The organism is Cellulomonas sp. S1-8 (assembly GCF_026184235.1).
Lineage (GTDB): Bacteria > Actinomycetota > Actinomycetes > Actinomycetales > Cellulomonadaceae > Cellulomonas.
On the sequence record NZ_CP110806.1, the window covers coordinates 3,954,438 to 4,011,742 of the forward strand.

The 57,305-nt window shown below is 74.1% G+C and carries 53 protein-coding genes and 1 tRNA gene (2 of these 54 cut by a window edge); 23 read left to right on the forward strand and 31 right to left on the reverse strand.

What is annotated here, in order from left to right; all coding sequences use genetic code 11:
- Both OKX07_RS17815 and OKX07_RS17820 read right to left on the reverse strand, forming a co-directional pair.
- A protein-coding gene (locus OKX07_RS17815) for an LmeA family phospholipid-binding protein (RefSeq protein ID WP_265629326.1) crosses the window boundary here: on the reverse strand, positions 1–401 show its 5' portion. Its footprint begins 295 nt before the window's first position; the window shows 401 of its 696 coding nt (coding positions 1–401); its start codon is at positions 399–401; its stop codon lies beyond the left edge, outside the window.
- A 54-nt stretch (positions 402–455) separates the two neighbouring features.
- Positions 456–3,362, reverse strand: a complete 2,907-nt coding sequence (locus OKX07_RS17820; RefSeq protein ID WP_265629327.1) for a DUF4157 domain-containing protein — start codon at positions 3,360–3,362, stop codon at positions 456–458.
- A gap of 101 nt (positions 3,363–3,463) precedes the next feature.
- Here OKX07_RS17820 and OKX07_RS17825 point away from each other — a divergent pair, with 101 nt between their 5' ends.
- The 4 genes from OKX07_RS17825 to OKX07_RS17840 all read left to right on the forward strand — a co-directional run bounded on the left by OKX07_RS17825 (position 3,464) and on the right by OKX07_RS17840 (position 6,153).
- Positions 3,464–3,967: a DUF6584 family protein gene (locus tag OKX07_RS17825; RefSeq protein ID WP_265629328.1), complete on the forward strand. Its 504-nt coding sequence runs from the start codon at positions 3,464–3,466 to the stop codon at positions 3,965–3,967.
- Between the two features lie 118 nt (positions 3,968–4,085).
- Positions 4,086–4,373: a DUF4287 domain-containing protein gene (locus OKX07_RS17830; RefSeq protein ID WP_265629329.1), complete on the forward strand. Its 288-nt coding sequence runs from the start codon at positions 4,086–4,088 to the stop codon at positions 4,371–4,373.
- Between the two features lie 138 nt (positions 4,374–4,511).
- Positions 4,512–5,846 (forward strand): glycosyltransferase, encoded by a 1,335-nt coding sequence (locus tag OKX07_RS17835; protein WP_265629330.1) that lies wholly within the window; start codon positions 4,512–4,514, stop codon positions 5,844–5,846.
- 10 nt (positions 5,847–5,856) lie between these two features.
- Positions 5,857–6,153: a DUF1905 domain-containing protein gene (locus OKX07_RS17840; protein ID WP_265629331.1), complete on the forward strand. Its 297-nt coding sequence runs from the start codon at positions 5,857–5,859 to the stop codon at positions 6,151–6,153.
- A 6-nt stretch (positions 6,154–6,159) separates the two neighbouring features.
- On the opposite strand, the gene OKX07_RS17845 is transcribed toward OKX07_RS17840, so the two are convergent.
- Complete coding sequence (locus OKX07_RS17845; RefSeq protein WP_265629332.1) at positions 6,160–6,381, reverse strand: PLDc N-terminal domain-containing protein; 222 nt, start codon at positions 6,379–6,381, stop codon at positions 6,160–6,162.
- A 105-nt stretch (positions 6,382–6,486) separates the two neighbouring features.
- Between OKX07_RS17845 and OKX07_RS17850 the strand changes: the two genes are divergently transcribed.
- The 5 genes from OKX07_RS17850 to OKX07_RS17870 all read left to right on the forward strand — a co-directional run bounded on the left by OKX07_RS17850 (position 6,487) and on the right by OKX07_RS17870 (position 9,667).
- Positions 6,487–6,972, forward strand: coding sequence for a hypothetical protein (locus tag OKX07_RS17850; RefSeq protein WP_265629333.1), 486 nt, complete (start codon positions 6,487–6,489; stop codon positions 6,970–6,972).
- Positions 6,973–7,154: 182 nt separating this feature from the next.
- Positions 7,155–7,358, forward strand: coding sequence for a cold-shock protein (locus OKX07_RS17855; protein ID WP_208196288.1), 204 nt, complete (start codon positions 7,155–7,157; stop codon positions 7,356–7,358).
- A gap of 396 nt (positions 7,359–7,754) precedes the next feature.
- Positions 7,755–8,141 carry a PadR family transcriptional regulator gene (locus tag OKX07_RS17860; protein WP_265629334.1) on the forward strand — a complete coding sequence of 129 codons (387 nt, stop codon included), beginning with the start codon at positions 7,755–7,757 and terminating at the stop codon, positions 8,139–8,141.
- The gene (locus OKX07_RS17865) at positions 8,138–8,860 is read left to right on the forward strand and encodes a hypothetical protein (protein WP_265629335.1); all 723 of its coding nucleotides are present in this window, start codon (positions 8,138–8,140) and stop codon (positions 8,858–8,860) included. The genes OKX07_RS17860 and OKX07_RS17865 overlap by 4 nt, the downstream gene beginning before the upstream one ends.
- A 54-nt stretch (positions 8,861–8,914) precedes the next feature.
- A complete protein-coding gene (locus OKX07_RS17870; RefSeq protein WP_265629336.1) occupies positions 8,915–9,667 on the forward strand; it encodes a hypothetical protein in 753 nt (250 codons plus the stop codon).
- Positions 9,668–9,670: 3 nt separating this feature from the next.
- Here the strand turns inward: OKX07_RS17870 and OKX07_RS17875 are convergent, their stop codons facing one another.
- From OKX07_RS17875 to OKX07_RS17885, 3 genes are read right to left on the reverse strand one after another with little or no spacing between them, the layout of a single operon-like run.
- On the reverse strand, positions 9,671–10,975 hold the full coding sequence (locus OKX07_RS17875) for a lysophospholipid acyltransferase family protein (protein WP_265629337.1): 1,305 nt from the start codon (positions 10,973–10,975) through the stop codon (positions 9,671–9,673).
- Positions 10,972–11,907 carry a phosphatidate cytidylyltransferase gene (locus OKX07_RS17880; RefSeq protein WP_265629338.1) on the reverse strand — a complete coding sequence of 312 codons (936 nt, stop codon included), beginning with the start codon at positions 11,905–11,907 and terminating at the stop codon, positions 10,972–10,974. The genes OKX07_RS17875 and OKX07_RS17880 overlap by 4 nt, the downstream gene beginning before the upstream one ends.
- Positions 11,904–12,518, reverse strand: a complete 615-nt coding sequence (locus OKX07_RS17885) for a CDP-alcohol phosphatidyltransferase family protein (RefSeq protein ID WP_265629339.1) — start codon at positions 12,516–12,518, stop codon at positions 11,904–11,906. The genes OKX07_RS17880 and OKX07_RS17885 overlap by 4 nt, the downstream gene beginning before the upstream one ends.
- Positions 12,519–12,676: 158 nt before the next feature.
- On the opposite strand from OKX07_RS17885, the gene OKX07_RS17890 reads away from it, so the two are divergent.
- On the forward strand, positions 12,677–12,997 hold the full coding sequence (locus OKX07_RS17890; protein WP_265629340.1) for a type II toxin-antitoxin system VapB family antitoxin: 321 nt from the start codon (positions 12,677–12,679) through the stop codon (positions 12,995–12,997).
- 13 nt (positions 12,998–13,010) lie between these two features.
- Positions 13,011–13,721: a LytR C-terminal domain-containing protein gene (locus OKX07_RS17895; RefSeq protein ID WP_265629341.1), complete on the forward strand. Its 711-nt coding sequence runs from the start codon at positions 13,011–13,013 to the stop codon at positions 13,719–13,721.
- A gap of 5 nt (positions 13,722–13,726) precedes the next feature.
- Here the strand turns inward: OKX07_RS17895 and OKX07_RS17900 are convergent, their stop codons facing one another.
- Positions 13,727–15,109, reverse strand: coding sequence for a uracil-xanthine permease family protein (locus OKX07_RS17900; protein WP_265629342.1), 1,383 nt, complete (start codon positions 15,107–15,109; stop codon positions 13,727–13,729).
- Positions 15,110–15,374: 265 nt separating this feature from the next.
- On the opposite strand from OKX07_RS17900, the gene OKX07_RS17905 reads away from it, so the two are divergent.
- Both OKX07_RS17905 and OKX07_RS17910 read left to right on the forward strand, forming a co-directional pair.
- Positions 15,375–16,784 carry a glycosyltransferase 87 family protein gene (locus OKX07_RS17905; RefSeq protein WP_265629343.1) on the forward strand — a complete coding sequence of 470 codons (1,410 nt, stop codon included), beginning with the start codon at positions 15,375–15,377 and terminating at the stop codon, positions 16,782–16,784.
- A gap of 222 nt (positions 16,785–17,006) precedes the next feature.
- On the forward strand, positions 17,007–18,227 hold the full coding sequence (locus OKX07_RS17910; RefSeq protein WP_265629344.1) for a glycosyltransferase 87 family protein: 1,221 nt from the start codon (positions 17,007–17,009) through the stop codon (positions 18,225–18,227).
- Between the two features lie 60 nt (positions 18,228–18,287).
- On the opposite strand, the gene OKX07_RS17915 is transcribed toward OKX07_RS17910, so the two are convergent.
- The 6 genes from OKX07_RS17915 to OKX07_RS17940 form a co-directional block, all read right to left on the reverse strand.
- The gene (locus tag OKX07_RS17915; RefSeq protein ID WP_265629345.1) at positions 18,288–20,411 is read right to left on the reverse strand and encodes a glycosyl hydrolase; all 2,124 of its coding nucleotides are present in this window, start codon (positions 20,409–20,411) and stop codon (positions 18,288–18,290) included.
- Positions 20,408–21,139: an HlyD family efflux transporter periplasmic adaptor subunit gene (locus OKX07_RS17920; protein WP_265629346.1), complete on the reverse strand. Its 732-nt coding sequence runs from the start codon at positions 21,137–21,139 to the stop codon at positions 20,408–20,410. Before OKX07_RS17920 ends, OKX07_RS17915 begins: the two co-directional genes overlap by 4 nt.
- The gene (locus OKX07_RS17925) at positions 21,136–23,004 is read right to left on the reverse strand and encodes a glycosyltransferase (RefSeq protein ID WP_265629348.1); all 1,869 of its coding nucleotides are present in this window, start codon (positions 23,002–23,004) and stop codon (positions 21,136–21,138) included. Before OKX07_RS17925 ends, OKX07_RS17920 begins: the two co-directional genes overlap by 4 nt.
- 347 nt (positions 23,005–23,351) lie before the next feature.
- Positions 23,352–24,083, reverse strand: a complete 732-nt coding sequence (locus tag OKX07_RS17930) for an HlyD family efflux transporter periplasmic adaptor subunit (RefSeq protein WP_265629350.1) — start codon at positions 24,081–24,083, stop codon at positions 23,352–23,354.
- Positions 24,080–25,861 (reverse strand): cellulose synthase catalytic subunit, encoded by a 1,782-nt coding sequence (locus OKX07_RS17935; RefSeq protein ID WP_265629351.1) that lies wholly within the window; start codon positions 25,859–25,861, stop codon positions 24,080–24,082. Before OKX07_RS17935 ends, OKX07_RS17930 begins: the two co-directional genes overlap by 4 nt.
- Before the next feature lie 385 nt (positions 25,862–26,246).
- Positions 26,247–27,197 (reverse strand): LLM class F420-dependent oxidoreductase, encoded by a 951-nt coding sequence (locus OKX07_RS17940; protein ID WP_265629352.1) that lies wholly within the window; start codon positions 27,195–27,197, stop codon positions 26,247–26,249.
- 90 nt (positions 27,198–27,287) lie between these two features.
- Here OKX07_RS17940 and OKX07_RS17945 point away from each other — a divergent pair, with 90 nt between their 5' ends.
- Together OKX07_RS17945 and OKX07_RS17950 are read left to right on the forward strand one after the other, a co-directional pair.
- On the forward strand, positions 27,288–27,491 hold the full coding sequence (locus OKX07_RS17945) for a hypothetical protein (RefSeq protein ID WP_265629353.1): 204 nt from the start codon (positions 27,288–27,290) through the stop codon (positions 27,489–27,491).
- 79 nt (positions 27,492–27,570) lie between these two features.
- Positions 27,571–28,212 (forward strand): DUF1684 domain-containing protein, encoded by a 642-nt coding sequence (locus tag OKX07_RS17950; protein WP_265629355.1) that lies wholly within the window; start codon positions 27,571–27,573, stop codon positions 28,210–28,212.
- 15 nt (positions 28,213–28,227) lie between these two features.
- Here OKX07_RS17950 and OKX07_RS17955 read toward each other — a convergent pair whose 3' ends face one another.
- Positions 28,228–29,205 (reverse strand): Fpg/Nei family DNA glycosylase, encoded by a 978-nt coding sequence (locus tag OKX07_RS17955; protein ID WP_265629356.1) that lies wholly within the window; start codon positions 29,203–29,205, stop codon positions 28,228–28,230.
- Positions 29,206–29,302: 97 nt separating this feature from the next.
- On the opposite strand from OKX07_RS17955, the gene OKX07_RS17960 reads away from it, so the two are divergent.
- Positions 29,303–29,980: a hypothetical protein gene (locus tag OKX07_RS17960; protein ID WP_265629357.1), complete on the forward strand. Its 678-nt coding sequence runs from the start codon at positions 29,303–29,305 to the stop codon at positions 29,978–29,980.
- Between the two features lie 40 nt (positions 29,981–30,020).
- A complete protein-coding gene (locus OKX07_RS17965) occupies positions 30,021–30,896 on the forward strand; it encodes a tyrosine-protein phosphatase (protein ID WP_265629358.1) in 876 nt (291 codons plus the stop codon).
- Between the two features lie 13 nt (positions 30,897–30,909).
- Here OKX07_RS17965 and OKX07_RS17970 read toward each other — a convergent pair whose 3' ends face one another.
- From OKX07_RS17970 to OKX07_RS18010, 9 genes are all read right to left on the reverse strand, one after another.
- A complete protein-coding gene (locus tag OKX07_RS17970; protein ID WP_265631954.1) occupies positions 30,910–32,091 on the reverse strand; it encodes a benzoate/H(+) symporter BenE family transporter in 1,182 nt (393 codons plus the stop codon).
- Positions 32,092–32,230: 139 nt separating this feature from the next.
- Entirely contained in the window at positions 32,231–33,229 is a 999-nt protein-coding gene (locus tag OKX07_RS17975; RefSeq protein ID WP_265629359.1) for an alpha/beta fold hydrolase, read from the reverse strand.
- On the reverse strand, positions 33,226–34,614 hold the full coding sequence (locus OKX07_RS17980; RefSeq protein ID WP_265629361.1) for an MFS transporter: 1,389 nt from the start codon (positions 34,612–34,614) through the stop codon (positions 33,226–33,228). The genes OKX07_RS17975 and OKX07_RS17980 overlap by 4 nt, the downstream gene beginning before the upstream one ends.
- Positions 34,615–34,762: 148 nt before the next feature.
- A tRNA-Ser gene (locus OKX07_RS17985) sits at positions 34,763–34,852 on the reverse strand.
- A 45-nt stretch (positions 34,853–34,897) separates the two neighbouring features.
- A complete protein-coding gene (locus OKX07_RS17990) occupies positions 34,898–36,238 on the reverse strand; it encodes a glycoside hydrolase family 32 protein (RefSeq protein ID WP_265629363.1) in 1,341 nt (446 codons plus the stop codon).
- Positions 36,239–36,374: 136 nt separating this feature from the next.
- On the reverse strand, positions 36,375–36,986 hold the full coding sequence (locus OKX07_RS17995) for a GTP-binding protein (protein ID WP_013118385.1): 612 nt from the start codon (positions 36,984–36,986) through the stop codon (positions 36,375–36,377).
- Positions 36,967–37,344: a DUF742 domain-containing protein gene (locus tag OKX07_RS18000; RefSeq protein ID WP_191783703.1), complete on the reverse strand. Its 378-nt coding sequence runs from the start codon at positions 37,342–37,344 to the stop codon at positions 36,967–36,969. The genes OKX07_RS17995 and OKX07_RS18000 overlap by 20 nt, the downstream gene beginning before the upstream one ends.
- Before the next feature lie 11 nt (positions 37,345–37,355).
- Entirely contained in the window at positions 37,356–37,805 is a 450-nt protein-coding gene (locus tag OKX07_RS18005) for a roadblock/LC7 domain-containing protein (protein WP_265629365.1), read from the reverse strand.
- 88 nt (positions 37,806–37,893) lie between these two features.
- Positions 37,894–42,465 carry an ATP-binding protein gene (locus tag OKX07_RS18010; protein ID WP_265629366.1) on the reverse strand — a complete coding sequence of 1,524 codons (4,572 nt, stop codon included), beginning with the start codon at positions 42,463–42,465 and terminating at the stop codon, positions 37,894–37,896.
- A 255-nt stretch (positions 42,466–42,720) separates the two neighbouring features.
- On the opposite strand from OKX07_RS18010, the gene OKX07_RS18015 reads away from it, so the two are divergent.
- Positions 42,721–43,734 carry an NAD(P)H-quinone oxidoreductase gene (locus tag OKX07_RS18015; RefSeq protein WP_265629368.1) on the forward strand — a complete coding sequence of 338 codons (1,014 nt, stop codon included), beginning with the start codon at positions 42,721–42,723 and terminating at the stop codon, positions 43,732–43,734.
- 11 nt (positions 43,735–43,745) lie between these two features.
- On the opposite strand, the gene OKX07_RS18020 is transcribed toward OKX07_RS18015, so the two are convergent.
- A complete protein-coding gene (locus tag OKX07_RS18020; RefSeq protein ID WP_265629370.1) occupies positions 43,746–44,978 on the reverse strand; it encodes an AGE family epimerase/isomerase in 1,233 nt (410 codons plus the stop codon).
- Positions 44,979–45,044: 66 nt separating this feature from the next.
- On the opposite strand from OKX07_RS18020, the gene OKX07_RS18025 reads away from it, so the two are divergent.
- Positions 45,045–45,659: a bacterial proteasome activator family protein gene (locus OKX07_RS18025; protein WP_416220797.1), complete on the forward strand. Its 615-nt coding sequence runs from the start codon at positions 45,045–45,047 to the stop codon at positions 45,657–45,659.
- 51 nt (positions 45,660–45,710) lie between these two features.
- On the opposite strand, the gene OKX07_RS18030 is transcribed toward OKX07_RS18025, so the two are convergent.
- Positions 45,711–46,676, reverse strand: coding sequence for a hypothetical protein (locus tag OKX07_RS18030; RefSeq protein ID WP_265629372.1), 966 nt, complete (start codon positions 46,674–46,676; stop codon positions 45,711–45,713).
- A 201-nt stretch (positions 46,677–46,877) separates the two neighbouring features.
- On the opposite strand from OKX07_RS18030, the gene OKX07_RS18035 reads away from it, so the two are divergent.
- From OKX07_RS18035 to OKX07_RS18050, 4 genes are all read left to right on the forward strand, one after another.
- Positions 46,878–47,483 carry a hypothetical protein gene (locus tag OKX07_RS18035; RefSeq protein ID WP_265629373.1) on the forward strand — a complete coding sequence of 202 codons (606 nt, stop codon included), beginning with the start codon at positions 46,878–46,880 and terminating at the stop codon, positions 47,481–47,483.
- A 74-nt stretch (positions 47,484–47,557) separates the two neighbouring features.
- Positions 47,558–48,211 carry a hypothetical protein gene (locus OKX07_RS18040; RefSeq protein ID WP_265629375.1) on the forward strand — a complete coding sequence of 218 codons (654 nt, stop codon included), beginning with the start codon at positions 47,558–47,560 and terminating at the stop codon, positions 48,209–48,211.
- Complete coding sequence (locus OKX07_RS18045) at positions 48,208–48,747, forward strand: signal peptidase I (protein WP_265629377.1); 540 nt, start codon at positions 48,208–48,210, stop codon at positions 48,745–48,747. The genes OKX07_RS18040 and OKX07_RS18045 overlap by 4 nt, the downstream gene beginning before the upstream one ends.
- 74 nt (positions 48,748–48,821) lie before the next feature.
- A complete protein-coding gene (locus OKX07_RS18050) occupies positions 48,822–49,646 on the forward strand; it encodes a LamG domain-containing protein (protein ID WP_265629378.1) in 825 nt (274 codons plus the stop codon).
- Positions 49,647–49,756: 110 nt separating this feature from the next.
- On the opposite strand, the gene OKX07_RS18055 is transcribed toward OKX07_RS18050, so the two are convergent.
- The 6 genes from OKX07_RS18055 to serS form a co-directional block, all read right to left on the reverse strand.
- Positions 49,757–50,596, reverse strand: coding sequence for an EamA family transporter (locus tag OKX07_RS18055; RefSeq protein WP_265629380.1), 840 nt, complete (start codon positions 50,594–50,596; stop codon positions 49,757–49,759).
- Positions 50,597–50,767: 171 nt separating this feature from the next.
- Positions 50,768–51,706 carry a carbohydrate ABC transporter permease gene (locus tag OKX07_RS18060; protein WP_265629382.1) on the reverse strand — a complete coding sequence of 313 codons (939 nt, stop codon included), beginning with the start codon at positions 51,704–51,706 and terminating at the stop codon, positions 50,768–50,770.
- Positions 51,703–52,698, reverse strand: a complete 996-nt coding sequence (locus OKX07_RS18065; RefSeq protein WP_265629383.1) for a carbohydrate ABC transporter permease — start codon at positions 52,696–52,698, stop codon at positions 51,703–51,705. The genes OKX07_RS18060 and OKX07_RS18065 overlap by 4 nt, the downstream gene beginning before the upstream one ends.
- A 99-nt stretch (positions 52,699–52,797) precedes the next feature.
- The gene (locus tag OKX07_RS18070) at positions 52,798–54,168 is read right to left on the reverse strand and encodes an ABC transporter substrate-binding protein (protein WP_265629384.1); all 1,371 of its coding nucleotides are present in this window, start codon (positions 54,166–54,168) and stop codon (positions 52,798–52,800) included.
- Between the two features lie 1,456 nt (positions 54,169–55,624).
- Entirely contained in the window at positions 55,625–56,422 is a 798-nt protein-coding gene (locus tag OKX07_RS18075) for an HAD family hydrolase (RefSeq protein WP_265629386.1), read from the reverse strand.
- A protein-coding gene (serS, locus tag OKX07_RS18080) for a serine--tRNA ligase (RefSeq protein WP_265629387.1) crosses the window boundary here: on the reverse strand, positions 56,419–57,305 show its 3' portion. 394 nt of this gene lie beyond the right edge of the window; 887 of the gene's 1,281 nt are visible here — the last part of the coding sequence; the start codon falls outside the window, past its right edge — the gene reads right to left on this strand; it ends in the stop codon at positions 56,419–56,421. The genes OKX07_RS18075 and serS overlap by 4 nt, the downstream gene beginning before the upstream one ends.

A 57,305-nucleotide genomic window follows, 5' to 3' on the forward strand; every position in this document is an offset into this window, starting at 1 on the left:
CTGCCCGGGACGGGTCCGACGCGCACGTCGGACCCGATCTGCCCCGCGACCAGGTCGAACGGCACGGTGGCGTCGACCGTCAGGGCCCCGGCGACCAGCCCCGCCGCCCCGGTCCGCAGGTCCTGACCGGTGACGGCGACGTCGTGCACGATGCCGTCGGGCGTCGCCAGGGTCCGGGCGTCCAGGGTGATCCCGTCCAGCCACAGGTCGCCGTCGGCGAGGTCGTCGGGGGGCTGGTCCGCCGCGCTGCCGTCCCCCGCCGTCGTCGTCGGGCGCGGGACCGGCGCTGCCGACGACGCCGACCGCGTCACCGCGAGCACGGCGACGACCACCACCAGCACCATCACGAGCACGGCCACCGCCGCCCCGACCAACCCGTCCACCAGCCGCCGTCGCTCCATGGGCGAAGTCTGGCCCGGCTCGGCCGGACGCACCCGGCGAGTGCCGGGAACGCGTCACGGCACGGGGACCGTCGCCGCCGCGGCCGCCTGGTCGGCGATCAGGCGTTGCGCCCTGTCGGTGATGTCGGCGGCCCGGCCGCCCAGCTGCAGCGCGGTGAAGTTGAACCTCTGACCCGGGCCCGTCAACGCAGTGGTGATCGCGTCCGTCGGGACGTCCTGCGGCACGACGCCGACGAACCGGGTGCGCGTCGGGCTCATCCGCACGGTCGTCGGCACCCCGTCGACGAGGATCTGCGTCGGCACCTCGTCGAGCTCGGACGCGACGTCGTCCAGGCTGGACGTGCCCGGCGCGAGCCGCTCGACGTCCTTGCGGACCTGACCACCCAGCTCGGCCTGGGTGACGAGCCTGCGCATGCCCTTGTCCGCGGCGACGGCCTCGATGGCCGCGGCGGACAGCTCCTCACTGCCCCCGACGACCGCCCGCACGTCGTCGGTCAGCCCGGACCGGCGCAGCACCGCGAGGACGGCGGGCCGGTTCTGCTCGATGACGAACCGGGCGAACTCCTCGGGGTCGCCGATCCCGCTCGACGACGACCGCAGACCCTGCGCGGCACCCCGGCCGGCCTTCGCCTCCAGCACCGTGACCAGCTCCATCGTCCCGTCGGGCAACCGCCGCGCGATGACGCCGTCGGTGAGCTGGCGCCCGGCCAGGTCGGCGATGCGATGACCCTCGATCACCTCCAGGCCCGCGGAGTCGGCGACGCCCAGCACGTCGTCCGCGCCCGTGGCCATCCGTCGGGCGACGTCGACGTGCATGATCTCCTCGAAGAGCTGGCCCTTGACCTGGTTGACGTCGGCACCCTTCGCCAGGACCCGGGCGATGGCGTCGTCGGGCAGGTCGAGGCCCGCCAGGACGGCCCGGGCGCGGACGAGGCGCGCCTCGGCGACCTGCAGCCCCGCCGCGCCGATGCCGAAACGGCTCGCGGCCCGGGCGGTGAGCTGCTCACCGACGTCCTCACCCAGCGCCGCGGTCGCCCGGCTCCGGAACGCGGACAGCGCGACGGCGTCGCCGTTCGCGGCCAGCGTCCGCGCCGCCGGACGCAGTGCCCTCGCGACCGGCGCCAGGTCCACCAGCAGGAACGCCGCGTCGAGCAGCACCCACGTCAGCGACGGCTCGTTGAGCGAGAGGTCCGCCACCGCCTCGTCGAGGGCGACGTGCTCGGCCGCGGACTCGTCGAGGTAGCTGTTGATGCTGCCGTACAGCGCGCCCGCGCCCCAGGCCGCCGCGACGGCCACACCCGCCGCGGGCGTGAAGAGCATGCCCGCCAGCAGGGTCGTGGTGATCGCGAGCGCCGCCACGACCCACCCCAGGAAGGTCTCGTCGTCCTCGATCGCCTCGATCCGCGTCCGGATGGCGGCGATCAGGGTCTCGTGGGTCACGCCGAGCCGTTCCTGGGTGATGCGCAGGACGTCCCGCATGTTCCAGACCTTGAGGTCGTCGTCGTCGATCGCGTCGCGGACCCGCTCGATGTTCGCCAGCACCTCCGTGACCGTCCCGCCGACCATCGCGCCGAGCTCCGTCGGGTCCGCCGACGAGAACGACCCCGGCACGTACGCGCTGCTCAGGAGGATCGGGTACGTCCGGCCGAACGAGTACCGGGCCGCGTTGTAGATCGGCACCCGCTGGGCCAGCAGCTGCCGGTTCCGGTCGAGGTTCGCGATGTCGACCATGACCGACTGCTCGTTCTCCGGGATCCTCCTGGCGAACTCCTCCGGCGTCAGGACGCCGGCGGCCGGGGCGTACCTCGACAGCGCGGACTCGGCCACCTGGATCGACAGGGCCAGCGGCTGCGGCGCGAGCTCGGCCAGCATCCGGTCGGCTGCGAGCAGGCCGTCGATGTCCGGCGAGCACACGAGGGCGGAGTACCGCTCCAGCTCGCTGCGCGCCTCGTCCGCGTTGTGCTGCAGCATCTCGACGGCGACCGTCTTGGCCTCCGCCAGGAAGCGGGCCGGGAACCACTGGTGGACGAGCTGCAGCAGGGTGCGCTCGTCCGGGACGTCGAGCGCGGCGAGCTCGGCCCCGATCTGCGCGCTGAGGTCGGCCTCCACGGCCGCCAGCGCCTGGCGCGCGCTCGTGGCGGCCGGGTCGACCCCCGAGCGGTCCTGCGCGTCGTCCGCGAGCGCCGCGAGCTCGGTCCGGGCCCTGTCCCGCCGCGTGATCATGTCGACCAGGTGGGCGCCGCCCGTCGCCTGGTCCAGCCTCACCCTGTCGGCCTCGTCGAGGCTGGGCAGCAGCAGCGCGCCGTAGCGCTCGGAGGGATCGGGCACGTGGGCGCCCGTGGGTTGGCGGGCGATCCCGGCCGAGCGGCCGACCGGGGCGTCCGCGGGCGAGGAGCCCGCGACCCACTGCGCCGCCGCCCGCTCGGCGGCCACCTCGTGGGCGTCGGCCGGGTCGCTCACGGTCAGGCCGGTGGCGGCGGGCGCGGCGGGTGCCTGCACGGTGTGGACGAGCTCGTGCGCGAGCAGGTGGGACCCCCCGCGGGTGCCCGGCTGGTACTCGCCCTGGCCGAAGAACACGTCGGCGCCCACGGTGAACGCCCGCGCACCCAGCGACCGGGCGAGGTCGGCGGACTCGGCGTCGCGGTGCACCCGGACCCCGGCGAGCGCGTCGGGCCCGACGACGTCGCCGTACCGCCGCTGCAGGTCGGGGGCGAGGCGTTCGCCACCACCGACCCGACCGCTGATCCGCCCGGCGAGCTCGTCGGCCGGGGCGCCGGGACCGGTCGCGAGGGAGCGCACGAGGCGCACGGTCATGGCGTTGCCGCCCACCTGCTGGAGCTGCTCCAGCACCGCGGCGGGCCCCGTCGGCGACCACGCTGGCGCCCGGGAGTCGGCGCGGTCCGTCCTCCTGAGGGTCGCGCCCACCGGTGCGTGCCGTCGTGCGGCACCCGCGGTGCTCACCGCCTCATGGTCACAGACTCCGGGCCTGGTGACCATGGTCGGCCGCCCGCGCCCGCCGAAATCCGTACGGCGCCCCGACGCCACCCTCCTAGAGTCACGCCGTGACCGTGGAGCGGACCCTGGCGAAGGTCGACGAGGACCTGCGCCTCGGCGACGTCGAGATGGCGCGCACCCGGCTACGGAGCCTGGTCCAGAGCCTGCCGCACCGGCTCGACGCGCGGGACCGGCTGGCCGACGTCTACCGGCTCGAGGGCAACCTGGTCGAGGCGGGACGCTGGTCGTACCTCGGCGAGGACCGCGACCCGGAGGAGGTGGCGGCGTTCGAGCGCGCCTGCGGCGACGACGCGGTGCGGATCATGCGGGCGCTGCGGTGGCGCGGCCCCGAGGACGCCGCCGGGACGGAGGCGGCGCGGCAGCGGCTGCTCGACGTCCGCACGCGGGCGCAGGACAAGGCCGGCAGGAAGCTCGACTGGGAGACGTCGGGGCGTGAGGCCGCAGGATCCCGGCGGGACGACCTCGGCACCGTCGGGTGCCTGCTGGGTGCCCTCGTCCTCGTCGCCCTGATGGTCGTCGGCGCGGTGACGGTGGTCGGCTGGGTCCTCTGAGACGTCGGGCCGGTCGTCGCGCCGCGCGCGGCTCGACAGTGGCGGCCGCGGAGACACCGATGAGTCCGCGCACCCTCGCCGGTCTACTCCCCCACCACCACGACCCAAGGAGCACCGCATGTCGTTCCAGGCCTATCTCGACGCCGTCGAGGAGAAGACCGGGCTCACGCCGCGCGAGCTCGTGGACCTCGCGCACGGCCGTGGGTTCGACGCCTCGACCAAGGCCGGGCCCATCCTGGCGTGGCTGGCCGACGACTACGGGCTGGGGCGCGGGCACGGGATGGCGATGGTGCACGTCATCACCAAGGGCCCCACGATCGGCACCACGCACGTCGGCGGCACGGGCACGCACCGCGACGCGTCGGACACGCTGTGGCTCGACGGCAGGGCCACGCGCCCGCAGTGAGGGCGACGCGACCAGTAGGGGCAGCCTGCCGGCCGACCGCGGTGACCGCGTCGCCGGGGGCTGCCATGCTCGAGACGCGGTGCCGACACCCTCGTCCCTGTGCCCTGGGTGCTGCCGCCCCCGCCCCGGAGGACCGACATGCGCCCCACCACCGTCGTCGCGGCCTGCCCCGTCCACGCGCACGTCAGCCCGCTGCTGCCCGTGGCCCGCGCGCTCGTCGACGCGGGGCACCGCGTGCGGTTCCTCACCGCCGAGCGGTTCCGCACCGAGGTCGAGGCCACCGGCGCCGAGCTCGCTCCCCTGCCGCCCGACGCCGGCTTCGACGAGCGCACGCTCGACGTCGACCACCCCGAGCGGGCCGGCCGCACCGGCGCCGCCGCCATGCGCTGGGACCTGACCGAGCTGTTCATCAGGCGCATCGCCACGCAGGTCGCGGCACTCGACGCGATCCTCGACGAGGCCGACGGCACCGACGGCACGGTAGGTGCCCTCGTCTTCGACCCGCTGTTCCTCGGCGCCTTCGCGATCACCACCCGCCCGCCCGCGCAGCGCCCCCGCACCGTCGTCGTCGGCATCTTCCCGTCCGCGACGCCGCACCCCGGCGTGCCGCCGTTCGGCCCCGGCCTGACCCCGATGCCGGGCCTGGGCGGTCGGGTGCGCGACGCGCTCGTGCGGGCCGCCGTGGAGCGGGGCGCGCTGCGGCCCGCCCAGGTCGCGGCCGTCCGCGCGATGCGCGACATCGGTGCACGTCCGCCGGCCGGCTTCCTGTTCGGCTGGGCGGCCAGCGCCGACGTCACCGTCCAGCTCACCGTCCCCGGGTTCGAGTACCCGCGCCCGCTCCTGGGCGACACGTTCCGGCTCCTCGGCCCGACGGGCGTCCCGCGCCCCGGCAGCGTGACCGTCGACCCCGCGACCCTGCCCGGGTGGTGGTCGGACCTGGACGGGCGCACGGTCGTGCACGTCACGCAGGGCACGGTCGCCAACGACGACCCGGCCCAGCTGCTGCGCCCCACGATCGACGCCCTGGCCGACGAGGACGTGCTGGTCGTCGCCGCGACCGGCGGCGCCCCGGTCGAGAACCTCGGCCCGCTGCCCGCGAACGTGCGTGCCGAGCGCATGCTCCCCTACCCCGCCCTGCTTCCCCGCACCGACGTCATGGTGACCAACGGCGGGTACGGCGGGGTGCACTGGGCGCTCGCCCACGGCGTCCCGCTGGTCGTCGCGGGCGCCACGGAGGACAAGGCCGAGGTGGGGGCGCGCGTCGCGTGGTCCGGCGCCGGCGTCCGCCTGCGTGGCAACCGGCCGACTGCCGACCGGGTCCGCGACGCCGTCCGCACGGTCCGCACCGACCCGTCGTACCGGGCGAGCGCGCAGCGGCTGGCCGAGCAGATCGCGGCCTCGCCGGGCGCGGCCGGGGTCGTCGACGCCGTGACCGCGAGCGGCCCGGGCTCCGGTGTCGGCGGGTGCCGGTAGCGTCGCGGCCGTGCCGGAGTACGAGGTCGACGTCACCCTGTGGCAGGTCGAGAACGGGTCGTGGGTGTTCGCGGCCCTGCCGTTCGACGTCGCCGACCAGGTGGACGAGGTGACGCGCGGCCGGCAGGGCGGGTTCGGCTCGGTCCGGGTCGAGGTGACGCTCGGGCCGACGACGTGGCGCACGTCGCTGTTCCCGGACAAGGTGCGCGAGACGTTCGTGCTGCCGGTCAAGAAGGCGGTCCGGACGGCCGCCGGCGTCGCGGTCGGCGACGTGGTGCGCGTGCGGCTGCGGCTCGTCGACGGGTGAGGCGCGTCAGGACGAGATGCGGCCCTTGGCGAAGTAGGCCAGCGGGCCCACCCAGTTGACGAGCAGCGCGATCGCCCACACGGACTTGGGACCGTTCACCTGGTCCGCGGGGCGGCGGACGAGGTCGCGGTAGGCGGCGGTGGTCAGGGCGATCTGGGCGGCGCCGACGAGGGACACCACCACGCGCCGACCGGTGCTCATCGCCAGCCACTTCTTCTGCAGGTGCACGTCGGACCTCCGGGGTGGGCGCGCTCGGCGCGGGACGGGTCACCCCCATCGTCCACCAGCGCCGCACGCGCCGCAGGACCGGACGTCCCGCCGTAACCTGGCGGCATGGAGCTCACCCTGGGTCTCGACGAGGCCCTGACCCTGGCCCGTGCGGCCGACGCGATCCCGTCCGCCGTGACCGACGTGCGCGGGGAGGCCCGCCTGGTCCGCGCCCAGGTCAAGGTGCACGAGCTGCCGGGGGTCCCCGGTGCCGTCCGCATGGCGACGCGGCTGGCGGGACCCGTCGACGTGCGCGTCGAGGACCGTGGGGTGACGGGCCGCACCTGGCAGGTGGCGGTCGTCGCGTCGCACCCGGTGCTGCGCATGGACCTCAGCGGGTTCGTGACGGACGCCGTCCGCGGGCAGCTGGGCAAGCTGCCCCCGGGCGTCGCGACGGTGCACACCGCGGGCGGCGCGACCGTCGTCGAGGTCGACCTCGACCGCCTGGGCCCGCTGGTCGGCGAGGCGTTCCCGGCAGCGCGCGGGCTGGCGCTGCGCGTCGACGACGTGGAGCTCGGCGACCGTCTGCGGCTGGCCGCCACGGTCCGGTGACGCGTGGCCGGGAGGCCCGCAAGATCGTGGTACCAACCCCTCGCGCGGGCGCGATCTGTGCCGCTAGGCTGTCTCTCGTAGTCGCAGTGCTTTGTTTGTCCCGTTCTCCGGAGCGGACGACGACCACCGTGATTCACCGGTCCCGGTCGTCGGGTCCGTAGTAGCCGCATGAGGAGAATGACGTGCCCACTGGCATCGTGAAGTGGTTCAACGCCGAGAAGGGTTTCGGCTTCATCGCCCCCGAGGATGGCGGCCCGGACGTGTTCGTCCACTACTCGGCCATCCAGACGCAGGGCTACCGCTCGCTCGAGGAGAACCAGCGCGTGCAGTTCGACGTGCAGGCCGGCCCCAAGGGCCCGCAGGCCTCGAACGTCACCACCGCCTGAGCGACGAGCACCCCGAGCCCACGGGCTCACCGGAAGGCGCCCCGACCACTGGTCGGGGCGCCTTCTGCGTTCCGGCCACCCCGTCGCCGACGCACCACCATGGTCGCGAGCCCCCGAACCCCGCTCCCGGGCCCCGTCCCCCACCCCGCCGAGCGCAACACCGCTCCCCGAATGGGCCTCCCAACGGGGACCCATGTCCCGCTCGCGCCACACCCCGCCGACCGGAACACGGCTCCCTGAAACGGCCGGCAGACGGGGACCCATGTTCCGGTCGCGCCACCCCCGCCGCCCACCGGAACACCAGTCACCTGTTCGACCGGCCGACGGGGACTGGTGTGCCGGTCGGCGACGCGGGGCTAGGTTGCGTGACGATCTAGTCAGTCGTACTGTCTAGCCATGGTCAGCCGCACCGCACCCGTCCCCGACGGGCCGTCGTCCGACGCCGTCGGCGAGTGGCCCGGCGAGTGGCTGCGCGGGGTCCTGTCCCTGTGCGCACTGCGCGTCCTGGCCGACGGCGCCACCTACGGCTACGACATCGCCCAGCGGCTCGCCGCCGCGGGTCTCGGCGAGATCAAGGGCGGCACCCTGTACCCCCTGCTCGGCCGGTTGCACGCCGCGGGGCTCCTCGACGAGGAGTGGCGCCCGGGCGACGGCGGCCCCGGCCGCAAGTACTACGCCCTGACCGACGCGGGGCGCACCCACCTGCACGACGAGGGCGCGCGCTGGTCCCGCTTCGCCGACCTCACCCAGTCGTTCGTCACGCAACCGGAGGTCTCCCGATGAGCACCGACCCCGCCACCCTCGCCCCCCACGTCGAGCCGCGCTGGCGCGACGGCTTCGTCGTCGAGCTGCGGCTGCGCAACGTGCCCGGGGCCTCGATCGGCGACGCCCTTGCCGAGGTCGAGGCGCACTGCGTCGACGCCGGCCAGGACGCCGAGACGGCGTTCGGCGACCCAGTCGCGTACGCACGCGGGATCGCCGGGGTCCTGCCCCGCCGTCGCACGCCGGTACGGGACGGGGCCGCCGTCGTCGTGCAGACCGCAGGAGTCGTGGGGGTCGTGTGGGCGGTGCCGCCGTGGCTGCACGGCGAGCCCCTCGCACTCTCCGGCGGCATGGCGGCGAGCGTGATCGCCACGCTGCTCGTCGCGGTCGCCCTGTGCTTCGCACCGGCCGCGGTGCTGGGTCGCCTTGCGCGCGTCCGGTGGTGGCTTGCGGGGCTGGCGGGCTCCGTGATCGCGCTCGTCCTCGCTTACACGGCGCTCCTGCCGGGCGGTGCACTGACAGCAGCTGCGGCCCCGGTCGTCCTGGTCAGCGTCATCCTGCTGGCGGCGGGCGCCGCGGCCCTGCACGCTCTGGGTGCCACGAACGACGCCGTCACAGGACCCGGGGACGACGACGCCGAGGGGGCGCGACGAGCCCGCCGCACCTCGGTCCTCCTGAGCGCGGCGCTGCCTGCCGTCGCGCTGCTCGCCGCTGGCCTGCTGGCCCTGCTGCCGCGCTGAGCCGCGCCCGCCGTCCCCGCATCCCACGTCCGCCACACGCCCGGAGGCCTCCCGATGAGCACCGAGATCACTCAGCTCGCCCCCCACGTCGAGAAGTCCTGGGCCGACGACTTCGTCGTCGAGCTGCGGCTGCGGGACGTGCCCGGCGCCGCGATCGGCGACGTGCTGACCGAGGTGGACGCGCACGTGGTCGACTCCGGCACCAGCGCGCGCGACGCGTTCGGCGACCCCGTGCAGTACGCCGTGCAGATCGCCGAGACCGCCGGGCGGCCCACACCTGACGACCCGCGGGAGATGGTGCCGCTCGCGCTCGGCGGTGCCGGGCTGGTCGTCGCGATCGACGGCGTCGTGGAGTGGTTCGGCGACGGGACGGTCGACGTGACCGGGGGCACGGTGGCCCTCGTCCTCGCGGTGCTCACGCTGCCGTTCGTCGTCCAGCGGCACGGCACGCCGCTGCTGCGCTACCTGGTCGCGAGCTCGTTCTGGCGGATCTGGCTGCTGAGCATGGCGTTCATGGGGGCCCTGGTCGGTCTCGCGCTGCTGGCGCGGACGTGGCACATCGGCACCCTGCCCGCACCGCCCGTGGCCGTCGCCGCGCTCGCGCTGCTGGCGGTCACGACCGCGCTCGAGCTGCGCAACCGCTCGGAGGTCGACCCGCTGCTGGCCCCGGGTGCCGATCGTGCGACGGCCGACGCCGCGGCCCGGCGCGACGCCCGCGGGCTGGCGCTGGTCGTCACCGGGATCCAGGTCGGGAGCATCGCCGCCGCCGTGGGCCTGGCCGTCCTCGTCACGCACCTGGCCGGCTGAGGGTCAGCGGCTCCAGCGCCGCACGACGAGGCCCAGCCCCACCGCGAACGTCGCGCCCGCCACCGCCAGGTACGGACCGTAGAACCGCCGCAGCAACGGCGCACCCGCCCCGGCCGCCGCACCGACGGCGGCCCCCACCGCCAGCGACCGCACCCCCCGCGCCCCGAGCGCGTGCGCCGCGAGCGGTCCCGCGGGCACGCGAGCGTCCCCCGCGGCGGCCGCGTACACCTTGACGGGGATGCCGTTGAGGGCCTGGCGCCAGATGCCGCGCGCGCCGGCGGCGGCGAGGTCCGCGGCGGCGCGCTCGCGCATCGCGCGCGTGGTCAGCGGCGCGGGCGGCTGCTCGCCGCGGGCCGTGAGCGCGCGGGTCACGAGGATCCCGGCGACGGACCCGACGGCCAGGCATGCGGCGGCCGGCACCACGCGCCGCGGGTGCGACGCGGCGACGAGCACGAGGTACATCTCGGAGGTGACCGGCAGGCTCACGGCCTCGGCGAACCCCCAGGCCACGGCCCCGACCATGCCGGCCGGCCCGGACATGACGTTGCGCAGCACGCGCCACGTCCGCGAGCGCGACGGCACCGGCGGGCCGGCCGCGAGCATCCCCTCGATCTGCGCGACCAGGGGCGCCATGTCGGTGAGCTCGTGCGGGTCCAGCGGGTGCCCGACGCGCACCTCGACGGGCCCCGGCGTCAGGCGCCCCTTCTTGGCGAGCAGCTCCCGCGTGCCGACCACGGCGACGGGCAGGATCGGCACGTCGAACTCCTGGGCGATGCGCAGCGCGCCGCTGCGGAACCGGCCCAGCTGCCCGTCGGTGGACCGCGTGCCCTCGGGGAACACCAGCAGGCTCGACCCCGAGCCGAGCACCTCGGTCGCGCCCTCGATGAGCGACTCGTACCCGCCGCCGCCGTGCCGGCGCACGGGCACGGCGCCGATGGCGAGCTTGAGGAGCCGCGCCTTCCACGGGTCGTCGAACCAGTAGTCGCCGGCAGCGACGACGACCGGCTTGTACGGCGCGGGGAACGCGGCGATGAGCGCCGGGGTGTCGGCATGCGACTGGTGGTTCGCGACGACGACCATCGCCTCGTAGGGCGCCGAGCCGACGACCCGGAAGCCGCCGATCAGGTGGAACGTGTTGCGCCAGGCGACGTGCCGGACCGCCCCGGCGAGGTTGAAGCCCGGCGGCAGCCCGACGCGCCGACGCAGCCGCCGCAGCGCGGCCGCCGGGTCGTGCGCGTGATCCTCGTCCGCGTGACCCTCGACCGCGTGACCCTCGACCGAGCCCGTCGCGGGCCGGTCCTCGCTCATGCCAGCACCCACGCGAGCGGCAGGACGAGCAGCAGCGAGTCCACCCGGTCGAGCAGCCCGCCGAACCCGGGCAGCCACGTGCCCGCGTCCTTGACCCCTGCGCGTCGCTTCACCATGGACTCCACCAGATCTCCTCCTACACAGCCGAGCACCACGGCGACCACCAGGCCCACCGACACCGCTCCGAGCACGACGAGCACGAGCGTGCCGCCGACGGCCGCGCCGACGAGCCCGCCGACGGTCTTGTTGGGGCTCAGCGGCGACAGCGGCCGCCGCGCCCACGCGAACCTCTTGAGCCCCTGCCCCCCGCACCACGCGGCGACGTCCGTCGCGGCCGCCGCGAAGCACAGCAGGAACGCGTCGGACCCGACGAGCACGAGGTGCGCGAGCGACCAGCACAGCCAGATCGACCCGAAGGCTGCGCCCGTCGCGCGCTCGACGCCGCGGTCGAGGTCGCCCGTCAGCACGGCCGGCACGGCGCACAGCAGCGCGATCAGCGGCACCAGGGCCAGCAGCCCGGGGTCGAGCCAGGCCGCCACGGGGTAGGCCACGGCCAGCACGAGCAGGATCACGGTCTCGGGACGCGGCAACCGCGTCATGGCGGCGAACTCCCGCACGGCCTGCAGCGCGAGCAGCACCGCCAGCAGGGTCGTCGGGCCGGGCCCGAGCCACATCGGGATGCCGATGACGGGCAGGATCATCGCCCACGTCGTCCAGCGGCGCCGCAGCTCCGGCCGGCGGGACGCGAGCACGGGGACGGCGGCGACCGCGAGGATCGCGGCGGTCAGCACGAACAGGAAGACGGCCCGACCGTCGAGGTCGAGGTGCCAGTCGCCGAGCCGCAGGTCGAGCGCGTAGGCGGTGCGGTCCAGGCCGGTCCACGCCGCGAGCGGGTCGGCGACCCCGTCGCGCTGCGTCGGGTCGACGCTCACGCGCCCGGACCGGCGGCCAGGGCCTGGCGGATGCGTCGTGCGCGCACGACGGCGGTGAGCACCGAGCCGACGACGACCACGACGGCGACACCGGGGAGCAGGGTCGGCACGGCGGACGCGAGCACCGCGAACGCGCACCGTTCGGTCTTGCCGAGCGGGCCGCCGTTGAGCCGCGGCGCGCCCGCACCGGCGCCGGCCAGCGACACGAACGTCGGCAGCGTCGCGGCGAGCGCGGCGACGAGCACCCACGCCAGGGGCGTCAGGCCGCCGACCGCGTCACCACCGGTGCGGACGGCCAGCACCGCCAGCCCGGCGAACATCAGCAGGTCCGACGACCGGTCGCCCAGCTCGTTGAGGACGAACCCCCACGGCCGTGACACCCCGCGTGCCCGCGCGACCGCACCGTCGAGGTTCGCGCCCGCGAGGCGCACGGCCAGCAGCACGAGGGCCGCGGGCCACCAGCCAAGCGCGAGGGCGACGGCCGCGAGCACCGCGCCGACGACGCCCACGACCGTGAAGGTGTCCGGTGACGTGCCGCGGGCGACCGCCCCGTCGACGAACCGGTGCAGCCGCCGGGTGTACCAGGGCTTGAGCGCGTACAGCGACGGCATGCCCGCGACTGTACCCACCGGCTCCGCGCGCCGCGGCGCCGCGGCGCGGAGGTCACCCGCCCGCCCCACAGCGGCGGACGGCCCGGTCGTCGTGGCGCGCGGGTGACGCGGCGCGGACGGTCCGAGAGGCAGCGCCCCGCACCCCCTAGACTCGGCCCGTGATCTTCAAGGCGGTGGGCGAGGGGCGCCCGTACCCGGACCACGGGTTGACGACCCCCGCGCAGTGGGCGGACGTCCCACCGCGTCAGGTACGGCTCGACGAGCTCGTCACGACGAAGCGCAACCTGGACCTCGACGCGCTGCTCGCCGAGGACTCGACGTTCTACGGCGACCTGTTCGCCCACGTCGTCGAGTACCGGGGCGTCCTCTACCTCGAGGACGGTCTGCACCGTGCCGTGCGCGCCGCCCTCCACCAGCGCGCGCTGCTGCACGCGCGGGTGCTGGTGGTGGACGTGACCGCCGCGAGCCGGGGCGAGTGAGGGACGGGGCCGCGTGAGCGATCAGGACCGGGCGCGCGCGTTGCGGCGCCGCCACATGCACGAGCGGCAGGCCGTCGTGTTCGGCGTGCTGCTCGCCGCCCTGGCGGTCGCCGGGCTCGGCTCGGCCGCCCTCTACACCGACAGCCTGTCGCTGCCGTTCTTCGAGCGCGAGTTCTCGGTGGAGCCGACGACCGCCGCCGAGTCCTTCGCGACGTACTGCCCGCCGGAGGGTGCCCTCCCGGTCCCGGCCGCGCAGATCACCGTCGACGTGTACAACGGCGCGGGGCAGGCCGGCCTGGCGGGTCAGACCGCGTCAGCGCTGACCGAGCGCGGCTTCGTCATCGGGACCACCGACAACGCGCCCGCCGACATCGCCGGGGTCGCCCGCATCATCTACGGCGCCAACGGCATCGCGGCGGCGTACACGCTGCAGGCCTATCTGCCGGACGCGGTCCTGCAGCTCGCCGACCGTCTGGACGCGCGCATCGACCTGGTCGTGGGCTCCGAGTTCATGGGGCTCCTGCCGGTCGAGGAGGTCCTGCTCGACCCGGCCGCTCCGCTCGTGGGGCCCGAGGGTTGCACCCCGTTCGCCGAGATGACCGCGGTCCCCGCGGTGCCGCCGGCCGAGGGCGAGGCCCCACCCGAGGGCGAGGCACCCGTCGAGGGCGAGGCCCCGGTGGAGGGCGAGGCCCCCGTCGAGGGCGAGGCGCCCCCGGAGGGCTGACGCCCTCAGCGCGTCGGCTCGTCCCGCGTCGGCTCGTCGCGCGTCAGCTCGTCGCGCGTCAGCTCGTCACCGCCCGGCACGGAGGCGGGCGTCGCCGGCTCGTCGTGCGTGCCGCGCCACCGGGCCACCGCCCGCATGAGGTGGTAGAGCCCGATCGCGACGGCCGTACCGAGCGCGATGCCCTCGAACTGCAGGTCACCGGCCTGCCAGGTGAAGTTCGCGATGCCGACGACGAGCGCGACCGCCGCCGGCATGAGGTTCACCGGGGCGGAGAAGTCGACGCGGTTCTGCACCCAGATCCGCGCGCCGAGGAGGCCGATCATGCCGTAGAGGACCGTCGCGGCACCGCTGAGCACACCCGCGGGGATCGTCGCGACGACGGCGCCGAACTTGGGCGAGAGCGCCAGGACGAGCGCGGTCGCGGCGGCCACCCAGTAGGCGGCGGTCGAGTACACGCGGGACGCGGCCATGACGCCGATGTTCTCGGCGTACGTCGTGGTGCCGGACCCGCCGCCGGTGCCGGCGAGCGTGGTCGCCAGGCCGTCGGCCATGAGCGCGCGACCGATGACCGGGTCGAGGTCCCGGCCCGTCATCGCGGCGACCGACTTCACGTGCCCGACGTTCTCCGCGACGAGCACGAGGACGACGGGCAGGAACAGGCCGAGGACCGCGAGGTCGAACGTGGGGGCGACGAACGGCGGCAGCCCCACCCAGGCGGCGTCGCGGACGGGCTCGAGGTCGACCTCGCTGCGCAGGAGGGCCACGGCGTACCCGACGAGCACCCCCACGAGGATCGACAGGCGACCGAGGATGCCCCGGAACAGCACGGTGACCAGCACGATCGCGAGCAGCGTGACGGTCGCGGTGACGGGTGCGGCGCGGAAGCCGGAGCACGTGCCCGCGTCGTCGCACGTCCCCCAGGCCACGGGCGCGAGGTTCAGGCCGATGAGCGCGACGATCGTGCCCGTGACGACCGGGGGCATGAGCGCGTCGATCCAACGCGTCCCGGCGAGGTGCGCGACGAGGCCGACGGCGACCAGCGCGACGCCGGTGACGAGGATGCCGCCGACCGCCACCGACTGCCCGCCCGTGGCGGTCGCCGCCATGACGGGGGCGATGAACGCGAAGCTCGAGCCCAGGTAGCTGGGCAGGCGGTTGCGCGTCACCAGCAGGAACAGCGCGGTGCCCACCGCGGAGAAGAACAGCGTCGTCTGCGGCGAGAAGCCCGTGATGAGCGGCACGAGGAACGTCGCGCCGAACATCGCCACGACGTGCTGCATGCCGATGCCGATGGTGCGGCCCCACGCGAGCCGCTCCTCGGGTGCCACCACCTCACCGGGCCGGACGGTCCGCCCGTCGCCGTGCACGGTCCAGCCCCAGCCGCTCATGTCTGCTCCTCGCGTCGCGTGGTCCTCGCCCGTCTGCGAGGGTAGCGAGCGCGGACCGGTGGCATCAGGGACGGACGTCCGGTGCACGACGCGTCCCTCACGGACGACGCATTCCTCCCACCACCGCGCGTCGCCTGACGCGCGTCGAGGACGCGGAACCGGCGCCGAGGCGGAGGGTTTGCGGCGTTCCTCCCGGATCGTCCCTGACGCGACCGTGGTCGCGTAACCTGGCGCGGCATCGTCGCGCCGAGGCAAAGGGGCACCCATGTCCGCACCGTCAGGGGCGTCACCTCGCACCGCGCCCGGACGGCTCGCACGGGCCGCGCCGCCGGAGAAGTGGCGCACCCCGCTCGTGTGGCTCGCGTTCCTCCTCGCCCACGCGTGGGTCGCCCACGTGGGGCTCGTGGTGTGGGAGTGGACGCTCGGCGACCTCGGGATGTACCGCTGGTGGGCCTACATGGCGTTCATCGACGGCCACTGGCCGGTCCTCGACTACGAGTGGGTCTACCCCGCGGGCGCGATCGTGCCCATGGTCGTCGCGGGGTTCGCCGGGCTGGCCGACGGCGGTCAGTACTACCTCGCGTGGCTGGTGCTCGTCTCGGTCCTCGACGCCGTGGCGGTGGCGCTGCTGCTGCGCCGCCCGCACGGGCGGGTCGCGGCGCTGTGGTTCGTCGCGTTCATCGCCCTGCTGGGCCCGGCGGGCCTGGGACGTCTCGACGGGCTCGTCGCGCCGCTGACCGTCGTCGCCCTGCTCGTGGCGCTCTCCCGCCCGCGGCTCTCCGCGGCGCTGCTCACCGCGGGCGCCTGGATCAAGGTCGCCCCCGGGGCCGCGGTGCTCCCCCTGGTGCTCGCGGTCCGCCGGCCGGTGCGCGACGTCGTCGTGCCAGCCCTCGCCGTGTGCGTGGTCGTCGTCGGGACGGTCGTCGCGCGCGGCGGCGGGGCGGACCTGCTGTCGTTCGTCACCGCACAGCGCCAGCGCGACCTGCAGATCGAGTCGATCCTCGGGACGCCCTTCATGGTCGCGGGCATCTGGTCCGACCAGGTGGTCCGGACGTACGACGACCAGATCTTCACGTTCGAGATCAGCGCGCCGGGCGCGCGTGCCGTCGCCGAGGCAGCCACACCCGCGCTGCTCGTCGCGGTGCTCGCCGTCACCGCGCTGCTGTGGTGGGTTCGCCGCCGCGCGGGCGAGCGGTTCTGGACCGACTCCGCGATGCGCGCCGACTTCGTCGTCCGCGGTGGGCTCGCCCTGACGCTCGTGCTGCTCGTGATCAACAAGGTCGGCAGCCCGCAGTTCGTCGCGTGGCTCGCCCCGGCCGTGGCCGTGGCCCTCGCGCTCGGTCTGCCCCGGTGGCGCGTCACGGCGTGGGGCGTGCTCGTGGTCGCCGGTGCGACGCAGCTCACCTACCCGTGGACGTACAACGCCCTCGTCGACGACGCCGCGCCCGGCCCGACGCTGCTCCTCGCGGGACGCAACCTCGCCGTGGTCGCCCTGCTCGTCGTCGTCGTCCGGCAGCTCGTACGGCGACCGGCGCCCGCGGCGGACGCCGGGGCGGACGAGGGGGCGTCGGCGGACGGTGAGGGACCAGCCGCCGACGAGTCGCGTGCCGTGCGCGGCGATCCGGGCGAGCAGGTACGACCGGGAGCTGCCGTCGTCGATGGAGGTGTCGGGTAGCGCGAGCGCGTCGGTCCAGGCCGCCGCGGCCTCCTCGGGCCCAGACGTCCGCCGTGCGCGACCCGGCCCGTCGTCTGCCGGACACCTGCCGCGCACCCGGGGTCCCGTAGCCTGGCGCCGCCTCGTCCCACGCCGACCCCGGAGGTCGTCCTGTCCGGACTCGCACGCCCGATCGACCCGGCGACCGCGACGCCCCTGCCCGCCGTCCGCCCTGCCGTCCCGGTGCGCCTGCGCACCCCGCTGGTGTGGCTGCTGTTCGTCGCGGTGCACGCCTGGCTGACGTACCTGGGCGTGAGCGGCGTGAGCGGGGCGTTCGGCGACGTCGACCTGTACCGGCGGTGGATGCGGCTGGGTCTGGAGCTGGGGCACTGGCCCGTGCTCGACGGCCCGTGGGTGTACCCGGTGGGGGCGCTGCTGCCGATGCTGCTGCCCGCGGTCGTGGGCGCGACGCCCGACGCCCCGTACGCCCTGGCGTGGTCCGGGCTGGTCGTGCTGCTCGACGCGGTCGCCGTCGCGTTCCTGCTGCGGCGCCCGTCGGGTCGCACGGCCGCCACGTGGTGGCTCGGCTTCCTGCTGCTGCTCGGGCCCGTCGCGGTCGGCCGGCTGGACGGCCTGGTCGCACCGTTGACGGTCGTCGCCCTGCTCGTCGCGCTCACCCATCCGCGCACGTCGGCGGCGCTCCTCACGGCGGGCACGTGGATCAAGGTCGCCCCGGCCGCCGCCGGGCTGCCGCTGCTGCTCGCGGCGCGCCGGCCCTGGCGGGACGTCGTCCTGCCGGGCCTGGCGGTGAGCGCGGCGGTCGTCGGGACGGTCGTCGCGCTGGGCGGCGGGGACCAGGTGGCGTCGTTCGTCCTGCAGCAGGAGGCGCGCGGGCTGCAGCTCGAGGCGGTCGCGGCGACGCCCTGGCTCGTCGCCGGGCTGGTCTCGTCCGAGATCCGGCGGACCTTCCACCGGCAGCTCGTGACGTTCGAGATCCACGGCCCGGGCACGCAGGGGACGGCCGACGCGCTCGGGGTGGTGCTGCTGCTCACGGTGCTGGCCGCCGCGGCGCTGCTGTGGTGGTGCCGGCGGCGCGACGGGGCCCGGTTCTGGTCGGACGACGTGCTGCGCGGGGACTTCGTCGTGCGCGGCGCGTTCCTGCTCTCGCTCGTGCTCATCGTCGCGAACAAGGTGGGCAGCCCGCAGTACATCGCGTGGCTCGCGCCGCCCGTCGCCGTCGCGCTCGCGCTGGGCCGGCCCTGGTGGCGCCGCACGGCCGTCGCGCTGCTGGTGGTCGCCGCCGCCACGCAGTGGGTCTTCCCGTGGTGGTACGCCGACGTCATCCACGGGCTGGCGTTCACGACGCTCGTCCTCGCGGCCCGCAACGTCGCGCTCGTCGCGCTGCTCGTCGTGGCCGTCGCCCACCTGGTGCGACCGCCGGAGCCTGCGGGCAGCACCGCGTAGGACGACCGGGGCCGGGTGCGACGTGCGCGCCCGGCCCCGGTGCTGTTCCTGCCCTGCGACTCAGGCGCCGTGCGCCGCGAGCCACGCCAGCAGGTAGGCGCGCGAGCTGCCGTCGTCGACCGACGTGTCGGGCAGGGCGAGCGCGTCCTCCCAGGCGGCCGTGGCCTCCTCGGGGCCGGCCAGGGCCCGGTACATCAGCAGGTAGTCCCCGAACATCACGTCCGGCCCGCCGGGCGACGCCTCCTCGACGGCCGCGAGGATCGTCTCGGCGTCGACGTCCACCGCCAGGTAGTCCGAGATCGGCCCCATGGGGATCAGCAGGATGCCGAGCATGGCGCTCGGCTCCGCGCTGAACCAGGTGGCGTAGTCGCGCTTGCCGCCCCAGTTGAGGGCGACGACGCGGTGCTCGAACCCGTCCATGACGGGGTCCTCGAGGTCCGGGTCCGTCCAGTAGTCGCGCGCGGACGCGGCCTCGGTCGAGGCGAGCCACGTCGCCTGCGTCAGCAGGTCGTCCTGGCCGGACACCTGCGCCCACAGCCCGATGCCGTTCCAGGCGTTGACGGCCTCCGACGCGGACTCCTGGTTGTTGCCGTCGGCGAACGGCGACGTGCCCGACGCCCACGCGTGACCCGCGTACGGGTCGAACGTGCGCAGCTGCGGCAGCGCGTCGGACGGCTGCGCCGCGGCGATGTCTGCGGCGAGCACGTCCATCACCGGTCGCAGGTCCTCGACGAGGTCCGCGTCGGCCGCGCCGAGCAGGCCGGCGGCGGACAGCAGGTAGCCGTAGTGGAAGTGGTGGTCGTTGAGCTCCTCCGAGCCGAACGACGGAGTGCGGCCGATGACGGACCGCGCGGCCTCGTCGTAGACGAAGCAGCGGGCGGGCCGCGCGTCGCAGCCCTCCGGCTCGGCCCACTCGCGCAGCGAGTCGGCGACGCGCACGCGCAGGTCGGCCACGACGTCGTCGGCGCCGAGCTGCTCCCCCAGGACGACGAGGGTCGCCGCCCGGTACAGGTGCTTGCCGCCGAAGTACGTGTCGGACGCGAACGCCTCGGTGTCCGCGACGTCCTGCTCGAGCTGCGCGACGATCGCGTCGCTCCGCTCGGGCGTGATGCCCTCGAGGTCGAGGGCGCCGGTGGGCTGCAGGGTCGGGGCGTAGGACGTGAGCGTCGACCCGGCGCACAGCTCGAGCGTGCCGTGGACGCTGCGGTACGTGCCGAGCCCGCACCCCTCACGCTCCGGCTGCGTGCCGGTGGTGTGGTGGTGCATGAGCACGTAGGCGCTGGGCGTCGAGCCCGCGGTGCGGTACGTGAGCGTCGTGCGCGCCACGTCCGCGTCGACGCCGTAGGTGACGTCGACGCCGACCACGGGGTCCACGGCCGCGGCCGCGAGGACCGCTGCGGCGTCGTCGGACGCGTCGTCGGGCAGCGCGTACCAGCCGGCGGTGGCACCGGCGGGCAGCGCGAGCGTGCCGCCCTCGAGCGTGCCGGCGGACGTCGCGAGGCCCCACGTGGTGCCGTCGACCTCGGTGGTCGCGACGCCGTCGGTGAGCGTGGTGAAGCCGTCGGTCGTGACGTCGACGTCGGTCGCTGCGGTGAACGACACGAACGGCGAGCCGGCCGCGACCGTGACGTCGCCGAGCGTCGCGCCGGACGCGTCGAGCAGGCGCGTGGTCACCGCGACCGGGTCGGCGGCGACGACCTGCGCGGACGCGGCGCCCACGTCGACCGTCACGGCCGGCACGTGCGGCCCGACGACGGCCTTGGCGCTCGTCACCGGGTCCGGCAGACCGATCGTGAACCCGCTGGTGGTGAGCGCGAACGACTGCGGCAACGGGAACACCGGCAGCAGCTCGTCACCGAAGAGGAGGCCCGAGTACCAGCGGTTCGACTGCGGGACGACCCCGTCGGCCAGGCGGACCGGGTCGATCTTCGCGTCGGGCGCCTGCGTGAGCGCGCCGGTGAGCGCGGCCGCGTCGACGTCCGGGGGCGTGGCGTCCTCGGGGCCGCCGGCGACCGGGGCCGCCGGGGCACCGCCGCCCGGGGCGCCCGCGGCCGGCGCGACCGGGTCGCCCGCCCAGGGGCGGACGACGAGCAGCACGACCGCGGCCAGCACGGCGACGGCCACCAGCACGAGCACGAGGCGCGTGCGGCGGGGACGGGACTGGTCCGCCGTCGCCGCCGTCACTCGCCGAACCCGTCGACGTAGCTGCGGACGCTCTCCGCGACGTTCGTCACGAGGCCGTCGTTCGTCAGCGCGATCTGCGCGACGACCGGGGTCCCGGCGGAGACGAGGCCGTTGTCGGCGCCGTCGACCAGCTCGGTGCTCGAGATGCGGACCACCGCCTGCGCCTGCCCGTCGACCGTCGTGACCTCGACCTGCTCGACGCGACCCGCGAGGGTCGACTCGTTGGGCAGCGTGATGGTCACGTCCGCGCCGTCCGGGAGACGGGCGTACTCCTTGGCGGTGAGCGTGTACTCGCCCTGCACGTGCAGCATGCCCTCGCGCTGGACGGTCGCCAGGGTCGAGGCCGGCGGGACGAAGGTGCCCCGCTCCGCCGCGACCTCGGTGAGGCGCCCGGCGCCGCTCGCGAGCACGACCAGCCGGCCCTGCTCGTCGAGCGCCGTGAACTCCGGCGGGTCGGACACCAGGCCGTTGGCCAGGTCGTAGGTGAGGCTCGCGGAGTCGATCACGAACAGCGGGTCGCCCTCGGCGACGTCGTCGCCGACGTCGGCGAGCTGGTCGGCGACCAGGCCCGCGTAGGGGGTCCCGACGGCGTACGTCTGGGCGAGGATCTGCGCGGAGCTGCTGGTCGCGAGACCGCGCGAGTCGTTGAGGTGGAGCGTCGCCAGGGCGGCGACGACGAGCACGACGAGCGTGCCCGCGAAGAGACGGATGCGGCTGGACCACGTCATGAGGTCACCTCCCGATCGGGGCGTGCGGAGTAGGCGGAGTGTGCGGGTGCGGCGGGTGCGGGTGCGGCGGGTGCGGGTGCGGAGTGCGCGGGCGCGGACGACGAGGTGGTGGCCCGTCCGGACGGTGCGAGGGCGAGGGCCGCCGCGTCGTCCTCGAGGTCGGCGACGGCGCGCTGCCGGCTGCCCTCCGCCCGCTTGCGGGCGCGGACCTCGGCCCGCTCCTGGACCCGGAGCTCGGTGCGCGCGCGGCGCCCCTCGCGCCACGCGGTGATGATGAACCCGCCGAGGATCAGGGTGTTGGTGGCGTTCCAGGCGAGCGCCAGGGTGACGACGCCCGAGGTCTGCGTCTTCCACAGCGCGACCACGGTGGTCACGAGCAGGAACTGGAAGACCAGCACCTGCGGCAGCATGAACGCGAACGGCGAGCGGTACGCGCCCTTCTTCCCCGTCACGTGCCACGCCTGCTCGCGGCGCAGGACCGCGTTGATGAGCGCACGCACGTAGATCGGGAACGACACCGACGCGAGCAGCAGCACCTCCCACCGGAACGACCCGAGCGTGTAGAACGCCAGGAGGATCTGCAGGACGTAGAAGCTGGAGTAGTACAGCGCCCACGTCAGCGGCGTCGTCGTCAGGTCCATCGGCGAGAGGTCGAAGTAGATGTCCAGCGGCGGGACCAGCAGCAGGAGCAGCGGGGCGATGCCCGTGAGGTAGTGCGTGGCCGTCACCAGGTACGCGATGCGCTGGTCCATGGTCAGCGTGCGCTTCCGCGAGAGCGGGTTGTGGGTGAGCATGATCTCGAAGCCACCGGTCGCCCAGCGCAGCTGCTGCTTGGTGTACGCCTCGACGGTCTCGGGGGTGTCCCCGATCGCCAGCGTCATCGGGATGTAGACGGTGCGCCAGCCGCTCTCGTGCAGCATCAGCGACGTCCACACGTCCTCCGACTTGGAGTCCGTGTAGATCCCACCGATCGAGTCGATGGCCTGGCGACGGTAGATGACGTTCGTGCCGACGCAGAACGCGGCGTTGAACCGGTTCCGGCCCGGCTGCACGTACTGGTAGAACATCGCCTGCATGTACCCCGCGCCGCGGCTGATGACGTTGTCGTAGTTGCCGTACGTCTGGGGCGTCTGGACGAACGCGACGTCCTGCCCGGCGAAGAACGGCACGGTCTCGTGCAGGAACCCGGGCAGCGGCACGAAGTCCGCGTCGAGCACCATGAAGTACTCGCCCGAGGCCAGCGTCAGCGCGTGGTTGATGTTGCCGGCCTTGGCGCCGCCGCTGGACAGGCGGCGCACGTAGCGCGCGCCCAGCTCGGCGGCCAGGTCGCGGACGTCGTCCGAGCGGCCGTCGTCGAGCACCCAGGTCTGGTGGCGGCCCTGGATCCGCAGCGCGGCGCTCACCGTGCGGCGGATCGTCCCCAGGTCCTCGCCGTACGTCGTGATGAAGACGTCGGGCGTGACGGGACGGTCGTCGAGGTACATCTGCCAGCGCCACGGCTCGTCCTCGGCACCGTCGCGCAGGATCTCGGTCAGGTCGTACAGCCGCTCCTGGGCGTGGTGGAACGCGAAGCCGCGGGGGTCGGACCCGGACGACAGCACCGTCCACATCGCCAGCAGCGCGTGCGCCACCAGGATCGTCTCGGCCGTGATGACCAGCGCGTACGGCAGCCAGTCCCCGCGGTTCGCGGGGTTCAGCAGGAAGGCGGCGTACACGAGGATGCCGGCTGCGGCGAGGAGCACCAGCAGCATCAGCGAGGGGCTCTGCGAGGCCTCGCCCTCGGTCCGGCGCGTGCTGCGCGGCCTGCTGCGGGTGTCGTCGGTCTGTCGTGGTTCGAGGATCAGTCGGTCAAGGGTTGTGGCCACAGTCGCTCCCCAGGGTGCGTCGGCGTCGGCTCGACGGCGACCCCGGGATCGGGGCCGACATCGCGTTTCACGACGGCCTCGTTGGCGCCTGGTACACGGAGGGGCTGGTGGCCGGAAGGTCCGGGCCGGGACGTGCGTGCATCCCTCGTGGATGTCTTCGACGGTAAGAGCGGAGGGTGCAGACCGCGACCCGAGGCGTGCTGCGCACGCCTCTGAGGGACGTCGTCACCCACCCACGCCCCCCGCCCGCATGCGGGGCGCAGGACCCCCATCGGGGCCCCCACCTGCGCGGCGACCCGCGCCCGGCACCGGCCCGAGGGCGCATGCGGCGCAAACCGTGCCGTACGTCACGAAAGCAGCTCCGCGACGTACGTCCGGACCTTCTCGGCGACGGTCGTCACGACGCCGTCGTTGGTCAGGGCGATCTGCGCGACCACCGGGGTCCCCGCGGACACCAGGCCGTTGGCCGCCCCGTCGACGAGGCTGTCACCGGCGATGCGGACCACCGCCTGCGCCTGGCCGTTGACCGTCGTGACCTCCACGCGCTCGACCGTGCCGGACAGGGCGGCGTCGTTGGGCAGCGTGATCGTGACGTCGGCGCCGTCGGCCACCCGCGCGTACTCCTTGGCCGTCAGCGTGTACTCGGCCTGGACGTACAGGGTCCCGACGCGCTGCACGGTCGCCAGGGTCGCGGACCCGGGCACGAAGGTGCCCCGCTCGGCCGCGACCTGCGTGAGGCGCCCGGCGCCGCTCGCGAGGACGACCAGCCGGCCCTGGTCGTCGACCGTGGTGAACTCGGGCGGCTCCGAGACCAGGCCGTTCGCCAGGTCGTAGGTCAGTCCCGCGGAGTCGATGACGAACAGCGGCTCGCCCTCGACGACGACGTCGCCCACGTCGACGAGCTGGTCGGCGACCAGACCCGAGTACGGGGTCCCGACGGCGTACGTCTGGGCGAGGATCTGCGCGGAGTCGCTGGTGGCGCGACCGCGGGTGTCGTTGAGGTGGAAGGTCGCCAGGGCGGCGACGACGAGCACGAGGATCGTGCCCGCCAGCAGGCGGATGCGGCTGGCCCAGGTCATGAGGTGCCTCCGGTCAGCGGGGTGGACGTGTCGGTGGGGGCGGAGCGACGCGGACCGACCTGCTCGAGCTCGAGGAGCGCGGCGTCGGCCGCGAGGTCGGCCTCGGCACGGGCGTGGCTCTGCTCGGCCCGGCGCTGCGCGCGCTGCTCGGCGCGCGCCCTGCGCCCCTCGCGCCAGGCGGTGACGATGAAACCGCCGAGGATCAGCGTGTTGGTGGCGTTCCACGCCAGCGCGAGCGTGACGATCCCCGAGCTCTGCGTCTTCCACAGCGCGACGACCGTCGTCACGAGCAGGAACTGGAAGACCAGCACCTGCGGCAGCATGAACGCGAACGGCGAGCGGTAGGCGCCCTTGCGGCCGGTGACGTGCCAGGCCTGCTCACGCCGCAGCAGGGCGTTGACCAGGGCGCGGACGTAGATCGGGAACGACACCGACGCGAGCAGCAGCACCTCCCACCGGAACGACCCGAGCGTGTAGAACGCGAGCAGGATCTGCAGGACGTAGAAGCCCGCGTAGTACAGCGCCCACGTCAGCGGGGTGATCGTCAGGTCCATCGGGGACAGGTCGAAGTAGATCTCCAGCGGGGGCACCAGCAGGAGCAGCAGGGGCGCGATGCCCGTGAGGTAGTGCGTCGCGGTCACGACGTAGGCGATGCGCTGGTCCATCGTGAGGTTGCGCTTCCGCGACAGCGGGTTGTGGGTGAGCATGATCTCGAAGCCACCGGTCGCCCAGCGCAGCTGCTGCTTGGTGTACGCCTCGACGGTCTCGGGGGTGTCCCCGATGGCGAGCGTCGTGGGGATGTAGACCGTGCGCCAGCCGCTCTCGTGCAGCATCAGCGACGTCCACACGTCCTCCGACTTGGAGTCGGTGTAGATGCCTCCGACGGCGTCGAGCGCGGCCCGGCGGTAGATGACGTTGGTCCCCACGCAGAACGCGGCGTTGAACCGGTTCCGGCCCGGCTGCACGTAGCGGTAGAAGACGGCCTGCATGTAGCCCGCACCCCGGCTGATGACCGTGTCGTAGTTGCCGTACGTCTGCGGGGTCTGGACGAACGCGACGTCCGACCCCGCGAAGAACGGGACCGTCTCGTGCAGGAAGGCGGGCAGCGGGACGAAGTCCGCGTCGAGGACGACGACGTACTCGCCGCGCGTGAGGGACAGGGCGTGGTTGATGTTGCCGGCCTTGGCGCCGCCGCTGGACAGGCGGCGCACGTAGCGCGCGCCCAGCTCGGCGGCCAGGTCGCGGACGTCGTCCGAGCGGCCGTCGTCGAGCACCCACGTCTCGTGCTTGCCCTGGATCCGCAGCGCCGCACTCACGGTGCGCCGGATGGTCTCGAGGTCCTCGCCGTAGGTCGTGATGAAGACGTCGACGGTGACGGGACGGTCCTCGAGGTACATCTGCCAGCGCCACGGCTCGTCCTCGGCACCGTCGCGCAGGATCTCGGTCAGGTCGTACAACCGCTCCTGCGCGTGGTGGAACGCGAAGCCGCGGGGGTTCCACCCCGACGACAGGACCGTCCACATCGCCAGCAGCGCGTGCACCACCAGGATCGTCTCGGCCGTGATGACCAGCGCGTACGGCAGCCAGTCCCCGCGGTTCGCGGGATTGAGCAGGAACGCCGCGTAGACCACGACGCCGGCGGCCGCCAGCAGCACCAGCAGCATGAGCGACGGGCTCTGGGACGCCTCGTTCTCGGGCGACCGCATGCGGTGGGGCCGAGATCGGGCGTCGTCGGTCCGTCGCGGCTCGAGGATGAGTCGGTCGAAGGTCGTGGCCACGGTAGCCCCCCATGTCGTCGTCGGGTGCGACGACGACCCCTGGAAGCGAGGTCGGCGTCACGTTCGCGACGGCCCCGTTGGCGTCCGGTGCACGGGGGGCGACGGGCCGGAGAGGTCCGGACCTGCGGTGCTGTCGTCCCCGTGGATGTGCTCGACGTTAGGAGGCGATGCGCCGGGGTGTCACCGTGACGGAACCCACCAGATGCTCCCAAAATCGGTTCGACGGCCCACTGGAAACGTTCCCACCTGCGCCGATGTCCCCAGATGACGGGCGTGTGAACATTCCGCCGAGACCTGTTCGTCCCAGCATTCGGACATTTGCGCTCATTCGGCGCACCCCGAACGCCGACATCACCCGGATGGAGGATGGCGCTCGGGGCGATCGTCAGGGTGTGTTCAGGTGCGGGACGACCTGCTCGGCGACGAGCTGCAGGTGCTCGAGGTCCGCAAGGTCCAGCGTCTGGAGGTAGACGCGCTGCACGCCCTGCGCTGCCAACCACGTCAGCCGCTCGACCGCCTCGTCCGGCGTCCCCGCGATCCCGTGCTCCCGCAGCTCCGGCACCTCGCGCCCGATGGCCCGCGCCCGGCGCGCCAGCTCCGCCTCGTCGCGACCCACGCACAGCACGAGCGCGACGGACTGCACCAGCGTGCCCGGGTCCCGCCCGACCTCGACGCACGCCTCACGGATGCGCCCGATCCGGCCCGGCACCGACGCGATCTCGGGGAACGACTGGTTGTACTCGGCCCCGAACCGCGCGGCCAGGTTCGGGGTGCGCGTCGGGCCACCGCCGCCCACGATGACCGGCACGCCCGCGCGCGACGGGTCCAGCGGCGACCGCTGCACCGGCTTGGGCAGCGCCGGGGAGTCCGTCAACGTGTAGTGCTCCCCCGCGTGCTGGAACAGCTCCCCCACCGGCGTGCCCCACAGGCCCGTGACGATCTCGAGCTGCTCGGTCAGCAGGCCGAAGCGCTTGGCCGGGAACGGGATGCCGTACGCCGCGTGCTCCGCCGCGAACCACCCCGCGCCCAGCCCCAGCTCGACCCGCCCACCGGACATCTGGTCGACCTGCGCGACCTGGATCGCCAGCACGCCGGGGTGCCGGAACGTCGCCGACGACACCAGCGTGCCCAGCCGGATCCGGCTCGTCTCCCGGGCCAGCCCGGCGAGCGTCGTCCACGCGTCCGTCGGGCCGGGCAGCCCGTCCACGCCCATCGCGAGGTAGTGGTCAGAGCGGAAGAAGGCGTCGAAGCCGAGGTCCTCGGTCGCGCGCGCGACCGCGAGGACGTCGTCGTACGTGGCACCCTGCTGGGGCTCGGTGAAGATGCGCAGATCCATGCCCGTCAGCCTCGCACGCCGCTGCCCGGCGGGCGCGCACCCGGACGCGTCATCGCGCCGTGGGCAGCCGACCGGCGGTACGGTCGGCCGGTGCGCTGGTCGAAGCCCGGCCGGGGCCTGCGGGCCGTCCGGTGGTCGTCGCTGCTGCTCGTCGTCGGCTGCGGCGTGCTCACCCTCGTCTGCGTCGCCGCCGCCCTGCGCGGCCGACCCGTGGCCCTCGTCCCCGGGCTCGTCGCCGCCGCGATCGGCCTGCGCGAGGTGCGCCACCTGCGCCGTGCGGGGCGCACACCCTGACGGGTGATCGACCGGCGGGATCAACCCCCGCGCCACCGCTCGACATGCGCTCCGGCCCTGGTCTTGGGACGGTGGTCGCGTGCACGCCGCCACCCCGCTCACCGCCGCGCTGGAGGTCGCCGACTGGCGACGGCGCACCTCCGAGACGTACGCGCGGGTGCGCGCCCTGGCCGCGGACGACCCGGCCGCCGCGCACGCCGTGTGGGTGCAGCAGCGCGACGAGCTGTTCGCCTACCACCCGGCCTCCCCGCTGACGCCCGACGCCCGCGCCGACTTCGTCGGTCTCGACGTCGCCCCCTACGACCCGCGCTACCGGTTCGAGGTCGGCGTCGACCCCGCCGGCCAGCAGCGCCTCGACATGGCGACCGGGACGGACGGCGTCGTCGGGTTCGACCGCGTGGGGACGCTCACCCTGGGCGACCTCGGGACCCTGACGCTGTGGTCCCTGCGCGGCTACGGCGGCGGGCTGTTCCTGCCCGTGCGGGACGCGCTCGCGGGGCGCATGACGTTCGGCGGCGGCCGCTACCTGCTCGACACCATCAAGGGAGCCGACCTGGGGTCGGACCGCGTCGGCCGGCTCGTCCTGGACCTCAACTTCGCGTACAACCCGTCGTGCGCGTACGACCCCGCGTGGGCGTGCCCGCTCGCGACGCGCGCCAACACCCTGTCGGGCGAGGTCCCGGTCGGCGAACAGGCCCCACCCCTCCCCGCCACTGGGTGAGCGGCGGCGGGTGGGTCAGCGTTGGCAGGTGGGGCAGCGGTAGAGCTTGCGGGTCGCCATCTCCTCCACCACGACGGGCGTGCCGCAGACCCGGCACGGCAGGCCGGCGCGCCCGTACACCCAGTGCCGCAGGGTCGGGTCGTGGCGGGCGGCCTCGCGGCCCGCTGCGTCCAGGTCCTCGCGCGTGAGGATGAGGCCGTCGCGGATGCCGTCCGCGAGCAGCCCCACCCAGTCCTGCCAGATCGCCCGCACCGTCTCCCCCGGCACGCGCCGCCCCGGCGTCCACGGGTCCAGCCGCGCCCGGAACAGCAGCTCGGCGCGGTAGATGTTGCCGATCCCCGCGACGACGGCCTGGTCCATGAGCAGCTGCCCCACGGCCACGCCGCGGCGCGTCACGCGGTCGACGACCACGTCGCCCGCGGCGTCGACGTCGTCGACCGTCTGCGGGTCGGGCCCGAGCCGGTCGCGGACCAGCGCCGCCTCGTCGGCCGTGAGCACCTCGCAGGCCGTCGGGCCGCGCAGGTCGGCGACGACCGACCCCGAGTCCAGCCGCACGCGCACCTGACCCACGGGCGGCGGCGGCCACGTCGGACCACCCAGCCGGCCGCGCCCAGGTGCGTCGACGGTGCTCACGACCTCGCCCTCCCCCATCCGCAGGCGCCGCGTCGACGGCGGCGGGTCCGTCACGGAGCCCGGGCGCACGCGCGGCGCACCCAGGCTGCCGCGCACCCGCTCGCCGTCGCCCAGCGGGCTGACGTCGCCGTACAGGTCCCACGCGCCGTACAGGCCCAGGTGCACGCGCAGGACGTCGGCGGTGTCGAACGTGCAGAACAGCTGCTTGCCGACGGCCGTCGCGCTCGTCATCGTCCGCCCGTCGAGGCGCGCGGCCCCCGCGGCGAAGCGCCCCTGGGGCGAGCTCACGGCCAGCGACCGCCCGACGAGGTCGAGCGCCAGCTGCCGGGCGACGCGGTGGACGGTATGACCCTCGGGCACGGCGACCACCCTAGGTGCCGTTGACCGGCCCGGCGATCGGCGCGACGATGCCTGGCGTGCGCCACCGGCGACCATGCGTTCCGACCGCGGAGGACCGATGACCACCACGACCGTGTCGCTCACGACCGGCTGGGCGGTGGGGCTCGCGGCCGTCGGCGCCGCCCTGGGCGCGGGGCTCGGCGCGGCCCTCGACCCGCTGGCGGCGTGGGCGGAGGGCAACAGCCTGCCGTTGCCGTGGGTCCTGCACCTCCTGACGCGGACGCCCCGCTGGGCCGAGGTCGTCGTGCCCGCGCTCGTCGGCGCGGCGGGCGGTCTGTGGGTGTGGGCGGAGTGGCGCAAGGACGTCCTGCAGCTGACCGTCGAGCCGGACGGGCTGATCGTCCGGCAGCGCGGGCAGGCGCGCTACGCGGCGCGCGCGGACGTCGCGACGGTCCACGCGGACGGTGACGACCTCGTCGTCCTGGACGCGCACGGCGGCCAGGTCGTGCGCGCCGAGGCGGACGTCGTCCTGCGCCGGGCCGCGGCCGCGCTGCGCGCCGCCGACTACCCGTGGTCCGACGACGGCGACCCGCACGCCGACGACTGGCGGACGTGGGTACCGGGACGCCCGGGTCTCCCCGAGGACGCGGACGACCTCCTGCGTCGTCGGCGGACGGCGCTGCAGGCCAAGGAGCACGCCACGCTGCAGGACCTGGCCGACGCCCTCGCGCGCGCGGGGGTGGCGGTCCGGGACCGGGCCGGCGAGCAGCAGGTCCGCACGCCGCCGGCGCGCTGAGTCACCCCGCGGCAGGTCGGCGGTGTGCGAGGGTCGGCGTGTGAACGACGACGTGACGCTGCCCCCGCACCCTCCGACCACCGTCACCGGTGAGCCTGCGCCCGTGCCCGGCGGGCCCGCCGGGACCGTCGACCCGCACGTCGTCGCGTCGGACGCGCTCGCCAACCTGCGGGACATCGGTGGCCGCGCGGCGGCCGGCGGGCGCACCGTGCGCCGCGGCGTCGCGTACCGGTCGGCCGAGCTGCGGGCCCCCGCGATCGCCGACGACCCCACGATCGCCCGCCTGGGGGTGCGGACCGTCGTCGACCTGCGGACGGACGCCGAGCGCACGGCCCTGCCCGACGTGCTGCCCGCCGGGGCGCGCGGCCTGCACGCCGACGTGCTCGCCCTCACCCCGCAGGCGCCCGCGGCCGATCTCACGGAGATCCTGCGCCACCCGCAGGAGGCCGAGGCCGTGCTGGTCGAGCTGGACCCGTCGGCGCAGATGCGTCGGACGTACGTCGACCTGGTCGTCGGCGACGCGGGACGCGCCGGGTACGCGGCGCTGCTGCGCGAGATCGTCGACGCCGACTCGGCCCCCGTGCTGTACCACTGCACGGCCGGCAAGGACCGCACCGGGTGGGCGACGACGGTGCTGCTGCTCGCGGCGGGCGTCGACGAGGCCGGCGTGCGGGAGGAGTACCTCGCGGTGAACCCGACGGTGCACGCGATGTACGCACCGCTGCTGCGGCAGTTCGCCGCCGTGGGCGGCGACCCGGGGCTGCTCGTCCCGCTGCTCGAGGTCCGCGAGGAGTACCTCGACGCCGCGCTGGGCGCCGTGGACCAGCACTTCGGGTCGTTCGACGCCTACCTCACCGACGGCCTGGGCCTGACGCGCCTCGAGATCGCCACCCTCACGGACACCCTGACGTCCTGACCCCGGCCCTAACTCACTCCCGCGCGAGCGGCCGGTCCGGCACCGGGGCCGTCGCCCGCCGCGGGGCCAGCCACCACCAGGCCACCAGGCCCGCGACCAGGCCCCAGAACGCCGCGCCGATGCCGGCGATCGTCACCGAGCTCGCCGCCAGCAGGAAGGTCACGAGCGCCGGGATCCGGCGCTCGGCGTCCGCGACGGCGACGGCGAGCGCCGAGCCCAGCGCGGGCAGCAGCGCGAGGCCGGCCACCGCCTCGACCAGCCCGGCGGGCGCCGCGTCGACGAGCGCCGTGAGGGTCGGCGCGAGCGCCGCGAGGACGAGGTAGCAGACGCCGGCCGTCCGGGAGGCGAGCCAGCGTCGCGCCGGGTCGGGGTCCGCGTCGGGTGACGCGGGCAGCGCGGCGGTGATCGCGGCGAGGTTGACGGCGTGCCCGCCGGCGGGCGCGCCCGCCATCGTCCCGATCCCCGTCAGCAGCAGCGCCTCGCGCCACGGCACGGCGTAGCCGGCGGACGCCACGACGGCCGCACCGGGCACGTTCTGCGAGGCCATCGTCACGAGGTACAGCGGCACGGCGATGCCGACGAGCGCGGCCGGGGTGAACGTCGGCGCCGTGAGATCGAGCAGCGGGGCGACGAGGGCGGGTGGCCGCCCGTCCGTCGTCGCGACGACCACGGCGACGACCAGCGCCAGGGCGAACGCCGCTGGTGCCGCCCACCGCGGCGCGACGCGCAGCAGCACGAGCCACAGGAGCACGACGGGGGCGACGAGCAGCGGCGTCGCGACGAGCGCCTGCACGGGCGCGAGGCACAGCGTGAGCAGGACGCCCGCGAGCATGGCCTGCGCCAGCGGCGCGGGGATCGCGGCGACTAGCCGCCCGAGCGGACGCCACAGCGCGGTGACGACGAGCAGCACCCCGCACACCAGGAACGCGCCGACCGCCGCGGGCCAGCCCCCGGACACGGCCCCGGTCGCGACGAGCAGCGCGGCACCGGGGGTCGACCAGGCGGACGTCAGCGGGATCCGGTGCCGCTGGCTCAGGACGATCGTGACGACGCCCTGCACGGCGCACAGGACGACCAGGCCCGAGGCCGCCGCGCGCGCGTCCGCACCGACGGCCCGCAGCCCGGCGAGCACGACGGCGAACGAGCTGGTGAACCCGACGAGGGCGGTGACGACACCGACGAGGTGCGGCTGCATCCGTTCCACGCGCCGGACACTAGGCCACGACCCCCGTCGAGCGCGGTACTCGACGCGCGAGCGCGGTACCAACGACTGGCGCGCTCGACCGTCGAGTACCGCGCTCGGCAGTGGGGTGGGGGGTGGGGGTGGGTGGGCTTCAGGTGGGGAGGGTGGTGAGGAAGTCGGTGACCGCCGTCAGGTACGTGGCGCGCGGGGCGTCGTGCGAGAGCGCCAGGTCGTGGACGCCCCCGTCGACGACGACCTCGCGGACGTCGGCGCCCAGGCGCGGGGCCAGCGCCGCGATGGTCGCGACGTCGAGCACGGTGTCGGCGCCGTCGAGGTCCGCACCCCCGGCGACGTCGACCCCGGAGCGCGCCGAGCGTGCCACCAGCACCGGCACCGTGATCCCGAGCCCCCGGGCGACCCGCAGCTGCCCGGCGCGCACGGCCGCCAACCACCCGGCGCGCACGGGCACGCCCTCGGGACGCTTGAGGGTCGCGTCGAAGTCCCAGCGCTCGGCCAGGCGCTCGGCGTACCGGGACGGGGCCGCCGCGACGACCCGCAGCGGCACCCGCCGGGCCAGCGGGCGCAGCACCCCGTCCTGCAGGGGCTGCACCCACGACCGCTCGACGGACAGGAAGGGGCTGTCGAGCACGACGGCGTCCGCGCCACCCCGCTCACGGTGCGCGTGCGCCCACAGCGCTGCCACGAGCCCCCCGGTGGAGTGCCCGTGGACGACGACCGACAGACCGGGCCACGTGCGGCGTGCGGCGGCGACCGCCCGGCTCAGGTCCGAGGCCTGCTCGCGCAGGTCGCCCTGGTAGTGCGGGACGTCGCCGGGCCGCAGCGACCGGCCGGCCCGGCGCGCGTCGACGGCGAGGAACGCCCAGCCGGCGTCACGGAACGCGTCCGCCAGGTGCGTCGCGAAGAAGTAGTCGTTGTAGCCGTGCAGGTGCACGACGACGCCGCGGGGCGCGTCCGGTCCGCGCCGCGGACGCACGAGCGTGAGCACGGGCGCCGTCCCACCGGCGGCCACGGCGCGCGCCGACGGGCCGACGGGGTCCGGGCGCCAGCCGGGCAGGGTCCGCGCGACGTAGCCGGGGAGCAGCCGGTCGGCGACCCAGGTGCCGGTCGCGTCGGTCGCCCGCGCCGTCACCCGTCGGCCGCGACGTCGCTGCGCCCGTCGACGCCCAGACCGCGCGGGAACCGGACGGGGACGAACAGCAGGAGACCCAGCGCGAGGACCACCACGATCCCGAGGACCCCCCAGTACTGCTCGCCGCCGATGCCGATCGCGAGCGAGAACGCGGCGGGTGCGAGGAACGTCGCGGCGCGGCCGGTCGTCGCGTACAGGCCGAAGAGCTCGGTCTCGCGGCCCGGTTCGGCGAGGCGCGCCAGCAGGCCACGCGACGCCGACTGCGCCGGGCCCACGCACGCCGAGAGCACCAGTCCCCCGGCCCAGAACGCCGACGCGCCCGCGTCGTGCAGGAAGAACACGGCCGACCCGGCGATGACCAGGATGACGAGCGAGCACGTGACGAGGCGACGCGGCCCGTACCGGTCGTCGATCCAGCCCGCCCCGATCGTCGACGCACCGGCGACGACGTTCGCCGCGATGGCGAACACGATGACCTCGCTGTCCGTGAAGCCGAACGACCCCGCGGCGAGCACCCCGCCGAACGTGAACACCCCGGTGAGCCCGTCGCGGAACACCGCGCTCGCGATGAGGAACCGCAGGGTCGAGCGACGCTCGCGCCAGAGCTGCGCGATGTGCCGGCCGACGGCCGCGTACGCGCCGACGATGCCGATCCGCGCGGGCGGTGCGCCGGCCCGACGGCGGTCCGGCACCACAACCAGCACGGGGATCGCGAAGAGGAGGAACCAGGCGCCGGCGATGAGCATCGAGATGCGGACGTCCATCCCGCCCTCGGACGTGACCCCGAACCAGCCGACGTCCGGCTGGATGAACCCGACGAACAGGATGACGAGCAGCACGATCCCGCCGACGTACCCGGCGCCCCACCCGATGCCGCTGATCCGCCCGATGGTCCGCGGGCCGCTGATCTGCAGCAGCAGCGCGTTGTACGCGACCGACCCGATCTCGAACGCGATGGTGCCGATCGCCAGCAGCGTCACCCCGAGGCGCACGGCGTCGGCCATGCCACCCTCGGCCGGCTGCACGAACCACAGCGCCAGGATCGACGCGCCCACGACCAGCGACATCGCCGCGAGCAGCGGACGGCGTCGTCCGCCCGCGTCGGCGAGCGTCCCCAGCGCCGGCGCTGTCAGCGCGACCAGCAGCCCCGCAGCCGCCAGGCCCCAGCCGAGCCACTGGCTGTGCAGCGCCGTGACGGCCTCGACGTCGGCGCCCGGCTCCGCGAACGACGAGCCCGTGAGCCACACCGTGAAGACGAAGGTCGTGACGACCGCGTTGAACGCCGCCGACCCCCAGTCCCACGCGGCCCACGCGGCGATCTGACGGGTGACGGGGGCGGGCTCGACGACGCCGTCGGCGGGAGCCTGCGCAGCGGGGTGGACCATGCGCGCAGCGTACGTCCCGTCGATGACGCCCCGGTGGACCCCGGACGGGTGAGACGTTGACGGCACACCGACGGGGTCGGACGCTCGCGCGCCCACCCCGCGTCCCCCGCGAGGGGTCGATCCGGCACGCGGAGGACGGTGCACGCGGCGGAGGGCAAGGGATTCGAACCCTTGAGCACGGGGTCACCGCGCTAACGGTTTTCAAGACCGTCGCTTTCGGCCGCTCAGCCAGCCCTCCCGTGCCGACGGTCGCGCCGACGGCGGCGTCGAGTGTCCCACACCGCTACGCCTCGGCGACGACCTGCGTCCCCGTGCGTGCCGTGGGGCACGCGTCGGGCAGCCCCAGCGTCGTCGCCTCGAACGACCCACGGGACCGGACGCGCCAGCGCTGCCCGCCGCGGCGGTAGACGCGCGTCGTCGTGCTGCCGCGATCGGCCTCGAAGGCCTCGAGCACCGAGCCGTCGACCAGCACCTCGGCCTCGGCCCGGCCGGTCCACACCACGACGGGTGCGACGTCGTCGTCGACGAGCGCGACCTCGAGGCCCGCGTCGGACCGGGCCCACCACGCGACCTCGTCGGTGACCAGCTCGGCACGGTCGCCGTCCCCGGCGACGGGCAGCGGACGGTCCCGCAGCCCCGCCAGCTCGGCCGCGGGGCGCGCCACCGGCAGCCCGCGGGGCCCGGGCACCAGCTCGCGCGGGAACGTCAGCACGCCCGCCCACCCGGCGGCGCCGACCTCGACGCCGAGCCGACCGAGCGGGCCGTCGCCACGCCCCTCCCATGACCACCCCCACACCAGCACGCGCCCGTCGTCGGCGACGTGCACCTGCGGCGCGTAGACGTCGGGTCCGTGGTCGAAGGGCGCGGACGCCTCGACGACGTACCGCGGCACGTCCCCGGCGAGGTCCAGGCGCCCGGTGAACGCCGTGACGCCCAGCCGCTCGGGCCCGTCGCCGCGATCGAACCACGACACGAGCAGCACCCACGTGCCGGCGACCTGCACGAGCTGGGGGCACTCCCACACCCGCCCGGGTGCGGCCACGCCGTCGGGCGCGTCGCCGGCCGCGACGAGGGTCCCCAGCAGCCGCCAGTCGTCGAGGTCCGGGACGTCGTAGACCAGCACCGCACCGCCGTCAGGCGTGCCGGCGCCCTGGATGCCGAGGCGGCGGCCGTCCACCGTGAGCAGGAACGGGTCGCGCACGTCGACCACCCCCGGAAGGTCCGGGGGCGGCGCCGCGAGCCGGTCCGGCTGCACCCACCCGCCGGCGGGGCCGCGGCGCGCCACCGCGACGCCCGCGCTCGCGACCGTGTCGCGCACCGCGCTGTACACCAGCGCCACGTCACCGGCGTCGTGGACGGCGACACCGCTCCACGCCCCGCCGCCGTCGATCGTGCCCGGTCGTGGCGTCAGCGCCGCCGGCTCGTGCTCCCAGCGCAGCAGGTCGGTCGAGCTCACGTGCCCCCAGTGGATGTCGCCCCACACCGGGGCGTGCGGGTTCCACTGGTACATCACGTGCCAGCGCCCGTCCCACCGGCCGATCCCGTTGGGGTCGTTCACCCAGCCGCGGGGGGCACGGACGTGCCACCGGGGGTCGTGCGGGTCGTGCGGAGCGGCCGACGTCATCGCACCAGTCTGTCGGCCGCGAGGACGCGTCGGCGCCACCGGTCCGCGGGCGACCCCGCGCACCCCGGACGTCCGGGAGGGGACGCGCGAACGGCCGACCCCCGAGGGGGCCGGCCGTTCGCGGGTGATGCGGTGCTCACCGCTGGCGCAGACGCTCCATGGCGAGCTGCACGAGCGCGATGAGCGCCTGCTTGGTCGCGGCCCGCGACCGCGCGTCGGTGTACAGCACCGGCACGTGGGCGGGGATCGCGAGGGCCTCACGGACGTCGTCGAGCTGGTGCTTGGCGATCCCGTCGAAGCAGTTGACGCCGACGACGAACGGGATGCCGCGCGACTCGAAGTAGTCGACTGCCGGGAAGCACTGGTCCAGGCGGTCGGTGTCGACGAGCACGACCGCACCGATCGCGCCACGTACCAGGTCGTCCCACATGAAGAGGAAGCGGTCCTGGCCCGGGGTGCCGAACAGGTACAGCCAGAGCGAGCCCGGCAGTGCGATGCGACCGAAGTCCATCGCGACCGTCGTGGTCGTCTTGCGGTCCGAGACACCGCCGGCGTCGTCGACGCCGACGGAGTGCTCGGTCATCGCGGCCTCGGTGTTGAGGGGCTCGATGTCGGAGATGGAGCCGATGAAGGTCGTCTTGCCGACGGCGAAGCCGCCTGCGACGACGATCTTGACGACAGTGGGTGCGACTGCGCCCGCGGTCCCCGCCGGAGCGGCGACGGCGGCGTCAGAGGGCGGAAATGCCATTGAGAACACTCTCCAGCACGCTCAGGGACAGGGCGGGGGACTCACCGGTGTTGACCTCGACCGGCTGTGAGGTGTGCACGCGCACAGAGTTCGCATCGGTGAGGTCGGATACCAGGATCCGAATCACACCCAGCGGAAGATGAAGGAGCGCCGACAGCTCGGCGACCGAGATGTACCCGGCCGACGCGTGCTGGATGATCGCGCGCTTCTCGGGCGTCAGCCCCGTGCTGGCCACGGCTCCCGGCATCACCTCGACCAGTGCCTCGAGAGGCAGGTCGGAGCGTGCCGAGCGCACGCGGCCCCCGGTCACGGCATAGGGCCGGACCGTTCGGGCCTCGTACTCGACGTGTTCGCTCATCACGGCCGGCCTCAGGCGACGGGCGCCCGGGTTGCACCGTCGATGGGCAGCTGGCCGCGCATCTCGGAGATGAGCTGCGGGGTCAGCGTGGCCTCGGTGCGCGAGACGAGCATCGCCATCTCGTAACCGATGAGGCCGACATCGCACGTCGCTTCGGCGACCACGGCAAGGACCGAGCCGTTGGAGACGCTCATCAGGAAGAGGAACAGGTTGTCCATCTCGATGATCGCCTGGCGGACCTCCCCCGCACGGAGCTGGCGCGCAGCGCCACGGGTGAGACTCGACATGCCCGAGACGATGGCCGCGAGCTGGTCGCCGCTGGTGCGGTCGAGCAGCTCGGACATCGCCATGAGCAGGCCGTCGGCCGACACCACGAGTGTGTGGCGAGTGCCGGGCACGGTCCGGACGAAGTTGTCCAGGAGCCAGCCGAAGTTGGCTGCCTCGGTGCTGAGCGCGGTCACACTTCCTCCTTCATGGTGCAGTCTGGGCCGACTGCGGGCGGGGTGTCCACGGTGACACACGGGCCACCGAGGTTTCGGGTTCGTCGGATCACGAGTGGTCACCGTCCTGGGGGCCGTGAGCCGCGCGACGACCGCGCGACGTACCGGTCTGGAAGCTGGACAAGCGGGAACGCAGCTGATCGGCGTCTCGCTGGACGGGGCGCTCCTCCATCGGTGCCGGTGCGGCGGGAACCGCGCTCGGCACACGCTTGGCGAGTCGCTCCGAATTGCTTGCCCCGACGGCACTGGGCCGGTACGCGGACAGCTGGCTGAGCTCTGAGAGAGCCTGCTCCTGGATGTCCGAGCGGAGGGCGAGCATCGCCGCGACCTCGTCGTCGAGCGTGCCCACACGGGGGGCAGCCGACGGCGGGACGGACGGGTGCGGAACCGTCGAGGCGGGTGCGGCCTGGCGGCCTGCCCACTCCGGCGGCGACCATGAAGGCGCAGGACGCGCCTCCTGGACGACGGGCGTCGCGGCCGACTGAGGCGCCGGGGGCGCCGACCACGCGGGGGCTTCCCAGCCGTTGACGGCGGGAGCCTGCTGTGCGGAGGCCGCAGCGGACGGGCCGTCCGGTCCCCAGGCCGACGAGCGGACCGGGGTACGGGCGACGGCGGGCGCGGGCGTCTGCTCGACACCCTCGTCCTCGTCCTTCTTGCGGCTGAAGAAGCTGCCCCAGCGACGCTTCGGCTTGTCGTCCGCGGGGGCGACCAGGTCGCCGAACGCGGGCGCTGCCGCTGCCGGTGCCGCCGGGGCGGACGTCGGCTGCCAGGCCGGCGCAGGCGCCTGCTGGTACGGGGTGGGCTGCACGGGAGCCTGCTGCACGCGAGCCGGCAGCACCGGCGCGGGCGCGACGGGCGCAGGTGCGACCGGGGCCTGCTCGATGGGCGCGAACATCTCGGTCGGCTGGTCCGCGGCGGCCGACCGGGCCCACGCGGGGGTCGAGGGACGCCACTGCTCCTGGGCCGGTGCCTGCGGGGCCGGGGCCGCGACGGGTGCGGCCTCGGCGACGGGCGCCACGGGCGCGGCCGGCTGGTCCTGCCACGACGGTGCGTGCCAGGTGTCCTCGGCCGGCTCGAGCGCGGGTGACTCGACCACGGGCGGCGTCACGGCGGCGACCGGCGCCCACGGGGCGTCGACCTCCTCCTCGGCCTCGACCGGCGCCGGCTGCTCGTCGACGGACGACGCCTGGTCCGACCACGCGGGCTCGAGCGTGCGGGTGGGCTCGGGGACCACCGGGATGGCCCCGGTGTGCCAGGCCCGCGCCTCGTCGAGCGACCGCTCGAAGGGCACGTACGGCGCCGTGTACTGCAGCGCCGGGCGGTCGCTGCTGCCGGCCCAGCCGGAGTAGCCGCTGTAGGACGTGAACGACGGCTCGGGCTCGGCGACGGGCTGCTGCTCGGGGGCGGCCTGCTGCTCGGGGGCGGCGTCCCAGCTCGGGACCTCGTCCTGCGACCAGCTCGTCTGCTCGTCACCTGCGGCGGGCGTCGTGTCCTCGGCGTGGGCCTCGACCGGTGCGGCCGGTGCCCACTGGGGCTCCGCCTGCTGCGGCTGGTCCCACGCGGCGGCGGGAGCCTGCGGCTCGTCCCACGCGGGGGCGGCGACCTGCGGCTGGTCCCACGCGGCGGCGGGAGCCTGCTGCTCGTCCCACGCGGGGGCGGCAACCTGCGGCTCGTCCCACGCGGGGGCGGCAACCTGCGGCTCGTCCCACGCTGCGGCGGGAGCCTGCTGCTGGTCCCACGCGGGGGCCGGAGCCTGCGGCTCGTCCCACACGGGGGCGGCGACCTGCGGCTCGTCCCACGCGGGGGCGGCGACCTGCGGCTCGTCCCACGCGGGGGCGGCGACCTGCGGCTCGTCCCACGCGGCGGCAGGAGCCTGCGGCTCGTCCCACGCGGGGGCGGCAACCTGCGGCTCGTCCCAGGAGGGTGCGGGGGCGGTCGGCGCCTGCGCTGCGGGTGCGTCCGAGGTCCACGGCTCGGGGTCGGCCTGGGCGGGTGCCCACGGCTCCTCGGCCAGGGTGGGCGCCCACGGCTTGTCGTCGACCGGTGCGACCCACGACGCGGCCGGGTGCTCCTGCGGCTCGTCGGCGGGCTGCGGGGCAGCGCCGCCACGGGTCGGGAGCGCGGGAGCCTGCTCGCGCCACGAGGGCACGGGCCAGCCGTTCTCCTCCGCGGGGGCGGACGCGGCCGGCTCCTCGGGGGCGAGGGACGGCACGACGAACCCGGGGGACGCGTCCTCGGCGGCGGCGGCCGCTGCGAGCTCGCGGCCACGGAAGCCGGAGAACAGGCCGGCACGGGCCGCCGGGTCGGCGGGCGCCGCCGTCGTGCGCGTCTCGTCCTGCTGCGGCTGGGTCGCCCAGGCGGACGTCGCGGCACGGGCACGGGTCGGCAGACCTGCCGTGAGCGGGGCGGCGGCGATCGCGGGCGACCACTCGCCGGTGTCGCCGGACAGCTCGGGCGACAGTCGCGTGTCGACGGCCTCGGGCAGGACGATGTTGTCCTCGTCGAACGTCTTGCGCGACCGCGTCGGCAGGCCGGTCGAGGAGCTCAGCATCGGGACCGGGATCGCGTCGTCCTCGTCGACGCCTGCCGGCTGCGTCACGGGAGAGGCACCGGTGTCGTCACCGCGGCGACGACGCGGCAGGCCGAGCGACGTCTCGCCGTCGGTCAGCTCGGCCAGGTCGACCTCGCGGACCTCGGGGACCTCGATCTGCGGGATCGTCGACTCGACGGGGGCCTGCGGCAGGGCGTACTGGTTGATCTCGTTGGCCGAGAACAGCGTGCTGGGGAACTGCACGAAGACCTCGGTGCCGGTGCCGCCGACGCGCTTGCGGAGCGTCACCTCAGCGCCGAGGCGCTGCGCGAGGCGGCCGACCACGAAGAGGCCCAGTCGCTGGGCGCCGAGGGCGTCACCCGCGGAGACCGAGATGATCTTGCGGTTCGCGGACTCGATCTCGGCCTCGGTCATGCCCAGGCCCTGGTCGGTGACCCGGACGACCACCGACGCACCGCTCACGCCCGTGCTGACGACGACGGGCGTCTCCGGCTCGGAGAAGACCGTGGCGTTCTCGAGGATCTCCGCCAGCAGGTGCGCGGCGGACAGGGCGTTGAAGCCCAGCATGTGCGGGTCGACCTGCAGGTCGAGCTGGACGCGGTCGTACTGCTCGATCTCGGACGAGGCCGTGCGGATGACGTCCGAGAGCGGCATGGCGTCGCGCAGACGACGACCCGAGTCGATGCCCGCGAGCACGAGGAGGGACTCCGCGTTGCGGCGCATACGGGTGGCGAGGTGGTCCAGGCGGAACAGGTTGGCCAGCGTGCCCGGGTCCTCCTCCGCCCGCTCGAGCGAGTCGATGAAGGACAGCTGCCGGTTGAGCAGGACCTGGTCGCGTCGGGCGACGTTGACGAACATCTCCGCGATCGAGCCACGCAGCGCGGCCTGCTCCTGGGCGACCTGGACGGTCGTCGCGTTGACCGCGTTGAACGCCTGGGCCAGCCGGCCGATCTCGTCGTTGGAGCGGACGGGGATCGGGGCCAGCGTGATCTCGGGGCCCTCGCCGGGGGTCGAGACCTGCTCGACCAGGCGGGGCAGCTGCTCGCGGACGTCGGCGGCGGCACTGGTGAGGCGACGCAGCGGGACGACGATGGAGCGGGAGACCGCGACGGCGAAGAAGAAGGACACGACGAGCGCGAGGAGCGCGAGGGCGACGGTGACGAGGGCGGTGTCGCGGGCGTCGGACACGCCGGCCTCGGCGACCTCGTCGGCGCCGCCCAGGACGCCGGTGTTGACCTCGCTGATCATCGTCATCTGGTTCGTCGTCTGCTGCGACCACGCGGCGGTGTCGATCGTCGCGATCGCGGCCACGGAGCCCTGCGTGAACAGGGCACGCATCGACAGCAGGGTCGCGGTCGGGTCACCCGTGCTGACGGCGACACCCTCGACCCCGAGGTCCGCGACGGCGATGCGGGCGCGCTCACGCGCCAGCTCGGTCGCGGTCGTCTGGGACTGGAAGGCGCGCGCAGCGGCGGGGCTGTCGACGAGCGCCATCTTCAGCTCGATGCCGGTGATGTACTCGTTGACGAGGGAGTCGACGAGCAGCGCGATCTCGCGGTTCGCGGAGATGTAGTCGGCCAGCTCCCGGTCGCGCAGCGAGTTGGCCACGCCCTCGACCACGATGATCTGGCCGTCGATGATGTCCTGGAAGCCGTTCTTGATGATCACGCGCTGGGCGCTGTCGTCCACGCGGCCACGCAGCTGGGGCAGTGCCGTGGCGTACGCGTCCTGCTGCTCCTGGAAGTCGCGGACCAGCGACTCCGGGAAGACACTGAGGTCGAGCCCCGCCGTGACCTTGCGCGCGTCGTCGAGCGCACCGTCCGTCACCTCACGAGCTGCCGCGACCTGTTCCGCGGGTGCGTACGTGAGGGACAGGATCCGCTCCTGCTGGAACGCGGCCGTCAGCGGGCTCAGCGCATCGAGCGTGCGTACCACGGTCTGTGTCGCTCGCGCGTACCGAAGGTCCTGGATCGCGCCGTACGAGATGTACGTACCGGCCACGAGCAGGACGATCATGGGCACGGCGAGGACCGCCAAGACCTTGGCACGGATGCCGAGCCGTCGCAGCATGTCGATCCTTTCCCTTCGCCCGACGTCGGACGCTCGCGCGGTATACCGCTCGCGTCCGTCACGCAGCCACCGCAGGTGACTGCCGTCTGCGCTTCATCGGTACCTGGACACCGGACCATTAGCCCGCCGACCGAGTTTGCCACGGACCTCACCCGTCCCGATACGCCATCTACGTGGCAAAACGGGCGTCATTGCCCTTGGCGCCCCGGCGCGCCTGCGTGCGCTCCCCCTGCGCAGCGCCCTACGGTTCGCTGGGTGCGCGCCGTCCTCGTCACCTCGCCCGGCGGTCCCCAGGTGCTGCGCGTCGAGGACGTCCCCGACCCCGTCCCGGGCCCGGGCGAGCTGCTCGTGGACGTCGCCGCCGCGGGCGTCAACCGCGCTGACCTGCTGCAACGCCAAGGACACTACCCTGCTCCCCCCGGCGCTCCAGCCTGGCCCGGCCTCGAGGTCGCCGGTGTCGTGAGCGGGGTCGGCCCGCCGGCGACGGACGGCGCGCGGCCCGTCGGCGGCGCCGCGGCGTCACCCCCGCCCCGCGTGGGAGACCGCGTCGCCGTCCTCCTCGCGGGTGGAGGTTACGCCGAACGGGTGACGGTGGACGCGGCCCTCACGCTGCCCGTGGCCCCGGGCGAGGCCTGGGAGGACGCCGCTGGGCTCCCCGAGGCGTTCGCGACCGTCTGGTCCAACCTGCGCGCGGCCGGCCTCGCGCCCGGCGAGACGCTCCTCGTCCACGGGGGGTCCGGCGGGGTCGGGTCGGTCGCGGTCCAGCTGGCGCACGCGCTGGGTCACCGGGTGCTCGCCACCGCCGGCGGTGCCGCACGCTGCGCCCGCGTCCGGGACCTCGGTGCCGACGTCGTCGTCGACCACCGCGCCCAGGACGTCGGCGAGGCGGTGCGCGACGCGACGGACGGCCGCGGCGTCGACGTCGTGCTCGACGTGCTGGGCGGCGGCGCGCTGGCCGCGAACGTGCGCCTGCTCGCCGAGGGCGGTCGGCTCGTCGTCATCGGGCTGCAGCAGGGGCGGCGCGGCGAGCTCGACCTGCCGGCGCTGATGGCGCGGCGCGGGTCCGTGATCGCGACGACCCTGCGCGACCGCCCCGCGGCGCAGAAGGCCCGGATCATGGCCGACGTCCTCGAGCACGTGTGGCCGCTGGTCCTCGACGGCCGCGTGCGCCCCGTCGTGCACGCGCGTCTGCCGCTCGCCGACGCGTCCCGCGCGCACGAGCTCATGGAGTCCGGCGAGGTGTTCGGCAAGCTGCTGCTCGTCCCCTGAGGGCGGGCGCCTCAGCCGAGCAGGCCCGCCGCGAGCGCGGGAGCGAGCGCCGGTGCGAGCGGCAGCCGCGGGATCAGGGTCGCCTGGACCGCGTGGTACAGGTCAGCCTTGCCGACCCAGACCGTGCGCGACACCTGGTTGTCGGTCCCCAGCTCGTGCCACCACGAGCCGCCGACGCGGTCGAGCACGTGCTCCCCGATGTAGTCCCACCAGACCGTGTAGAGGTCGTCGTAGCGGGCCTCGCCGGTCGCGGCGTGCAGCGCGGCGGCCGCGGCGACCCCCTCGGCCGCGACCCAGTGCATGCGCTCGCGCACCACCGGCAGGCCCTCCCAGTCGACCGTGTAGACGAACCCCGGGGCGCCGTCGACGGCCCAGCCCTCGCGCACGGCGGCGTCGAACAGAGCGACGGCGTCGTCGAGCAGCCACGCGGGTGCGACGTCGCCGCGGGCCGCGAGCGCGGCGCGCGCGTGCAGCGTCAGGCGCGACCACTCCAGCCAGTGCCCCACGGTCGCGCCGTAGGGGCGGAACGGGTGCGCCGGGGAGTCCGCGTTGTACGCGAGGTCGGGTGTCCACGTCGCGTCGAAGTGCTCGGGGATGCGCCAGGCGTTGCCGCGCGCGAAGCCGTGGACCACCCGCTCGACCATGCGCACGGCCCGCTCGAGCCAGACGCGGTCGCCGGTCACGTCGGCGGCCGCGAGGTACGCCTCGACCGTGTGCATGGCGGCGTTGACGCCCCGGTACGCGTCGAGGTGCGTGAAGGTGCGGTCCCACTCCTCGACGGTCATGCCCGCGGCGTCGTCCCAGAACCAGCGCTCCTGCGCCGCGAGGGCCTCGTCGAGCAGGGCGCGGGCGCCGGGACGGCCCGCGGCGGTCGCGCTCGACGCGGCCAGCACGACGAACGCGTGCGGGTACGCGGCCTTGGTGGTGTCGCGCGGCGTGCCGTCGGCGTCGACCTCGGCGAACCAGCCACCGTGCTCGTCGTCGTGGAACAGCCCGGTCAGCGCCGCGAGCCCGTGGTCGACGAGGGCCGCGGCGCCGGGCCGCCCTGCGAGGTGCGCGAGGGCGTACACGTGCGTCATGCGGCACGTGATCCACAGCTCGACGGGGCCCGGCAGCGGGCGTCCGACGTCGTCCAGGCGGGCGAACCCGCCGCGCGCGCGCCGCGCCGCACGGCCGAACTCCCACAGCCGGTCCGTCTCCGCCTCGAGCCAGCGGTCGTGCGTCGGGGTGCTGAGCCACGCCATGCGACCACCCTAGCCAGCCGCCGCCGAGGGGCTGCGACCCGCGCGCGTCTCGACCATGATGGGCGGGTGGACCACGACGAGCAGACGACGGACCCGACGCCGGTGGGCGCGCCCGACGGACCCGACGCCCCCACCCCGCCCCGCGTCGTCGTGGTGCCCCCGCCGGGTGCACCGGGCGGCGGGCGAGCCGGCGCCGGCCCGCAGGACGCTGCCCGCGACGAGGACCTGGCGAGCATGGTCGGGCAGCCCGCCAAGGTCATGCGGATCGGGACGATGATCAAGCAGCTGCTTGACGAGGTGCGCTCGGCGCCCCTCGACGACGCGGCCCGCGCGCGCCTCGCCGAGATCCACGAGCGGTCGCTGCACGAGCTCGAGGAGGGCCTGTCGCCCGAGCTGCTCGCGGAGCTGCACCGCATCACGCTGCCGTTCACCGAGGAGCAGGCGCCGTCGGACGCCGAGCTGCGGATCGCGCAGGCGCAGCTCGTCGGCTGGCTCGAGGGCCTGTTCCACGGCATCCAGACCGCGCTCGTCGCCCAGCAGATGGCCGCGCAGGCGCAGCTCACGCAGATGCGGCGCGCGCTGCCCCCGGGTCACGCGCCGGGCCCGGGCGGTCTGGTGGTGCCGGTGGCGGGCGCCGACGCCCCGGACGACCTGCGCCCGTCGACGGGTCAGTACCTGTAGGACGTGTCCGCAGGTCGCCGTGGACAGGTCGGGTCCTGAGGGTGGCGAGGCTCAGCGGACGTCTCCGACGTCGGGGCGCGTGACGACCGGCGGGGTGGCGTGCGCCTCGTCGTCGCGCCCCGGGACCGCCTCCGCGGGGGTGGCGGCGAGCCTGGTGTCACGGGCCTCCCTGCGCTTCCTGAGCAGCAGGAGCAGCAGGAGCAGCGGCAGGGCCCAGAGCGTCCACCAGACGGCTGGGGTGAGCGCCCCGGCCGCAGCGGGGTCCCGGTCCAGCAGACCGTCGGCGACGCCCGGGGACCCCGCGTCGTCGGCGCCGGGCGCCCCGGGCTCCCCGGGCGACATCGGTACGGTCACGGTCGCGTCGTCCTGCGCAGGCGGCGCGGTCGGCGGGCGCCCGGCCGCAGGGGGGCCCGACAGGTCGTCCGTCGACGCGCTCGGGGCGTCCGAGGAGGTCGGGAGGTCGCCGCGCCCGGAGGTGCCGGGGTCGTCCAAGGATGCCTCGGGGGCGTCCGTCCCGGCCACGAGCGCGAACACGACATCGCCCGCGGCGTCGAGCGCCTGCGCGCGGTCGTCGTCGTGCACCGTCACGGCGATCCGCACCGTGGCCGAGCCGGCGCCCGTGGTCATCGGCTGCAGAGGCGCCTGACGGGCAGGGGCATCGTGGGTGCCTGCCAGCCCCGCGAGCGTGCCCGACCACTGCGGCCCCGCTGCGACGAACTTGCCGCAGTCGTCGTAGCCGCCACCGCTCCCGGTCTGGACGGTCACGTCGAGGTAGGGCGCGAGGTCGCCGACGACGCGGGCCGACACACCGAGCACGGTTCCTCCGGCGGCGGACCAGCTCAACCGCAGGCACTGCTCGAGCGGTGCGCCCGGCTCGAGGAGATCGGCGGTGAACAGCGGGCCGGTCGCGTCCGAGAACAGCGCCGGGAGGGAGGTCGCCGCGGTGGCGGGCCCCGCGGCCGGCAGGGACAGTGCGGCAGCCAGGACGACGAGGGCGCGCGTCGTCCACGCTCGCATGCCGTGCTCCTCTCGTCCCGTGCAGGTGACCGATCAGGTCTGGGCCAACGTGCCGTATCGGCCGGAACGACACCGTTCATGACCTCAGGAGAGAGACCAGTTCGTGCAAGGGCACTTTCTTCACCCGATCGGCCGCTCAGTACCCCGCCCGTTGTGTCGATCCACTAGTTACAGATAAGTAAGGCATCGAGAGGACACCCCATGCACAGCACTGACTCCCGTGACCCGTCCCAGACGCGTCGCCGCGGCTCCCGCCTCGCCCTGGCCCTCGCCGTCGGCGTCGGCGTCGTCGGCAGCGGCGCCGTCGTGTACCAGGCGTCGTTCGCCGCGTTCACCGCGACGACGGCGAACGAGGGCAACAGCTGGGAGACCGGCTCGCTCGACCTGACGGACAACGACGGCGGCACCGCCCTGTTCCGGACGGCCGACCACGGGCTCCTCGACGGTGGCGAGAGCGGCGAGAAGTGCATCACCGTGACGGCGTCGGGGAACATCGCGTCGACCGTCACGATGTCCGCGGCGGCGTCGGGCGCGCTCGCCGCCGACATCGACCTGACGGTCGAGAGCGGCACCGCGACGCCGACCGGTGCGGGCGACTGCACGGGCTTCGACGGGACGTCCCTCTACAGCGGCACGCTGGACGGCTTCGGCGCGGCCCTGACGACCACGCCGGAGACGTGGACCTCCGCGGCGGACTCCAACACGGCGCGGACCTACCGCATCGTCTGGAGCCTGCCTGAGGGTAACGACGAGGTCGCCGAGGGCGCCTCGGCCACCGCGGCGTTCACCTGGAACGCCACCTCCTGACGTCGGGCCGTCCCGGACCCGCGGTCCGGGACGGCAACCGCGTCGCCCCCCACCCCCGAGCATCCGAGGTCGATGTGCCCGTCAGTCCCCCCAGCACGTCCCGGCACCGCGCCGCGACCAGCCGCCGGTCGGCCCGGCCGGCGCGTCGGCGTCTCGACGCCCTCTGGACGATCGCGATCGGCGTGCCGCTCGGGCTGCTGGCCTGCGGTGGGCTCGTCTGGCAGGCGTCCTACGCGGCCTTCACCGCGACGACGACCAACGAACCCAACGCCTGGACCACGGGCTCGGTCGCGCTGGTCGACGACGACCTCGGTGCTGCGCTGTTCACCGTCAGCGGCCTCACGCCGAGCGCCACCGTCCAGGGGACGAAGTGCATCAAGGTGACCAGCTCGGGCACCGTCGCGTCCAACATCAAGATGTACGCGACCGTCACGGGCGACACCACGCTCGCGCAGAACCTCGACATCACCGTCGAGCACAGCGCCGTCAACGGCGGCGGGACGTTCAACAGCTGCACCGGCTTCACCGGGACGAGCCTGTTCACCGGCACCCTGGCGGCCTTCGGCACGACGCACAGCTCGTGGGCGAACGGCGCCGGCTCCTGGAGCACGGCGGTCACCGCGAGCCGCACGTACCGCGTGACGTACAAGCTGAACATCAACGCGCCCAACACGGTCCAGACCAAGACGGCCGGGGTGACGTTCTTCTGGGAGGCGCAGTCCACGTGATCCGAGCCCTCCGCGCCCTCGTCGGAGCGGTGTCCGTCGCCGCGCTCGTCGTCGTGCTGGGGCTCGGCACGTGGGCCCTGCTCCCGGCGGCGCTGGGCTGGCGTCCCACCGTCGTGATGACCGGCTCGATGGCGCCGCGGATCGTCCCCGGTGACATCGTCGTCGCCGCACCGTTCCAGCCGGCCGACCTCGTGCCGGGCCGCGTCGTGATGTTCGCGGACGCGGCCGAGCCCGACCGGCTCGTCGTGCACCGCGTCACGGAGCTGACGGACGACGGTGCGCTGGTCACCAAGGGTGACGCCAACCCGACGGCCGACCTCCGGCCCGTCCTGCTCGACGAGGTCGCGGGTCTCCCCCGGCTGCTCGTGCCCGGCATCGGCCTGCCGGCCGTGTGGCTCGCGGCCGGGCAGTGGGCGCCGCTGGCCGGCGTCGCGGCCGTCCTCGCGCTCATGACCCACGGCGCGCTCTCGACGATCATGGCGGCGCGCGACGCCCCGCAGGGTCGGCGGCACGCCGCCGGAGAGGCCCGGACGTGAGGTCGCAGCGCACGCTCCGAGCCGTCCCGCCTGCGGCGTCCCTCGCCACCCGACGGCCCGCGACCCTGCTCTGGGTGGTCTCCGTCGCCGTCGCGCTGGGTCTCGTCGCGCTCGCGGTCGTCGTTCCCGGGCGGGGCGAGGCGCGCTGGTCCGCATCCACGACCGGCACGGCCTCGCTGACCGCCGGGGAGTTCGACACGGCGAACTCCTACCCGCAGCACATGTTCAACTCGGGCCTCCTGGGCTACTGGCGGCTCGACGAGACGTCGGGCACGCAGGCGACGGACAGCAGCCCGGACCCGAAGCACCACGGCGCGTACGTCAACGGTCCGGCGCTCGGCCAGCCCGGCGCCCTCGTGAACCAGACACGGCGCTCCGTGGGCTTCACGGGCTCGCAGTACGTCAGCATCCCCGACGACGGTACGACGTTCGACTTCACCGCGAGGGCGCAGTACAGCGTCGAGTTCTGGGTACGCCCCGCCCGGCGCTACTCCGGGTCGGACCAGTGGGAGCGGCTGGTCGCCAAGCAGGTCCAGGACGCCAACGGCATCAGGGGCTGGGGCGTGAACCTGTACCGGGGGCCGAACGACACGAACATGTCCATCCAGTTCGAGCGCGTGCAGGGCAATCCCCTGATCACGTCGCGGGCGATCGCTGCGGACACGTGGTACCACGTGGCGGCGGTGCACGACGGCACGAACATGGTCGTCTACGTCAACGGCACCGAGGCCGGGCGGGTGGCGTCCACCGACTCGCAGCAGGACAACACGGCACCTCTCACGATCGGCGCGCGCGGGAACGGCGGGGACGCCTTCGTCGGCCGGATCGACGAGGTCGCCGTGTTCGGCTACGCGCTGAACGCGGGGCAGGTCTCCGGCCACGCCAACGCGACCGGCTGAGCTGCGTCGCTCGCCTGCTGCACGTGGCCGCGATGGCACCCTCGGATGCGAACGAACCGGCGGCTCGGGGTGAGCAGCGTTCGGGACGCCTGAGGTCCGAACGCTTCACGTCATCCGGGGTCGGAGCGGGCCGTCAGGGCGATCGCGCCCGAGACGAGGGCGAGGCCGACCAGCTCCAGGCCGTGCGGCCACTGCTGCAGCAGCACCGCACCCACGACCGTCGCGGTGGCCGGCAGCAGCGCCAGCAGGATCGCGAACGTCGCGGCGCTGACGCGGTGCAGCACGACCTGCTCCAGGGCGTAGGGCACGACCGACGAGCACACGGCGATCGCGACGACGATCCCCGCGAGGCGCGCGTCGTGCAGCACGGGCCCGGAGCCGCCGGCGAGGAACGGGGCGAGGACCAGCGCACCCGCGGCCATCGCGACCGCCAGCCCGCTCACCCCCGGGGCGCCGGCGCGCGCGACCCGGCGGCCCAGCACGATGTACGCGGCCCAGCACGCGGCAGCGACGCCGATGGCGACCAGACCCGTCGTCGCGCCCGGACCGGTGTCGAGGCTGACGCCCGCCAGCAGGACGACGCCCACCGCGGCGACCGCGATGGCGGCGCGGTCCCGCACGCCGGACCCCGTCACCGCGGCCACGGCCACCGGCCCGAGGAACTCCAGCGCGACCGCCGTCCCCAGCGGCAGGTGCTCGATCGCGATGTAGAACGCGACGTTCATCGTCGCGAGCACCACGCCGAACAGCGCCGTGACGCCCAGGCGCCGCGGCTCCCACAGCTCACGGACGCGCCAGGGCCGCCGCCACGCGAGCAGCAGCACCGCCGACACCGCGATCCGCAGCCACGCGACGTTCCCTGCGGGCAGCACCGCGAACAGCCCCACCGCGAGCGCCGCCCCGGCGTACTGCGTCAGCCCGGAGACGACGAACAACGCGGGCGCGGGCACCCCGCCAGGCTACGACGGGGCTGGATCGCACTCTCGCGCCCAAGGTGGGGGCGGGCTGGATTGCTCTCTCGCGAGAGAGCAATCCAGCTGAGCCCACCTCCCACACGCGAGAGGGCGATCCAGCACGGGGCTGGATCGCCCTCTCACGCATAAGGAGTGCGGCGGGGTGGGTCAGCCCTTGACGGAGCCCGCCAGGAGGCCGCGGACGAAGTACCGCTGCAGCGCGAGGAACACGACGAGCGGCACGATCATCGCGATGAACGCGCCCGCCGACAGCAGGTGCCACTGGGAGCCGCGGGTGCCCGCGAGCTCGGCGATGCGGACCGTCAGCGGGGCGACGTCCGTGGTCCCGCCGACGAACACCAGGGCGACGAGCAGGTCGTTCCAGACCCAGAGGAACTGGAAGATCCCGAACGACGCGATGGCGGGCGTCAGCAGCGGCAGCAGCACCCGGAAGAACACCGTCACGTGGCCGGCGCCGTCCACGCGCGCCGCCTCGACGAGCGAGGCCGGGATGTCCTTCATGAAGTTGTGCAGCAGGTAGATCGCCAGGGGCAGCGCGAAGATCGAGTGCGACAGCCACACGACCCAGAACGACCCGGCGAGCCCCCACGAGACGTACTGGGTGAGCAGGGGCAGCAGGGTCACCTGGATCGGCACGACCTGCAGCGCGAACACCGCGACGAACAGCAGGTCGCGACCCCGGAAGTCGATCCACGCGAACGCGTACGCCGCGAGCAGCGCCAGCGAGATGGGGATGAACACGGCCGGGAGCGTGATGACGACCGAGTTGACGAAGAACGTCGCGAAGCTCGTCGACGACCCGAACAGCACCTCGGTGTAGTTCTCCAGCGTCACCAGGGGGTTGGTGAAGAACGTCCACCAGCCGGTGGTGCGGATCTCCGACCGGGGACGGAACGACGTGACGAGCAGGCCGAACGTCGGCACGGTCCACAGGACCGCCAGCGCGATCGCGATGCCCGACGCCCACGGCGAGCTGAGCCGGCCCTTGGCCTTGATCGCGGCCTTCTCGGCGCGTGTCAGCCGCGGGGTGCGACGGGTGTCGACCTCAGCCGGGTCGGTGAGCGTCGTCGGCGGGATGGCGGTCATCGGATCTCCTCCGCGAGCTTCAGCTGCCGCACGTTGTACGCGATGATCGGGATCACCAGGACGAAGAGGATGACCGCGAGGGCCGCACCCAGCCCCTGGTTCCGCGCCGTGAACGTCTGCGTGTAGAACTCGTACGCCACGACGGACGTGTTGAAGTTGCCGCCCGTCATGGTCCGGACGATGTCGAAGACCTTGAGCGTCGCCATGGCGATCGTCGTCACCACGACCACCAGCGCCGGCCGGATCGACGGCACCGTGATGAACCGGAACATCGACAGGCCGTGCAGGCCGTCGAGCCGCGCGGCCTCGATGATGTCGTCCGGGATGGCCTTGACGGCCGCGGAGAGCACCGTCATCGCGAAGCCGGCCTGGATCCACACCATGACGACGATGAGGAACAGGTTGTTCCACGGCTGGCTCAGCAGGAACTGCTGGGGTTCCATGCCGAGCCACACGAGCAGCTGGTTGAGCAGGCCCGTCTGCTGGACGTTGCCCTGGTTCGGCTTGTACTCGTAGACGAACTTCCAGATGATCGACGCCCCCACCAGCGAGATCGCCATGGGCAGGAAGATCAGCGTCTTCGCCACGTACTCGAAGCGCGTCCGGTCGACCAGCACCGCGTACACGAGACCGAACAGCGTGGCCGCGAGCGGCACGAGGACCACCCACAGCGCCGTGTTGCGCAGGACGATCTGGAACTGGCCCTCGGTGAACGCGGTGACGTAGTTGTCGAAGGCGACGAACTCGCCGCCGCGCCCCTGGAAGGAGTTCCAAAAGGTGCGCAGGCCCGGGTACAGCAGGCCGAAGGTGAGGAACAGCAGGGTCGGGCCGAGGAAGCCCAGCACGACGGCCCACGTGGGGGCCCGCTTGAGCCGGTCGATCCCGAGCAGGATCGCCCCCATCACCACGACGAACAGCACGATGGCCAGGACCATCAGCATGAGCTTCTCGGGTGTCGTGTCCGGGCGCAGCAGCCACTCCACGGTGATCATCCCCTCGTCGTGACGCCCGGCGCCGGGTCGTCAGCGGGTACGGACGGCGTGGTGGGGGCCACCGGTGACCGGGGACCCCCACCACGTGGTGCTGCTACGTCACATGCCTGCCCAGGCGGACTCGATGTTTCCCAGGGTCGTCTGCGCGTCCTGACCAGGGCTGATCCACGCCGTCATCTCCCGCCAGAAGGCACCCGCGCCGATGGCGCCGGGCATCTGGTCGGAGCCGTCGAAGCGGAACGTGTACGCCTCGTCGGTCAGCAGGTCGAACGACAGCTGGTCGATGGGCGACTGCAGCAGGCTCTCGTCCAGTCCGCTGTTGGCGCTGATCCAGCCCTGACCGGTGACCTCGGCCTTGGCGTTGGCCCACTGCGGGCTCGACAGGTACGCGTGGAAGGCCTGCACCTCCTCGCGGTCCGAGAAGGCCGTGACGAACTCGCCGCCGCCGAGCAGCGGCTTGTCGTCCTCGGTGACGCCCGGCAGGTAGAAGGCGTACACGTCGCCGTCCTCGGCGACCGTCAGCGACTCGTCCCAGTTGGCCTGGTAGAAGTTCGCGGCCCGGTGCAGGAAGCACGTGCCGTCGGGGATGCCGTTGCCGGACTCGTTCCACGGTGCCGTCGCGATGGACGCCACGTTGCCGAGCCCGCCATTGACGTACTCCTCGCTCTGCAGGATGTCGCCGACGGCCACGAGCGCCTCGACGATCGCCGGGTCGTCGAACGGGATCTCGTGGCTCACCCACTGGTCGTAGACGTCGGGACCGGCGGTGCGCAGGACGACGTCCTCGAGCCAGTCGGTGGCCGGCCAGCCGGTCGCGTCACCGGACTCGATGCCCGCGCACCACGGCTTGACGTCGGGGTGGTCGGCGACGATCTGGTCGGTGAGGTCGAGCAGGCCCTGCCACGTCGTCGGGATCTCGTAGCCGTTCTCCTCGAACGCGGCCGGCGAGTACCAGACGAACGACTTCACGTTCGCGCCCAGCGGGGTGGCGTACAGCGTGCCGTCGGCGGTGCCGTACTCGACCCAGCTCTCGCTGTAGTACTCCTCGGCGTTCGCGACGACCGCCTCGCCCGCGGGCACGACGGCGTCAGGGAAGTCCTCGACGAGCGACTTCAGGAAGCCCGGCTGGGGCACGAAAGCGATGTCGGGTGGGTTGCCTGCCTCCAGGCGCACCGGCAACTGCGCCTCGAACTCACGCGATCCCTCATACTCGACCTCTGCGCCGGTGCACTCCTCGAACGGCTCGTAGGACACCTGCTGCTCCTCGGCCTCGCGGTCGACGATCGACGTATACACCGAGACGCTCTTGCCGGCCAAGTCGCCGTACTGCTCGTAGTCGGCGCAGTCGAACGTCGCCGCGGCCTCGTTCCCGGTGTCGTCGCCACCGTCGGCACACGCCGTGAGCACCAGGCCCAGCCCGGCCACGGAAGCGGCGAGCGCCAGCCCGCGCCTCTTCTGGATTCGCATCATCGGACCTCCACGTCGTCGTGGTGCAAATGAGTACGCCCCGGTCCGGGACGCCTGCTGTCGATGCAAGTCCGTTTGCCCTACGGCTGCAACACGGAAACACCCAGGAACCGGTCACGATCCGGTCACATCACCGCGGACCGCGCGCGTCCGGGAGGTCGGGAGGGGCAATCACGCACCCCAGCGCCGCGGCGCGAGCCGGCGGCGTGCGGGGCCTCCCACGCCACGTCCACGCCACACGCCGCATCATCTCGACGTCGAACCTTCCTGTAGCCGACCGCGAGGGTCCCTTAAGCTCGACGCCCAGGTCACGCCGGACCTCCTCCAGCGCGCTCTCCTCGGAGACCCCCGGGGTCAGGTCCGGCCATGCGCTCCAGCCCACCGCGACGTCACGTCATGCAGGCCGACACACTCGGAGGTGCTCGGCGGCGCCTGGTGGTGACGACTGGTTGCGGCGCCGACGCGAGCTCTTTGAGCGAGGCGAAGGTCATCTCGTCGGCGGCAAGGGCGCCGACACCCGGGTCTGGGACCGCGTACGGGATCTCCGTGGCGGAGGCGCGACCGCGCCGTGGTGGAGGCGAACGAGCACACGACTCAACCTGGGCCCGGCCAGTTCGAGCGCGGGTGGCGGAGTGGGCCGATCGGCCCGTCGCGAGCACGACAATGAGCCTAGAGGCGACTAGCGCGGCGGCGCGGACGCGCATCGTATGCCTGCCGTTGCACGGCGACCGAGGGTCGAAACGGAACCGAAGGTGCGTCACGCCGTGACGCGTGACGCACCTTCGATACTGGCCGCGATCTAACTCAGCACGTCGCCAGTCGCGCGTTTGTTCCGCCGACCCAATCCCAGGTCGTTTGGGAGTACGGTCCAACGTAGCGACACTGACGGTCTGGCGCGTAGTCAATGACGACCTTGACCCGGTAGCCCTGGCTCGCGCTGCAGTTCTTGTAGGTGGCGCTCCAAGTCGGGATCACCTGCGGAGCCAAAGTGGTATTTGTGACCGTGAGGCCACATGGCGCGGCCGACGCTGGCGTCGCCACCACGACCCCGCCGACAATGAGTGCCGCTGTCAGCACGCCCGTGGATAGAATACGTCCGAGCCTTCGTTGCGTCGTCATTGCAGACCTTTCTAATGTCCTGAGCGGTTAACTCTTGGTGACGAAAACGTGTCGAACGCAGGATTGCGCCGCCAGTACGAGTATGGCAAAGCGCCGGGTGCTGCGCAAGGTGGCTGTGACCACTGTCAGTTCTCAGTGCCAGCCCGCGAGGAGCAAGGTCACAACGCTGAGTTCCGCCGTGACTCAAGGGGACGAGTCCTCGAACGAACGGTCGATCCCTACTCGTTGCCGGACGGCTCTGATCCGCCCCGGCGTGACGCTCCAAATGCGGGCCGCTGGTGCAGGTTTGAACACCGGTTCCTGGAGGCAAGAGTCCGGCCAGCCCCCTGTCGCGGCAGATTCATACCAGCACGCGACGCAGCACCGCGACCGCGCCGTCGTCGTCGATGGTGCCGGTGACCTCGTCGGCGGCCGCGCGGACGACGTCGTTCGCGTGCCCCATGGCCACGCCGCACGCGGCCCAGCGCAGCATCTCGACGTCGTTCTCGCCGTCGCCGAGCGCGAGCGTCTCGTACGGCTCGACGCCCAGGTCGCGGCGCACGTCCTCCAGCGCGCTGGCCTTGGACACCCCGCCGGGCGTCAGGTCCAGCCACGCGCTCCAGCCCACCGCGTACGTCACCTCGTGCAGGCCGACGCGCTCGACGAGCGCGTGGAACTCCTCGGGCGTGCTCTCGGGCGCCCGGATGACGACGCGGGTCGCGGGCGACGACGCGAGCTGCTCGAACGGCACGAGCGTGTGCCGCCCGGTGATCTCGCCCTCGGGGAACGGCGCAGAGATGAGGAACCCGACGCTGAGGTCCTCGACGGCGAACAGCGCGTCGGGGAGCTCCATAGCGATGGCGCGCAACGCCGGGCCGGGGTCGAACGTCACGGTGCGGACCAGCGTGTAGCCGGACTCCTGCTCCGGGTCGAGCCGCGCGGTGACGGCGCCGTTGGAGCACACCACCCAGCCGCTGGTCAGGCCCAGGTCGAGGGCGACCTCCACCGCCGAGTGCGCGGACCGGCCGGTGGCGAGCACGACGTGCCTGCCCGACGCGACGAGCGCCGTCACGGCCGCGCGCACGTCGTCGCTGATCACCCCGGCGTACGACATGAGCGTGCCGTCGACGTCGAGCGCGACCAGACGGTGGCGGCTCATCGGACCGGCTCCATGACCTCGAGGCCGCCCAGGTAGGGCCGCAGGCCCTCGGGGACCCGGACCGACCCGTCGGCCTGCTGGTGGTTCTCGAGGATCGCGACGATCCAGCGCGTCGTGGCGAGCGTGCCGTTGAGCGTCGCGACGGTCCGCATGCCGTCGTCCGTGCGCTCGCGCACGCCGAGGCGGCGGGCCTGGTACGTCGTGCAGTTGGAGGTCGACGTGACCTCCATCCAGCGCTGCTGGCTCGGCAGCCACGCCTCGCAGTCGAACTTGCGCGCCGCGCTGGACCCCAGGTCGCCGGCGGCGGTGTCGATGACGCGGTAGGGCAGCTCCGCGAGCGCGAGCATCTCCTTCTCCCACGCCAGGATCCGGCGGTGCTCGTCGTACGCGTCGTCGGGCCGCGTCCAGACGAACGCCTCGACCTTGTGGAACTGGTGGACGCGGATGATGCCGCGCGTGTCCTTGCCGTACGACCCGGCCTCGCGGCGGTAGCAGGCGCTCCACCCGGCGTACCGCAGCGGGCCGTCGGCCAGGTCGAGGATCTCGCCCTGGTGGTACCCGGCGAGCGCGACCTCGCTGGTCCCGACGAGGTACAGGTCGTCGACCGGGAGGTGGTAGATCTCGTCGGCGTGCGCACCGAGGAACCCGGTGCCGGCCATGATCTCGGGCTTGACCAGGGTCGGGGTGATCGTCGGCGTGAACCCGTTGCGCAGCGCCAGGTCCATCGCGGCGTTGAGCAGCGCGAGCTCGAGGCGCGCGCCGATGCCGGTGAGGAAGTAGAACCGCGAGCCCGAGACCTTGGCGCCGCGCTCGGTGTCGATCGCGCGCAGCCCCTCCCCGAGCGCCAGGTGGTCCTGCACACGGAAGTCCGGCCCGTACTCGG

Coding starts and splice junctions, on each gene's coding strand:
- OKX07_RS17830 (WP_265629329.1), top strand. CDS start 4,086: ATGTCGTTCCAGGCCTATCTCGACGCCGTCGAGGAGAAGACCGGGCTC.
- OKX07_RS17835 (WP_265629330.1), top strand. CDS start 4,512: ATGCGCCCCACCACCGTCGTCGCGGCCTGCCCCGTCCACGCGCACGTC.
- OKX07_RS17850 (WP_265629333.1), top strand. CDS start 6,487: ATGGAGCTCACCCTGGGTCTCGACGAGGCCCTGACCCTGGCCCGTGCG.
- OKX07_RS17860 (WP_265629334.1), top strand. CDS start 7,755: ATGGTCAGCCGCACCGCACCCGTCCCCGACGGGCCGTCGTCCGACGCC.
- OKX07_RS17865 (WP_265629335.1), top strand. CDS start 8,138: ATGAGCACCGACCCCGCCACCCTCGCCCCCCACGTCGAGCCGCGCTGG.
- OKX07_RS17870 (WP_265629336.1), top strand. CDS start 8,915: ATGAGCACCGAGATCACTCAGCTCGCCCCCCACGTCGAGAAGTCCTGG.
- OKX07_RS17875 (WP_265629337.1), bottom strand. CDS start 10,975: ATGAGCGAGGACCGGCCCGCGACGGGCTCGGTCGAGGGTCACGCGGTC.
- OKX07_RS17885 (WP_265629339.1), bottom strand. CDS start 12,518: ATGCCGTCGCTGTACGCGCTCAAGCCCTGGTACACCCGGCGGCTGCAC.
- OKX07_RS17900 (WP_265629342.1), bottom strand. CDS start 15,109: ATGAGCGGCTGGGGCTGGACCGTGCACGGCGACGGGCGGACCGTCCGG.
- OKX07_RS17905 (WP_265629343.1), top strand. CDS start 15,375: ATGTCCGCACCGTCAGGGGCGTCACCTCGCACCGCGCCCGGACGGCTC.
- OKX07_RS17920 (WP_265629346.1), bottom strand. CDS start 21,139: ATGACGTGGTCCAGCCGCATCCGTCTCTTCGCGGGCACGCTCGTCGTG.
- OKX07_RS17930 (WP_265629350.1), bottom strand. CDS start 24,083: ATGACCTGGGCCAGCCGCATCCGCCTGCTGGCGGGCACGATCCTCGTG.
- OKX07_RS17940 (WP_265629352.1), bottom strand. CDS start 27,197: ATGGATCTGCGCATCTTCACCGAGCCCCAGCAGGGTGCCACGTACGAC.
- OKX07_RS17960 (WP_265629357.1), top strand. CDS start 29,303: ATGACCACCACGACCGTGTCGCTCACGACCGGCTGGGCGGTGGGGCTC.
- OKX07_RS17970 (WP_265631954.1), bottom strand. CDS start 32,091: ATGCAGCCGCACCTCGTCGGTGTCGTCACCGCCCTCGTCGGGTTCACC.
- OKX07_RS17980 (WP_265629361.1), bottom strand. CDS start 34,614: ATGGTCCACCCCGCTGCGCAGGCTCCCGCCGACGGCGTCGTCGAGCCC.
- OKX07_RS17990 (WP_265629363.1), bottom strand. CDS start 36,238: ATGACGTCGGCCGCTCCGCACGACCCGCACGACCCCCGGTGGCACGTC.
- OKX07_RS17995 (WP_013118385.1), bottom strand. CDS start 36,986: ATGGCATTTCCGCCCTCTGACGCCGCCGTCGCCGCTCCGGCGGGGACC.
- OKX07_RS18000 (WP_191783703.1), bottom strand. CDS start 37,344: ATGAGCGAACACGTCGAGTACGAGGCCCGAACGGTCCGGCCCTATGCC.
- OKX07_RS18010 (WP_265629366.1), bottom strand. CDS start 42,465: ATGCTGCGACGGCTCGGCATCCGTGCCAAGGTCTTGGCGGTCCTCGCC.
- OKX07_RS18020 (WP_265629370.1), bottom strand. CDS start 44,978: ATGGCGTGGCTCAGCACCCCGACGCACGACCGCTGGCTCGAGGCGGAG.
- OKX07_RS18030 (WP_265629372.1), bottom strand. CDS start 46,676: ATGCGAGCGTGGACGACGCGCGCCCTCGTCGTCCTGGCTGCCGCACTG.
- OKX07_RS18035 (WP_265629373.1), top strand. CDS start 46,878: ATGCACAGCACTGACTCCCGTGACCCGTCCCAGACGCGTCGCCGCGGC.
- OKX07_RS18060 (WP_265629382.1), bottom strand. CDS start 51,706: ATGACCGCCATCCCGCCGACGACGCTCACCGACCCGGCTGAGGTCGAC.
- OKX07_RS18065 (WP_265629383.1), bottom strand. CDS start 52,698: ATGATCACCGTGGAGTGGCTGCTGCGCCCGGACACGACACCCGAGAAG.
- OKX07_RS18070 (WP_265629384.1), bottom strand. CDS start 54,168: ATGATGCGAATCCAGAAGAGGCGCGGGCTGGCGCTCGCCGCTTCCGTG.
- OKX07_RS18075 (WP_265629386.1), bottom strand. CDS start 56,422: ATGAGCCGCCACCGTCTGGTCGCGCTCGACGTCGACGGCACGCTCATG.